Origin of the sequence: Luteimonas mephitis DSM 12574 (assembly GCF_000422305.1) — a bacterium.
In the GTDB taxonomy this organism is placed as follows: Bacteria; Pseudomonadota; Gammaproteobacteria; order Xanthomonadales; family Xanthomonadaceae; genus Luteimonas; species Luteimonas mephitis.
On the sequence record NZ_AULN01000013.1, the window covers coordinates 113527 to 169451 of the forward strand.

50 protein-coding genes and 1 pseudogene (1 of these 51 running past the window's edge) are annotated in these 55925 nt (G+C 69.6%); 19 read left to right on the forward strand and 32 right to left on the reverse strand.

Features of this window, described 5'->3' with window-relative positions; genetic code table 11:
- Positions 1–203: 203 nt before the first annotated feature.
- From H570_RS16150 to H570_RS0103045, 3 genes are all read left to right on the forward strand, one after another.
- A complete protein-coding gene (locus H570_RS16150) occupies positions 204–449 on the forward strand; it encodes a VOC family protein (RefSeq protein WP_051176053.1) in 246 nt (81 codons plus the stop codon).
- Between the two features lie 41 nt (positions 450–490).
- A complete protein-coding gene (locus H570_RS0103040) occupies positions 491–1174 on the forward strand; it encodes a helix-turn-helix transcriptional regulator (RefSeq protein WP_027079459.1) in 684 nt (227 codons plus the stop codon).
- Between the two features lie 155 nt (positions 1175–1329).
- The gene (locus H570_RS0103045) at positions 1330–1974 is read left to right on the forward strand and encodes an O-methyltransferase (RefSeq protein WP_027079460.1); all 645 of its coding nucleotides are present in this window, start codon (positions 1330–1332) and stop codon (positions 1972–1974) included.
- Between the two features lie 57 nt (positions 1975–2031).
- Here the strand turns inward: H570_RS0103045 and H570_RS0103050 are convergent, their stop codons facing one another.
- Positions 2032–2667: a response regulator transcription factor gene (locus H570_RS0103050; RefSeq protein ID WP_245559525.1), complete on the reverse strand. Its 636-nt coding sequence runs from the start codon at positions 2665–2667 to the stop codon at positions 2032–2034.
- Positions 2664–3788: a sensor histidine kinase gene (locus tag H570_RS0103055; RefSeq protein WP_425411544.1), complete on the reverse strand. Its 1125-nt coding sequence runs from the start codon at positions 3786–3788 to the stop codon at positions 2664–2666. The genes H570_RS0103050 and H570_RS0103055 overlap by 4 nt, the downstream gene beginning before the upstream one ends.
- A 320-nt stretch (positions 3789–4108) precedes the next feature.
- Between H570_RS0103055 and H570_RS16155 the strand changes: the two genes are divergently transcribed.
- Positions 4109–5467, forward strand: coding sequence for an alpha/beta hydrolase family protein (locus tag H570_RS16155; RefSeq protein ID WP_051176055.1), 1359 nt, complete (start codon positions 4109–4111; stop codon positions 5465–5467).
- A gap of 98 nt (positions 5468–5565) precedes the next feature.
- Here the strand turns inward: H570_RS16155 and phhA are convergent, their stop codons facing one another.
- Positions 5566–6456, reverse strand: a complete 891-nt coding sequence (phhA, locus tag H570_RS0103065; RefSeq protein ID WP_027079462.1) for a phenylalanine 4-monooxygenase — start codon at positions 6454–6456, stop codon at positions 5566–5568.
- 124 nt (positions 6457–6580) lie between these two features.
- Between phhA and H570_RS0103070 the strand changes: the two genes are divergently transcribed.
- The 6 genes from H570_RS0103070 to H570_RS0103090 all read left to right on the forward strand — a co-directional run bounded on the left by H570_RS0103070 (position 6581) and on the right by H570_RS0103090 (position 12713).
- Positions 6581–7057, forward strand: coding sequence for an Lrp/AsnC family transcriptional regulator (locus H570_RS0103070; RefSeq protein WP_027079463.1), 477 nt, complete (start codon positions 6581–6583; stop codon positions 7055–7057).
- 15 nt (positions 7058–7072) lie between these two features.
- Positions 7073–7921: an SEC-C metal-binding domain-containing protein gene (locus H570_RS19185; RefSeq protein WP_211219067.1), complete on the forward strand. Its 849-nt coding sequence runs from the start codon at positions 7073–7075 to the stop codon at positions 7919–7921.
- A 633-nt stretch (positions 7922–8554) separates the two neighbouring features.
- Positions 8555–8941, forward strand: coding sequence for an excalibur calcium-binding domain-containing protein (locus H570_RS19535; RefSeq protein WP_342664532.1), 387 nt, complete (start codon positions 8555–8557; stop codon positions 8939–8941).
- Positions 8942–9152: 211 nt separating this feature from the next.
- Positions 9153–11939, forward strand: coding sequence for a M14 family zinc carboxypeptidase (locus H570_RS16160; protein ID WP_211219068.1), 2787 nt, complete (start codon positions 9153–9155; stop codon positions 11937–11939).
- Between the two features lie 103 nt (positions 11940–12042).
- Complete coding sequence (locus H570_RS0103085; protein ID WP_156899811.1) at positions 12043–12342, forward strand: hypothetical protein; 300 nt, start codon at positions 12043–12045, stop codon at positions 12340–12342.
- On the forward strand, positions 12339–12713 hold the full coding sequence (locus tag H570_RS0103090; protein WP_027079466.1) for a hypothetical protein: 375 nt from the start codon (positions 12339–12341) through the stop codon (positions 12711–12713). The genes H570_RS0103085 and H570_RS0103090 overlap by 4 nt, the downstream gene beginning before the upstream one ends.
- An 80-nt stretch (positions 12714–12793) precedes the next feature.
- Here the strand turns inward: H570_RS0103090 and H570_RS0103095 are convergent, their stop codons facing one another.
- The 4 genes from H570_RS0103095 to H570_RS0103110 form a co-directional block, all read right to left on the reverse strand.
- Positions 12794–13819, reverse strand: a complete 1026-nt coding sequence (locus tag H570_RS0103095; RefSeq protein WP_027079467.1) for a TIGR00266 family protein — start codon at positions 13817–13819, stop codon at positions 12794–12796.
- 153 nt (positions 13820–13972) lie between these two features.
- Complete coding sequence (locus H570_RS16165; protein WP_051176058.1) at positions 13973–14713, reverse strand: hypothetical protein; 741 nt, start codon at positions 14711–14713, stop codon at positions 13973–13975.
- Positions 14703–16223 (reverse strand): DUF4034 domain-containing protein, encoded by a 1521-nt coding sequence (locus tag H570_RS0103105; RefSeq protein ID WP_027079468.1) that lies wholly within the window; start codon positions 16221–16223, stop codon positions 14703–14705. The genes H570_RS16165 and H570_RS0103105 overlap by 11 nt, the downstream gene beginning before the upstream one ends.
- 232 nt (positions 16224–16455) lie before the next feature.
- Positions 16456–18135 carry a M20/M25/M40 family metallo-hydrolase gene (locus tag H570_RS0103110; protein WP_027079469.1) on the reverse strand — a complete coding sequence of 560 codons (1680 nt, stop codon included), beginning with the start codon at positions 18133–18135 and terminating at the stop codon, positions 16456–16458.
- 223 nt (positions 18136–18358) lie between these two features.
- Between H570_RS0103110 and H570_RS16170 the strand changes: the two genes are divergently transcribed.
- Positions 18359–19024, forward strand: a complete 666-nt coding sequence (locus H570_RS16170) for a DUF2238 domain-containing protein (RefSeq protein ID WP_084499780.1) — start codon at positions 18359–18361, stop codon at positions 19022–19024.
- Here H570_RS16170 and H570_RS0103120 read toward each other — a convergent pair.
- The 8 genes from H570_RS0103120 to H570_RS0103155 form a co-directional block, all read right to left on the reverse strand.
- Positions 19002–19616, reverse strand: a complete 615-nt coding sequence (locus H570_RS0103120) for a hypothetical protein (protein WP_027079470.1) — start codon at positions 19614–19616, stop codon at positions 19002–19004. The two genes, H570_RS16170 and H570_RS0103120, sit on opposite strands and share 23 nt — an antisense overlap.
- A 146-nt stretch (positions 19617–19762) precedes the next feature.
- Positions 19763–20812 carry a serine hydrolase domain-containing protein gene (locus H570_RS16175; protein ID WP_245559536.1) on the reverse strand — a complete coding sequence of 350 codons (1050 nt, stop codon included), beginning with the start codon at positions 20810–20812 and terminating at the stop codon, positions 19763–19765.
- Positions 20813–20976: 164 nt separating this feature from the next.
- Positions 20977–21522: an outer membrane beta-barrel protein gene (locus H570_RS0103130; protein WP_169447726.1), complete on the reverse strand. Its 546-nt coding sequence runs from the start codon at positions 21520–21522 to the stop codon at positions 20977–20979.
- Positions 21523–21690: 168 nt separating this feature from the next.
- Complete coding sequence (locus tag H570_RS0103135; RefSeq protein WP_051176060.1) at positions 21691–22476, reverse strand: rhomboid family intramembrane serine protease; 786 nt, start codon at positions 22474–22476, stop codon at positions 21691–21693.
- 51 nt (positions 22477–22527) lie between these two features.
- Positions 22528–23697, reverse strand: coding sequence for an ABC transporter permease (locus tag H570_RS0103140; protein WP_027079473.1), 1170 nt, complete (start codon positions 23695–23697; stop codon positions 22528–22530).
- A complete protein-coding gene (locus H570_RS0103145; RefSeq protein WP_027079474.1) occupies positions 23694–24449 on the reverse strand; it encodes an ABC transporter ATP-binding protein in 756 nt (251 codons plus the stop codon). The genes H570_RS0103140 and H570_RS0103145 overlap by 4 nt, the downstream gene beginning before the upstream one ends.
- A gap of 109 nt (positions 24450–24558) precedes the next feature.
- Positions 24559–26130, reverse strand: coding sequence for an alpha/beta fold hydrolase (locus H570_RS16180; protein ID WP_084499683.1), 1572 nt, complete (start codon positions 26128–26130; stop codon positions 24559–24561).
- A 200-nt stretch (positions 26131–26330) separates the two neighbouring features.
- Positions 26331–27185: a ferredoxin--NADP reductase gene (locus H570_RS0103155; RefSeq protein ID WP_084499685.1), complete on the reverse strand. Its 855-nt coding sequence runs from the start codon at positions 27183–27185 to the stop codon at positions 26331–26333.
- Here H570_RS0103155 and H570_RS0103160 point away from each other — a divergent pair.
- The 3 genes from H570_RS0103160 to panE all read left to right on the forward strand — a co-directional run bounded on the left by H570_RS0103160 (position 27184) and on the right by panE (position 30042).
- Positions 27184–28173, forward strand: coding sequence for an ABC transporter ATP-binding protein (locus tag H570_RS0103160; RefSeq protein ID WP_036134997.1), 990 nt, complete (start codon positions 27184–27186; stop codon positions 28171–28173). The two genes, H570_RS0103155 and H570_RS0103160, sit on opposite strands and share 2 nt — an antisense overlap.
- Positions 28170–28973 carry an ABC transporter permease gene (locus H570_RS0103165; protein WP_027079477.1) on the forward strand — a complete coding sequence of 268 codons (804 nt, stop codon included), beginning with the start codon at positions 28170–28172 and terminating at the stop codon, positions 28971–28973. The genes H570_RS0103160 and H570_RS0103165 overlap by 4 nt, the downstream gene beginning before the upstream one ends.
- Positions 28974–29094: 121 nt before the next feature.
- Positions 29095–30042, forward strand: coding sequence for a 2-dehydropantoate 2-reductase (panE, locus tag H570_RS0103170; RefSeq protein WP_027079478.1), 948 nt, complete (start codon positions 29095–29097; stop codon positions 30040–30042).
- Positions 30043–30157: 115 nt separating this feature from the next.
- Here panE and H570_RS0103175 read toward each other — a convergent pair whose 3' ends face one another.
- The 3 genes from H570_RS0103175 to H570_RS18025 form a co-directional block, all read right to left on the reverse strand.
- Positions 30158–33232, reverse strand: a complete 3075-nt coding sequence (locus H570_RS0103175) for an efflux RND transporter permease subunit (protein ID WP_027079479.1) — start codon at positions 33230–33232, stop codon at positions 30158–30160.
- Positions 33229–34353, reverse strand: a complete 1125-nt coding sequence (locus tag H570_RS16185) for an efflux RND transporter periplasmic adaptor subunit (RefSeq protein ID WP_036134998.1) — start codon at positions 34351–34353, stop codon at positions 33229–33231. Before H570_RS16185 ends, H570_RS0103175 begins: the two co-directional genes overlap by 4 nt.
- 129 nt (positions 34354–34482) lie before the next feature.
- On the reverse strand, positions 34483–36498 hold the full coding sequence (locus H570_RS18025; RefSeq protein WP_051176062.1) for a winged helix-turn-helix domain-containing tetratricopeptide repeat protein: 2016 nt from the start codon (positions 36496–36498) through the stop codon (positions 34483–34485).
- Between the two features lie 209 nt (positions 36499–36707).
- On the opposite strand from H570_RS18025, the gene H570_RS0103190 reads away from it, so the two are divergent.
- A complete protein-coding gene (locus tag H570_RS0103190) occupies positions 36708–37700 on the forward strand; it encodes a PD40 domain-containing protein (protein ID WP_027079480.1) in 993 nt (330 codons plus the stop codon).
- A gap of 81 nt (positions 37701–37781) precedes the next feature.
- Here H570_RS0103190 and H570_RS0103195 read toward each other — a convergent pair whose 3' ends face one another.
- The gene (locus tag H570_RS0103195; protein WP_027079481.1) at positions 37782–38579 is read right to left on the reverse strand and encodes a TatD family hydrolase; all 798 of its coding nucleotides are present in this window, start codon (positions 38577–38579) and stop codon (positions 37782–37784) included.
- A 115-nt stretch (positions 38580–38694) separates the two neighbouring features.
- Between H570_RS0103195 and hrpB the strand changes: the two genes are divergently transcribed.
- Together hrpB and H570_RS0103205 are read left to right on the forward strand one after the other, a co-directional pair.
- The gene (gene hrpB, locus H570_RS0103200) at positions 38695–41226 is read left to right on the forward strand and encodes an ATP-dependent helicase HrpB (RefSeq protein ID WP_027079482.1); all 2532 of its coding nucleotides are present in this window, start codon (positions 38695–38697) and stop codon (positions 41224–41226) included.
- A 238-nt stretch (positions 41227–41464) separates the two neighbouring features.
- Positions 41465–41809, forward strand: coding sequence for a hypothetical protein (locus tag H570_RS0103205; protein WP_027079483.1), 345 nt, complete (start codon positions 41465–41467; stop codon positions 41807–41809).
- Positions 41810–41985: 176 nt separating this feature from the next.
- Here H570_RS0103205 and H570_RS0103210 read toward each other — a convergent pair whose 3' ends face one another.
- The 5 genes from H570_RS0103210 to H570_RS0103230 all read right to left on the reverse strand — a co-directional run bounded on the left by H570_RS0103210 (position 41986) and on the right by H570_RS0103230 (position 47420).
- Positions 41986–43110 carry a hybrid sensor histidine kinase/response regulator gene (locus H570_RS0103210; RefSeq protein WP_027079484.1) on the reverse strand — a complete coding sequence of 375 codons (1125 nt, stop codon included), beginning with the start codon at positions 43108–43110 and terminating at the stop codon, positions 41986–41988.
- 131 nt (positions 43111–43241) lie between these two features.
- Entirely contained in the window at positions 43242–43793 is a 552-nt protein-coding gene (locus H570_RS0103215; RefSeq protein ID WP_027079485.1) for a pseudouridine synthase, read from the reverse strand.
- 139 nt (positions 43794–43932) lie between these two features.
- The gene (locus tag H570_RS0103220) at positions 43933–44784 is read right to left on the reverse strand and encodes a class I SAM-dependent methyltransferase (protein WP_036134999.1); all 852 of its coding nucleotides are present in this window, start codon (positions 44782–44784) and stop codon (positions 43933–43935) included.
- Positions 44785–44866: 82 nt separating this feature from the next.
- On the reverse strand, positions 44867–46240 hold the full coding sequence (gene mgtE, locus H570_RS0103225; RefSeq protein ID WP_027079487.1) for a magnesium transporter: 1374 nt from the start codon (positions 46238–46240) through the stop codon (positions 44867–44869).
- A 253-nt stretch (positions 46241–46493) separates the two neighbouring features.
- On the reverse strand, positions 46494–47420 hold the full coding sequence (locus tag H570_RS0103230) for a LysR substrate-binding domain-containing protein (protein ID WP_027079488.1): 927 nt from the start codon (positions 47418–47420) through the stop codon (positions 46494–46496).
- 45 nt (positions 47421–47465) lie between these two features.
- Between H570_RS0103230 and H570_RS0103235 the strand changes: the two genes are divergently transcribed.
- Positions 47466–47927, forward strand: coding sequence for a hypothetical protein (locus tag H570_RS0103235; protein WP_156899814.1), 462 nt, complete (start codon positions 47466–47468; stop codon positions 47925–47927).
- Between the two features lie 241 nt (positions 47928–48168).
- Here the strand turns inward: H570_RS0103235 and H570_RS0103240 are convergent, their stop codons facing one another.
- The 7 genes from H570_RS0103240 to H570_RS19300 all read right to left on the reverse strand — a co-directional run bounded on the left by H570_RS0103240 (position 48169) and on the right by H570_RS19300 (position 54049).
- Positions 48169–50403 carry an NADP-dependent isocitrate dehydrogenase gene (locus H570_RS0103240; protein WP_027079490.1) on the reverse strand — a complete coding sequence of 745 codons (2235 nt, stop codon included), beginning with the start codon at positions 50401–50403 and terminating at the stop codon, positions 48169–48171.
- Positions 50404–50637: 234 nt separating this feature from the next.
- Positions 50638–50997, reverse strand: coding sequence for a hypothetical protein (locus tag H570_RS0103245; RefSeq protein WP_027079491.1), 360 nt, complete (start codon positions 50995–50997; stop codon positions 50638–50640).
- A 12-nt stretch (positions 50998–51009) separates the two neighbouring features.
- Positions 51010–51825, reverse strand: coding sequence for a zinc metalloprotease (locus H570_RS0103250; protein ID WP_027079492.1), 816 nt, complete (start codon positions 51823–51825; stop codon positions 51010–51012).
- Positions 51826–52000: 175 nt separating this feature from the next.
- Positions 52001–52504, reverse strand: a complete 504-nt coding sequence (locus tag H570_RS0103255; protein WP_027079493.1) for a hypothetical protein — start codon at positions 52502–52504, stop codon at positions 52001–52003.
- Positions 52505–52558: 54 nt separating this feature from the next.
- Positions 52559–52915: a LysM peptidoglycan-binding domain-containing protein gene (locus H570_RS19490; protein WP_084499689.1), complete on the reverse strand. Its 357-nt coding sequence runs from the start codon at positions 52913–52915 to the stop codon at positions 52559–52561.
- 91 nt (positions 52916–53006) lie between these two features.
- Positions 53007–53822, reverse strand: a complete 816-nt coding sequence (gene queF / locus H570_RS0103265; RefSeq protein ID WP_027079495.1) for an NADPH-dependent 7-cyano-7-deazaguanine reductase QueF — start codon at positions 53820–53822, stop codon at positions 53007–53009.
- Positions 53819–54049 (reverse strand): hypothetical protein, encoded by a 231-nt coding sequence (locus H570_RS19300; RefSeq protein ID WP_245559527.1) that lies wholly within the window; start codon positions 54047–54049, stop codon positions 53819–53821. The genes queF and H570_RS19300 overlap by 4 nt, the downstream gene beginning before the upstream one ends.
- A 282-nt stretch (positions 54050–54331) precedes the next feature.
- Here H570_RS19300 and H570_RS19305 point away from each other — a divergent pair.
- A pseudogene (locus H570_RS19305) lies at positions 54332–54439 on the forward strand (glutathione S-transferase family protein); the annotation flags it as partial.
- A gap of 213 nt (positions 54440–54652) precedes the next feature.
- On the opposite strand, the gene H570_RS0103280 reads toward H570_RS19305, so the two are convergent.
- Positions 54653–55925: the 3' portion of a M20 family metallopeptidase gene (locus tag H570_RS0103280; RefSeq protein WP_027079498.1), read on the reverse strand. It continues 59 nt past the right edge of the window; 1273 of the gene's 1332 nt are visible here — the last part of the coding sequence; its start codon lies off the right edge, out of view — the gene reads right to left on this strand; the stop codon is at positions 54653–54655.

Here is a 55925-nt window from a genome sequence, read left to right on the forward strand (position 1 = left end):
ACGCCACGCTGTCAGCAGCAGGCGCGCAGCCTGTCCCGGTGCGACGTGCACGCCCGGGACTGGAGAGACTGCAATGCCCGACGCCGATGTCCCCGCGCGGTTCGAGATTCCCGCGGCCGACCGCGCCCGCGCCCACGCCTTCCACGAAGCCCTGCTCGACGCCCGGCTCACCCGCGAACGCTTCCGCCGCCGACGAGCTGGCCGTGTTTCCCTGCGCCGGCAAGCCCGACGCGTCCGGTGCGCTGGTGGCGCATCCGCAGATGGCGCCCTCGATGACCGGCACCACGGTGCATCTCTCGGTCGAATCGGTGTCCGCGGTGCTCGAGCGCCGGCCGGGGCGGGGCGGCGAAGTGCTGGTGCCGCGAAGCGGGCTGCACGGCGGCCCGGGCGTGTTTGCCCGGTTCCGCGACAGCGAGGGCAGCAGGGTCGGCCCGTGCTCGCCGCGCTGAGGCTTCGCCGCCGAAGCCGCATCGGTGATCATTGATGCCGCATGCGCCGCGCCGACCGCCTGTTCCTGATCATCCACGCCCTGCGCGGGCGCCGGGCGGCGTTGCCCGCGCGCAGCCTCGCCGAGACGCTGGGTGTGTCGCTGCGCACGATCTACCGCGACGTCGCCGACCTGCAGGTCTCCGGCGTGCCGATCGAGGGCGAGGCCGGCGTCGGCTACATGCTGCGCAAGGGCGCCGATATCCCGCCGCTGATGTTCAACGCCGCTGAACTCGAGGCGCTGGTGGTGGGCACGCGCTTCGTGCGCGCGTTCGGCGGCGAGCGTCTCGGCGTGGCCGCGCGCGCGGCGCTGCTGAAGATCGAAGCGGTGCTGCCGCCGGAACTGCGCGAGCGCAGCCGCCGCACCCGCATCTTCGCGCCGGTGATCCCGGGCCGACACGCGGCGCGCGGGCCGATCGACCGCCTGCACGCCGCGATCGAATCGCGCACGCTGTTGCTGCTCGACTATCGCGACGTCGATGGCCGCATCACCGCGCGCGAGGTCGAACCGCTGTGCCTGGCGTTCTGGGGCGGAGTGTGGACGCTGGGCGCGTGGTGCCGGCTGCGCACGGACTTCCGCGACTTCCGCCCCGACCGCATCGCCGCGATCCACGACACCGGTCGCAGCTTCGATGAAGATCCCGCGCGCGGCCTGGACGCCTACCTGCGCGCGGCGGACAGTTGCTGAATCCACATGCATGGCCGCGGCTATTTCTCCTTGCGCCAGAAGCAGGGACCAGCGGCTTCCGGCTTGCACGCGGGACAAGTCGCCGTGCAACGCTCCGATCTTCCGGAACGCTGTGGTAGAACGAACGCGAAGAACAGGCCTGGAAGGTAGAAGCGATGCAGGAGGTCGAAAACTGGCGGCGCTGGTTTGACCGCAAGGAACTCACCACCAACTGGCTGGGCTCTGAAATCAATCACTGGTTCCCGTCGTTGGCCCATTTGAAAAACCTTGACTGCCAGATCCTCGAAGTCGGCTCCTATGAGGGGCGATCCGCGATCGCGTTCCTGGAGTATCTCCCGAGATGCCACTTGACGGCGATCGACATATTCGTGGATCCCGAAGTCGAACGCCGTTTCGATCGAAACATGGCGCCCTATGGCGACCGTGTCACCAAGATCAAGAACCGCGGACTGGCGGCGATGGACGCCATGTTCAGGAAGCGGCAGTTTGACGCGATCTACCTTGATACCGGAAAGCGGCGCGAACTGACGTTTGCAAATGCCGCCATCGCCTGGTCATTGCTCAGCGAAGGCGGCGTCCTCATTTTCGATGACCTGGCGTGGGGCGAGGGCAACGCGTCGAAGGACCGACCTCACGACGCGATCTGGCTGTTCTGCCTGGCATTCGAGAGCTGCATCGAGTACCTCCACGAAGGCAAGCAGATGATCGTCAAGAAGGTGGCGGAGTGGCCCGCAATGCCGGGGGTCGAGAAGATCAGCACCCGGCATCGTTCGAGCACACCGACTGGTGGCCACGATTGAAGGCGGTGGCCGCCATCGGTCCATCACCCGGCGCCGCCGGCAGCCACGGTCACTTGCTCAGATCACCCGCAGCGTGATCGCCTTGAGCACCGCGCGGGTGCGGTCGCGCGTGCCGAGCTTGTCCAGGATCACCGAGACGTAGTTCTTCACCGTGCCCTCGGCCAGGAACAGCGAGCGCGCGATCTCCCTGTTCGAGTAGCCGCCGGCGAGCAGCCGCAGGATCGCCACCTCGCGTTCGCTGAAGGTGTCGACCGGCGGCGCATCGTCGCGGAAACGGAACCGCGCGCGCACCGGATCGGGACTCACCGGCTGCAGCAGGCAATCGCCGGCCGCGACCCGGGTGATCGCCTCGCGCAGGTCCTCGGGCGCGGCGTCCTTGAGCAGGAAGCCCTGCGCCCCGGCCTCGGCCGCTTGCAGCGGCAGGTCGCCGTCGTCGAAGGTGGTCAGCAGCAGCACCGGCGTGGCGTCGCCGCGTTCGCGCAGGCTGCGCAGCATCGCGATGCCGTCCATGCCCGGCATGCGGATGTCGCTGAGGATCACGTCGACCGGCGTCTGCCCGAGCTGCGCGAGCAGCGCGCCGCCGTCGTCCACTTCGAAGACGACGACGATGCCGAGGTTCTCCAGCAGCGCGCGCAGGCCGGCGCGGACCAGCGCCTGGTCGTCGGCCAGCGCGACGCGCAGCGGTACGGTCACGATGTTGCCTCCCGTGCCGACGGCAGTCGCGCTTCGATGCGCAGCGCACCGCGTGCGCCGGTGCCGAGGCTGAGCTCGCCGCGCAGCGCGGTGATGCGCTCGCGCATCCCGGCCAGGCCGTTGCCCTCGCGGATCGCGCCGCGCAGGCGTCCGTCGTCTTCGATGTGCACCGCGATCGCGTCGCCGTCGCGCGCCAGCCGCACCCGCACCACGTCGGCATCGGCGTGGCGGGCGCTGTTGGTCAGCGCCTCCTGCACCAGCCGCAGGATCGCCTCGGCGACGGCCGGATCGGTGACCTGCACGTCGTCGCCCATCGCCAGCTGCAGCGACGGGCGCGGCAGCGGCGCGGCCAGCGCGCGCAGCGCGGTGGCCAGGTCCAGCCCGCGCGAATCTCGCAGCGCCTGCACCACGCCGCGCAGGTCGCCGAGCAGTTCGCGTGCCAGCTGCTGCGACACGCGCACTTCCTCGCGCCCGGCCAGCTGCGGGTCCGCGGCCAGCGCGCGCAGGTTCAAGGTCATCGCGGTGAGCTTGTGGCCGGCCACGTCGTGCAGTTCGCGCGCCATGCGCACGCGTTCGGCGTCGCGCGCGCTGTCGGCCAGCAGCGCGCGCGTGGCCAGCAGGTCGGCGTTGACCCGCGCCAGCAGGTCGCGCGACTGTCCGGCGCTGTCGGCGTAGTGGGCACACAGCGCGGCGAAGATCTGGAAGCCGACGTTGAGCAGCGAGGCCACCAGCGGCGCGGGATGGTCCTGCGCAGCGAACACCAGGTACATCCCCACGTCGGCCGCGGCCACGACCAGCAGCGCGCGCAGCGGCTTCCAGGCCGTGACCACCTGCGTGATCCACACGATCAGCAGCACCTGCGCGGTGCCCGGCCGCGCGTCCAGCCACATCAGCGCCAGCGCCGCGGCCGGTTCGACCAGCAGCAGGCCCGCGCGCAGCGCCGCATGGCCCTCGCGAAGCAGGATCTCGGCCAGGAACGCCGCCAGGAACAGCAGCAGCAATCCCCAGCCCAGCGCCACGTGCGTCTCGCCGAGGAAGTGCAGCGACAGCGCCACCGCCAGCCAGGTGACGACGCCCGCGACCACCAGCGTGTGCATCAGCGGCCGCAGCGAGGGGTGCAGGATGAGGGGCGGGAAGCGCATGCGGGCATGCTGCGGCGTGCGCGCGTCGGCTGCAATGCGCGGCGCGCAAGTCGTGACTTCCGGCAGGTCGGTCAATGACGAAGGGCACTGCGCGCCGTTGCGCCGGCGGCGCAGGCTGGCATTGCCGGCGGACCTGCGCTCCATGGCAGCCGTGATGCCAAGCGCTTCGAGGAATCTGTTCCAGCGACAGGATTCCTCGCAGCGCCCGCGGTGACGGCGGGAAACCGCTTCCGACCAGCCACGCCCGGGACATCGGACCCGGACGCCGCCGCCTCGATTCCGCCAGCGAGAAACCCCTGATGACATCAATGTTGCGAACCTGCCACTTCCTGCTCCCGGTCCTGCTGGCAAGCACATCCGTGTTCGCCGCCGAAGACGTGCGCTGCCACGTCGGCACCTACCAGCTCGACGACGGCGCAATCGTCGCGATCGGCGCCGTCAGCGAGGCCTCGCAGCTGCGCTGGCGCCGCATCGACGGCCGCACCGGCCTGCTCAGGCGCGACGGGGACGGTGCGTGGACCAGCACGCTTGGCTGGACCGATCGCGCCGACGGCGTCGCGGTCGGCTTCGGCCGCTGCGGCGAACAGCGCATCAGTTTCGAAGGCCGTGCCGGCAAGCGGCTCGCATTCGACGTCACCGACACCACGTTCGAAGGCAACGGCGTGACCCTGCGCGGCCGCCTGGTGTTGCCGGAAGGAGACGGCCGTGTGCCGGTCGTGGTCGAAGTGCATGGTTCGGAGCCCTATTCGGCGGTCGACCTGAACTACATGCAGCAGCTGTTCCCGGCGCAGGGCGTGGGCGTGTTCGTGTACGACAAGCGCGGCACAGGCGAGTCGACCGGCAGCTACACCCAGGATTTCCAGCTCCTGGCAGATGATGCGAAGGCGGCGCTGCTCGAGGCGCGGCGGCTGGCGGGCGAGCGTGCCGGCCGCATCGGTTTCCATGGCGCAAGCCAGGGCGGCTGGGTCGCGCCGCTGGCGGCCAGCACCGCGCCGGCGGCGGAGTTCGTCCTGGTCACCTACGGCATGGCGACCGATCCACTGGCCGAAGACCGCGACCAGGTGATGCTCGACCTGCGCAAGGCCGGCTACGGCGACGACGTGCTGGCCAGGGCGCGCGAGGTGACCGAGGCCACCGCGCGCGTTGTCGCCTCGCGCGGCGCGCGCGGCTGGGAGCAGCTCGACGTGGTGCGCGCGAAGTACGCCGGCGAGCCGTGGTGGCCGGCGATGCAGGGCGAGTTCACCGGCATGGTCGCGCACCACACGCGCGCCGAAGTCGAGGCGATTGCGCCGACGGTGGAAGTCGGCACCAGCTGGGACTACGACCCGATGCCGGTGCTGCGCGCGCTGGCGATCCCGCAGCTGTGGATCATCGCCGGCGCCGACAGCGAAGCGCCGCCGGAGGAAACGATGCGGCGCCTGCAAGCGCTCGCCGCCGAAGGCCGGCCGATCACGACGCAGGTGTTCCCCGGCACCGACCACGGCATCGTCGCCTTCGAAACCGGCGCCGACGGCGAGCGCATGGAAACCGGCTATGCCGACGGCTATTTCCGCATGATGGCCGACTGGGTCCGCGACGGCCGCCTCGCCGCGGGAGCCTACGGCAACGCGCAGCTGCTCGCCGCGCCGTCGGCGCCGGCAGCCCCCACCGCGCCGTAGGCGAGGCTTGAGCCGCGGAGCTTCGCTGCCGGAAGCGGCGCGAAGCATTGCCGCTGCGGCCGCCGCGCGCGGGCGCCGTTCCCTAGAGCCCGTCGGCGCTACACGTCGCCGTCGCTGGCCCAGCCCTCGCCGCTGCCGCGCTGGTAGACCTTGTCGCCGTCGAGCACCGTGCCGGCCGGGATCGAGTCCTGCCGCGCCAGCCGCGCGTAGATCGGCGTGAAGTCAGGACGCGTCGCGTCCATCAGCTGCTCGAAGCTGTCGATGACGAAGTAGGTCTTCTGGTAGGTGTCGATGCGGTAGCGGGTGCGCATGATCCGCTCCAGGTCGAAGCCGATCCGGTTGGGCGCCGCGCTTTCCAGCGAGTGCAGCGACTCGCCCTTCGACGACACGATCCCGCTGCCGTAGATGCGCAATCCGTCCTTCTGCCGGATCAGGCCGAACTCCACCGTGTACCAGTACAGCCGGGTCAGGTTCTGCAGCGCCTCCGGGCCGATGCCGTGCGCCTTCACGCCGCCGCGGCCGTAGGCTTCCATGTAGTCGGCGAACACCGGGTTCATCAGCAGCGGCACGTGGCCGAACAGGTCGTGGAACAGGTCGGGTTCTTCGATGTAGTCGACTTGGTCGGGGCGGCGGATCCACCACGTCACCGGGAAGCGGCGGTTGGCGAGGTGGTCGAAGAAATCCAGCTCCGGCAGCAGCCCTTCCACGCCGATCAGGGTCCAGCCGGTGGCGTCGCGCAGCACCTCGTTGAGGTCGGCGAACCTGGGGATGCGATCGGGCGTCATTCCCATCGCGTCCTGCGCCTGGATGAATTCGTCGCTGGCGCGGCCGGCCAGCACCTCGCGCTGGCGCGCGTACAGCGTCGCCCAGGTGGCGTGGTCGTCGGCCGAATAGTCGTCCCAGGGCTGCTCGACGATGCCGGTGGCGTAGACCGGCACCTTGCCCTTGTCGGTGTGCAGGTTCTCGACGCGGCGCGGGGTGGCGGACATGGCGGCTCTCCTTTCGTACGACTCTTCACTTTATCCGCGAATCCGCGCAACGGGATTGCAAAGTTGCGCCTCAATGCGGCGTTGGCGCAAGATTATTGCGTTCAAAAGGCAAATCGCGCACGCCATGACCGCTACCGGCCTCGACCGCACCGACCTCCAGCTGCTCGCCGAGCTCCAGCGCCGCGGGCGCCTGGCCAACGCCGAGCTGGCCGAACGCGTCCATCTTTCGCCTTCGGCCTGCCTGCGTCGCGTGCAGCGGCTCGAGCGCGACGGCGTGATCGCCGGCTACCGCGCCGAGGTCGATCCCGAGCGCCTGGGCCTGGGCCTGCAGGCCTTCGTCCGCGTCCAGCTCAACCACCACGACGCCGCCTCGGTCGCCGCCTTCGCCGGCTTCGTCAACGAGTGGGACGAGGTCGTCGCCTGCCACGCGCTCACCGGCGACATGGACTACCTGCTGCAGGTCGCCGTCCGCGACCTCGAACACTTCTCCCGCTTCCTGCTCGACCGCCTGCTCGCCCAGCCCGGGGTCGCCGACGTCAACTCCAGCTTCGTGCTGCGCACGGTCAAGGCGTTCCGCGGGATGCCGCTGCCCGGAGCGTAATAGTGGCGCTATCCAATGGGCAACGGCGCGGCGTTATGCTGCGGCGGAGAAGTAGAAGCAGGTGTGAGACCAGCTATGACAGTTCATCAGCAGTCCGAAGAAGAACTCAAGGCCCACCTTGAAGAGCAGATTTCGTTTCTGAGGGCGTCCGCTGATGCCTATGATTCTGGATTTGAGGGAGAAGCGAAGCGAATTGCTGTTGCCATCCGAGTACTGATGCACGACACCCGAAATTCTACATCTCTGCTCGGTCAACTTGGTCTTAAGTCCAGTCAATTCTTAGACACATCGCTACCAACCTCACCCGGAAATATGACCTCGCATAGCGGCCTGATAGTCACGGCCATGGGTTCAGGCGGAGCCAAGTACTACGCTTTCTTGGACGATGGCATTGAGCAGCCAACGCTTCGAGACTTCGACGAGTGGTGGAACGCACCAGTTTTTATTGATTCACAGAAACGGAACGTATCAAGGAAAGAACTTGTCCTTGCTGTCGCGAACCAGGATGGTGGTGCACATGTGGATCCTGCGCTTGATAGGAAATATGCGGATTTATCCAGAGGTAACTCGCTAGGCTGGAACTTCTCTGACGGCTCGCGTGAAGAGGCTATGGGTGGTCCAGAGAAAGCAGCGCTGAGACAGGTATGCCATGAGGTCTTAAAGACATTGTTGGCCGGCTATGAGAAGCAGCCGGTTTATCCGCCAGAGACAATGATCTTTGGAGGAATGACCATGCAGGTCGTTGATTCGCCTATTCCGCCCATCGAGACACCTAGGCCCAAGCCCCAAAAGGTTGGACGTAATGAGCGCTGTCCTTGCGGTAGCGGCGTCAAGTACAAAAGGTGCTGCGGTGCGCTGGTCTAACATTTCATGTATGTACTCCTCTTGCAAAAGCGTACTGACTAATCGTTGATCATCCGAAGCGGAACGGTCGCAGTCGTGTATTCGGCCTTGAGGTGAGCGGTTTGACTCGGGCCATCATGAAATCCGCGGGTTGGGGCCTATCGTTCAAACGGCGTCGTGCGCCGGAATTGTCATCGGCCTTGCCCAACCCGGGGACCGAACCCTTCGTCATGATCGAGATCGTTGTGCATTGCTGGGCTGGAGGCGGTTACGCCAGTTCGAACACCTCTTTTGCCAAATCGATCGCGACGGTCGTAGCATGCATGACGTGGACTCCTCTCGTGATCCCGTTGACTGAAATCGCAAGTTCAGTGTGGCCCACGAGACCGTTTGGCGACGCGGGAGGAGTCCATTTCAGCATTCAAGCTAAAACGGTAGTTCCTGCGATTTAGTGGACATCCTGACCCAACTTCAGAAGTATCCATATGCCAAAGCCAAGTCCGAGAACGACGTACCAGTGCAGCGATGTCTTCAAAGCCCCGTCGTCCGCTTGAGCCAGCTGCCGGGTGTCGCGGCCCGCAAGCCGGCGGAGTCGCCTTACACACACTTTCATGTTGGTCTCGTTAGCGCAGGCTGGCTCGCGAGACATAGAGCATGGCGATGCGCCCGGTCGACTGCGAGAGCTACGCGATGAAGGTGAAGGATCTGGCTGTTCTTGTCGTACTCGGCGGGGTCGCGCTCGTCGGCTACGACAAATACAAGTCCTACGCGGCGGACGAAACACAGGCACAGGCTGTGCAGGCAGCCCGGCCGGTGCGGCAGGCGCCGCCGCCGGTGGAAGACCGGTCGTGGATCAAGTCGGACGCCACCCCGGCAGCGCCGGGCAGCGCTTCGGCCGGGGCATTCAAATGCGATGGAAGAACCCATTGCTCGCAGATGACGTCCTGCGCGGAAGCGACCTATTTTCTCCGGCATTGCCCGGGCACGCAGATGGACGGCAACAATGACGGCGAACCATGCGAGCGCCAGTGGTGCAACTGATCTCGGCAATGATCCAAACCTTATGAAGCGCCTGATGCGGCTGCCCGGATGGGGGCAGCCGTGCACTGGTTCGTCGTAACTAAAGCGGGAGGCCTGGAGCGCATGGCGGCCGAAGCCGGCGGGACCCGCAACTGCGGCCAGGCATCACGTTCCAATGGCCGCAACGACACGCTGCATCAATCCAAGGGGAGTGGCTGTGCGCGAGATCCGCATGTTGTTGGGCATGGTGCTGGCGCTTGCGCCGCTGCTATCGGTCGCCGCCGAGAAGCGTGCAGTTCCACCCGAGTACCGGCGCGCAGCCGAGCAGGCGATCGACCAGGCCTACACCGACCTGATCACGAAATACACGACCGATCCCGCGCTCAACTCGCCGCTCACCGATTACCTGCCGGCGTCCAGCACGGTGCCCACGCCGCTGCAGGTCTTCGGCAAGATCGCCGGCGCCGAGGGCTGGCTGCCGTACAGCGCCGACGTGCACCGCTACTTCCGCGAGCTGGAGAAGGCCAGCCCGCGCGTGCGCGTGATCCGCATCGGGCAGAGCGAGGAGGGCCGCGAGATGATCGCCGTGGCGATCGCCGACGAGGCGCTGATCGCCAATCTCGACGCCAACGCCGCGCGCCTGCGCAAGCTGGCCGATCCGCGCAGCATCGGCATGGACGACGCGCAGGCGCAGGCGCTGGTTGCCGAAACCACGCCGGTCTACTACATCACGGGCGCATTGCATTCGACCGAAACCGGTTCCCCGACCGCGCTGATGGAGCTGGGCTACCGGCTGGCGGTGGACGAGTCGCCGTACATCCAGAGGATCCGCGCCGGCGTCATCACCCTGATCACGCCGGTGGTGGAAGTGGACGGGCGCGACCGCAAGGTCGATGTCTACAACTGGCACCTGGCCAATCCAGGCAAGACGTATCCGTCGCTCGCCTACTGGGGCCACTACGTCGCCCACGACAACAACCGCGACGCGATGGGGCTGACGCTCAACCTCAGCCGCGCCGTGCTCGACACCTACGTCGGCCAGGGCGCGCAGGTCATCCACGACCTGCACGAGTCGTACGCGTTCCTGTACGACAACACTATCGGCACCGGGCCGTACAACGCCTGGATCGACCCGATCCTGGTCGGCGAGTGGCAACAGCTTGGCTGGGACAACGTCCAGCAGCTGACGAAGATGGGCATGCCAGGGGTGTGGACGCACGGCGAGTTCGATGCGTGGAGCCCGGGCTACCTGATGTTCATGGCCGCCACCCACAACGGCATCAGCCGGCTGTACGAAACCTACGGCAACGACGGTGCCGACACGGTCAAGCGGATCCTGCGTCCGCAGGAGTATTCGCGCACCTGGTACCGGCCCAATCCGCCGTGGCCCGAAGTGCTGTGGTCGGCGCGCAACAACAACAACTACCAGCAGGCCGCGCTGCTCACCGCGCTGCACTACTTCGCCGGCAATGGGCCGATGTTCCTGCGCAACTTCTACGACAAGGGCAAGCGCTCGATCCAGAAGCCGCGCGAATCGGGCCCCGCCGCCTACGTGTTCCCGGCCGGCGACAAGCGCAGCGGTTCGCAGGCGCGGCTGCTGCGGATCATGCAGCTGCAGCACGTGGAAGTCAGCCGCCTGGCAGCGGCGGTGGCGGTGGACGAACCCGCGCGCAGCAACGAAACCGGCAAGCCGACCGGCGATGCGTCCGGCAAGCGCCGCTTCCCGGCCGGCAGCTACGTGGTGCGCATGGACCAGCCGTACTCGCGCATCGCCGACACCCTGCTCGATCGCCAGTACTGGTCGCCGAAGGACAAGTACGATTCGCCGTACGACGACACCGGCTGGTCGATGGGCGACCTGTTCGACGTGCAGGTTGCGCGGGTCACCGACGCCGCGATCCTCGACGCGCCGATGCGCAAGGTCGACGACCCGATCGCCGTGCCGCAGGGACTGGCAAGCGTGGACGTGCCGGCCGCCGGCAAGCCGCTGCCGCGCATCGCGCTGATGCACACCTGGCTCAGCACCCAGACCGAAGGCTGGTGGCGGATGGAGCTGGACAAGATGCAGGTGCCGTACGCCTACATCAGCACCCAGGACATCACCGGTGATGCCGACCTGCGCGCGAAGTACGACGTGATCCTGTTCGCGCCGGTCGGGCGCGGCAACACGCGGCAGATCATCGACGGCCTGCCGATGTGGGGTAACGCGCTGCCGTGGAAGAAGACCGAGCTCACGCCCAACCTCGGCCGCATCGACGCGACCGACGACATGCGCCCGGGCATGGGCGAAAGCGGCGTGGCCAACCTCAAGAAGTTCGTCGCCGAAGGCGGGCTGCTGGTCGCGGCCGGGGACAGCGCGGTGTTCGCGATCGACGTGGGCCTGGCGCCCGGCGTGTCGGTGGCGTCGAGCGACAAGCTCAAGGTCGTCGGCAGCGTGCTGAAGGCGGATTTCGTCGACCGCGCGCACCCGGTGGCCGATGGTTACGACCGCGACCAGCTGGCGGTCTACAGCGAGGGCGGCCTGTCGTTCCAGGTGTCCAACCTCGCCACGCCGGGCGGCGCGCCGACGAGGCGCGGGCTGGCGACGGCAAAGGACTTCGAACGGCCCACCGGCCGCGGCGGCAAGCAGGACGTCGACATGCCGCAGGGCCGGCCGTTCGTCGCCGCGACGGCCCTGCCGGATCCGAAGCGCTGGGAGGCCACCGCGCTGAACGAGGAACAGGCGCGCAACAACCCGTGGGTGATCCCGCCCGCGCAGAGGCCGCAGGTGGTGCTGCGCTTCGCCGATGCCGACGAGCTGCTGGTGTCCGGCCTGCTCGACGGTGGCGACGAACTGGCCGGACGCGCCGCGGTGGTCAACGCGCGCTACGGAACCGGCAACGTGCTGCTGTTCGCGATCAATCCGATCTGGCGCGGCGGGACCATCGGCAGCTATGCGCTGGTGTTAAACGCGATCGCGCACCGCGACCGGCTGGGCGAGTCGCGCGGGCCGGCGCAGCGGGAGTCGGGGCAGCGGTAAGCTGTATCGGCAGCCGCGCACCGGCACCGGCAGGGGTCGCGTTGCAGGACGAGCCAACGGGCTCGCTCCGGCTGTATCGTCGATCGCGCAATGGAGGACACGGATGACGCGCTATGGAATGTCGCGGAGGCTGGCTGCCGTGCTGGCGGCGGTCGGTTGGCTGGCCATGTTCGCCTGCATGGCGTTGGCCATCCTCATGGGCACGCGCCTGGCCCGCATGGAAATGCTGCTGACCCTGTTGATCCCGATTTGCGCGGGTTTCGCCGGTGGGCTGGTGCTGGTGGTGCTGGGCCATCTCGCGCGAGCGGTGTTCGATATCGCCGATCGCGTTGCAGGCCCGGGCCGGGGCGAGGCGACGATCGAAACCGACCGGGCGGAGCCACAGGGAGATCACGCACGATGAAACAGCTGTTGCGATTGGCCATCGTCGCCACGCTCCTGGCCGCAGGCCCGGCCTGCGCCGCCGCGCCCACCGCGCCTGCCGCGGATGAAGTCGCCGCGGCGGTGCTGGCGTGCCACGCGCAGTACGCGGGCAAGTACGCGAAGTCGACGCAGGCGTCGGCGACCGAGATCGCCGAGGGCGCGTTTGCCGGCTGCAGGCACGAGATGGATGCCTACGAGGCGGCGGCGCTGGAGCGCGCGAAAACCCGGACCGCGGTGGAGGTCGGGATCGCGGGTCCGGAGGATTTCCAGCGCGATGACGTCGACCGCTTCCGCGACGACGTGCGCAGCTACACCGTCGACGCCGTACTCAAGGCGCGCGCGCTGTTCTGACCGGGCCACGGGACGGGCGGGGTCGAAGACGGCCTCCAGCCGCGCAGCCGCTCCACCCGTCCCGCGACTGGCTCACTGCGTCAGAAGCTGTTGTCGCCATCGAGCAGCCGCCCGATCCCGCCCAGCATCGAGCCCTCGCCGCGGTCCTTGCCGCCGCCCTGCGGCGCCGCGGCCAGCATGCGCCCGGCCATGCGCGAGAACGGCAGCGACTGCAGCCACACCGTGCCCGGCCCGGTCAGCGTGGCGAGGAACACGCCTTCACCGCCGAACAGCATGCTCTTGATCCCGCCGACCGCCTTCACGTCCATGTCCACGCCGGCATGGAACGCGACCACGCAGCCGGTGTCGACGTCGATGCGCTCGCCCGCGGCGAGCTGCCGCTCCATCACCGTGCCGCCGGCGTGCACGAACACCCAGCCGTCGCCTTCGAGCTTCTGCATGATGAAGCCCTCGCCGCCGAACAGGCCGGTGAGGATCTTGCGCTGGAAATGGATGCCCATCGACACGCCGCGCGCGCCGGCCAGGAAGCTGTCCTTCTGGCAGATCAGCCGCCCGCCGTGGTCGCTGAGCTTCATCGCCATCACGGTGCCGGGATAGGGCGCGGCGAACGCGACTTTCGCCTTGCCGCTGCCGCCGTGGGTGAACATCGTGGTGAACAGGCTTTCACCGGAGACCACGCGCCGGCCCGCCGACAGCAGCTTGTTGAACACGCCGCCGCCCTGGCCGGCGTGCGAGCCGTCGCCGAACACCGTGTCCATCTGCACCGCCGCGTCCTTGTACATCAGCGCACCGGCTTCCGAGATCGCGCTCTCGCCGGGATCGAGTTCGATCTCGACGAACTGCATGTCGCCGCCGACGATGCGGTAGTCGATCTCGTCGGCCTGGCTGCGGCCGGAGCCGGTGGAGGGCAGCGCCGGCATCGACGGCGGCGGCGCGCTCGCGGCCAGCGCCAGCTCCGGCACGTCGCCGACCGGTTGCCACGCCGGCATGCCTTCGCGCCAGCACAGGTCCTCGGGATGCTGCTGCGCATGGACATGCGCGGCGTTGTCGTCGAGCGGGCCGACGCGCGGGCTGTTGCTGCCGGAGCTGAAGTACCAGTGGGCCATGTGGGCGTCCTTTGCGATGGGAAGACCGAGTTTAAAGCGGCTGCCAAAGCCCACGAAGTGCCGGAGGCCGCTCCCGTGGGTCGGCGGCTGCCGCGATCGCCAGCGATGCGCGTGCAACGGCGAGAGCACGTCGGATCAGGACAGCCGGGTGATTCAGAGATACAGGCTGCCGGCCTCAGGCCGTGCCGTCGGCGGCTCCGGCGTTTCCTTCTCATCCTCGACCTGCAGCTGGTACTCGAATACCTGCTCCAAGTCGCCCAGCTTCACGCCCGGGTTGTCGTAGCGGGCCCTGACCGTGATGACGTGGATGCCGACCGACAGGGGACGGATCATGAGCCAGTACCCGTCCGTCGCGGCGGGGAACCACGATTTCGTCCTCTCCAGGTAGGGAGCGACCGGAAACGCGTCGAAGCAGTGCGGGGTCGACTGCCTGAACCGCCCGATCCGGGTAATCGCCTGGCCGTCGATGGTGACTTCTACCTTGCCGAGATGGTCGTTGTTCGCCGCTACCATTACACGCGCCTGCTGGCATGTGAGTGGCTTGCCGGGCCGCGAGTGCGCGAGCATGTTGATGATCGGCAGGAACACGTACTTGCCCGCGGGCATGCGGCAATGACGCGTGGTGTCGGCGGTGCCGTCGGTTCCGGCCAGGAACCAGACCGCGCCCGACTGGTTGAGGCCGCACTGCGCGCCGGTGGGATCCTGGTACGGCCGCACGCCTGGCGGCACGAGGTTGGCCCATTGCCACCAGCGCACGGCATGCTCGCGTTGATCGAGGCCATCGACCTTCTCGCCTGGCGGCACCACCGGGCTCGCCGGTTCGGCCGCGGCCGCCGCCGCCAGAAGGGCCGCCAGCGCAAGGCCGCAGTGGACGCGGATGTGGTCACCGGCCATCGATCTCCTCCCGGAGCTTCGCGATCCCGCGTTCGAGCTGTTCGACGTCCTCGCGCACGGCAGGGTCGCTGCGATCGGCGAGTTCGACGTACTTCTCCGCGGCTTCCAGCCCGCCTTCCATTCCCATGGGCCCCAGCACGAGGAAGCGATCCCGCCAGCCCAGCGCGAACTCCGGGAATTCGCGATTGAGAATCTCCACCTCGACCAGCGCCTTCTCGTACTGTTGCCCCTCTCCCAGCGTCGTGACCAGCTCGTGCAGGGAGTCGCGCCGCAGGTTCTCGACCTCGTCGTCCTCGATGGCGATCCGGTAATGGCGTTCGGCATCCGCGATCCTGCCCAGCCGCCGATAGGACGACGCCATGAGGTAGTGGACGTAGGCATCGTCCGGATCGAGCCGGTTCGCTTGCTTGAGGTAGCGCAGCGCCCACGCGGGATCCCGGGCATGCCACAGCAATGATCGCCCCAGCGTGCGGACGATGTAGGGCCGGCCCTGGCGGAAACGCGCGGCTTCGAGCAGGTGCACCAGCGTCATCCACGAGCCCTGCCCAATCTGGAGCATCGAATCGGCGAGGTCTTCCTGGGCGTCGGGCGCGGTTGCCCGCAACGCGACGGGCCGCAGGACCTCGATGGCCTGCGCGTACTGGTCGCTGTCCATCAACACGTTGGCGGCATCAATGGCGGGCGCGACGATGCTGAGCGCCAGCAGCGGGCGTCGACTCACGAAGGGGGCCTGTTCGTCGGCAAACGCCTGCATCAGCGCGTAGCTGCCGCCCCAGCGGGGTTCCAGCGAGGCCATTCTGGTTGCGGCCACGTCCGGGCAGGCAGGATCGACGCTTCTGGCGGCCTGCAAGGCCCACTGTTCCATCCCGGAATCGGAAATCATGTTTGCGATGTTGATCAGGCCCACGTAAGCCGGCAGCAGGCGTGGTTCGATCTCGATCGCGCGCCGATAGTGTTTCACCGCAAGCGCGGCAAACTCCCTCATGCGCACGACGTTCTCGCCGGGCGTGTCCTTCATCCACTCGTAGCCCCGGGCCTGCCATGCCATGCGCCGGTAGTAGGATGCACGCGCGGCCTGGCCGTAGGCGCTCCCGGGAGCCTTGTCGAGCCACGCCTTGGTCAGCCGTCCGGCCTCGTAGCTTGCGTCGAAAGCATGAAAATCCGAATGGATCGCTTCGCTGAAGCCGGTGGCGCTGAAGTGACGCTCCAGATCGGCGGCGAACAGCGCGTCGATCCCGGAAACCGCATCGCGGTCGAGCAAGTCCTGCACTTGGGCCAGGGTGATCTTGGGTCCATGGTTGGCTTCGCAATGCGCCCGGGCCATGCCTTCTGGCCACTGGTTGCCGGGAAGATCGGGAAAGGCCAGGCACCGCCCCAGCGGATCGGTGATGAGGTCGGCGGCGTGGGCTGCAACGAGGAACTCGCGCACCTCGGTCGGTGCACCGGCGTAGGACGGGTCCAGCGCCACTTCAGGAGCATCCGCCGCCAACGCCAGCGGGCCGGACAGCATCAATACGCAAGCGAGAAACAATGGCCTCGCGGCGATCCCAATGGCAGCAGTCATCCCCGTCCCCCGTGACATGCCACTTCCGGCCCGTGACCCCGAAAGCAGCCCTTGGGCAACGATTGCATACGTGAGCGGTGCCGGCAACGGGCGTGCGGAGCTGCGTCGCGCGACATGCGGACGCACTCGTGTTGCCGTCCCGGGAGCGGTCACGGCCGCTCCTGCAGGGGCGGTGATGCTACTTCGCGAACATCCCGCCGAAGAAATCGCCGTCGTTCCAGCGCGGCCGCTCGGGCGCTTCGCCGACCAGCTGCCCGATGCGCGCGTTCAGGCGCGCCATGCGCGCGGCGTCGCCGTACTGGATCGGCTGGGTATTGGCGTCGTCGCAGGGACGGTGGTAGCAGTTGCGCAGGAAATAGCGCAGCGCCACCTTCGGGTCGCGGCCGCCGTCCTTGTCCGCCGGCACCACGCCGCCGCTCAGGTACACCGCCGGCACTCCGGCGCGGATGAAGGCGTACTGGTCGCTGCGCACGAACACGCTCTCCTCCGGGAACGGATCCGGCGACAGCTCCACGCCGATCTCCTTCGCCGCGGTTTCCAGCACGGCCTGCAGCGTGGAATGCTCGACGCCGATCGGCACCACGTCGGTGGTCGGCGCCATCAGCACCGGCATGTCCATGTTGATGTTGGCCACCATCGAGCCCGCGGGCACGGTGGGATGGGTCGCGAACCACTCGGCGCCGAGCAGCCCCTTCTCTTCGGCCGTCGTTGCGACGAACAGCTGCGAGCGCCTCGGCCGTTCCTTCGCCGCGGACAGCTGCCGCGCGGTTTCGAGCATGATCGCCACGCCCAGCGCATTGTCGAGCGCGCCGTTGTTGATGCGGTCGCCTTCCCCCGGCGGCTCGATGCCGATGTGGTCGAGGTGCGCGCTGTAGACCACGTGCTCGCCGGCCAGCGCGGCATCGCCGCCCGGCAGCCGGGCGACGACGTTGCGCGACTCGATCGGTTCGATCACCGAGCGCGAGCCGAGGCTGATCGTGCCCGGCAGCGCGAAACCCCTGAGCGTGCCCGCTTCGGCGGCGTCGAACAGCTGCGCGGCGGTCTGCGCGCCGTCGGCGAACACCAGGTCGGCCGCCGCGGCGCTCACCGTCGCCGCCACCCGCAGCTGCGGGAAGGTATCGATCCCCTTGCCGTCATCGCCGCGCAGGCGCATCGCCGGGCGCACCCAGTTCGCCGCGCGCTGCGCCCACGGCCAGCCGGCTTCGTCCTGCGGCGTGTTGACGAACACCACGCCCACCGCGCCGCGTTCGGCCACTTCGCGGAGCTTCTCGCGGTACGACGAATGGAACGCGCGGCGATCGTTGTCGAAGCGCGCCGGCGCGCCGCCGAACAGGACGGCGATCCTGCCTTCCAGGTCCAGGCCCTTGAAATCGTCGACGCCGAGCGCCGGCGCATACACCGCCTGGCCCACGAACACCGCCGGCGCTTCGACTTCCGCCTGCGCGGCGTTGAAGCCGGGCAGCGGCAGGAACTGGTCCTGGAAGCGCAGCGCGATGCTGCGCCCGTTGCGGGTGACGGTCAAGCGCGCGCCGTCGCGTTCGAGCGTGGACTTCAGCAGCGGCACGCGCTGGAAGAACGTGCCGTCGTCGCCGGCCGGCTGCAGGCCGATGGCGGCGAAGCGCTTGCCGACATGATCCGATGCCATCGTGTAGCCGCGGGTGCCGGCTTCGCGGCCTTCCATCGCGTCGTCGGCGAGCGCGCGCACGTCGGCTTCGATGCGTCGTGCGGACGGGTCGTTGGCCCAGGGCGCCGGCGTGGTGTCCGCGGCTGGAGCGGCGTCGGCCGGCGGCGCGTCGCGGTTGCAGGCGGCCAGGCAGAGCAGGGCCAGGAGGCAGGCGGTGGTGGCGGCGCGGCGCATCGCAAAGGTTCCGGCTTGGGAAGCCGCGACGCTAGCACAGCGGAATGGCCACGACCTCGCTTCGCCCGCCGCAGGCGCGGCCCATGGCCGCGAGCTTACGGCAGCCCCTCTGCGAAGCCATGCGGGGAACAAGCGCAGGGGCTCGCGGCCATGGGCCGCGCCTGCGCGATGCCGCGCCGGGGCAGCGGCTATGCTCGCAGGCGGGCCGCCAGCTGGATCCACCATGACCGCACCCTCCCATGCCATCGCCGTGCCGCCGACGCGCTTCGAGCGCTTCTTCCTGCTTGCGGTGGTGGCGATTGCGCTGGCCTGGTCGCTGGCGATCGCCCGCGACCGGATGACGTGGCTGCTGGAGGTGGTCTGGGTGATTGCGGCGCTGCCGCTGCTGGCATGGCGCTGGTCGAGCTTCCCGCTCACGCGCCTGCTGTGCTGGCTGCTCGCGGCGCACGCGCTGGTGCTCATCCACGGCGGCACCTACACCTACGCGCAGACGCCGCTCGGATTCTGGCTGCGCGACCTGTTCGGATTCGAGCGCAATCCCTGGGATCGCGTCGGCCACCTGATGCAGGGCTTCGTGCCGGCGATCCTCGCCCGCGAACTGCTGCTGCGGCTCACGCCGTTGCGTCGCGGCGGCTGGCTGGTCTACCTCGTGCTCGCCGCCTGCCTCAGCTTCAGCGCATTGTTCGAACTGTTCGAATGGTGGGCCGCGCTCGCCTTCGGCGCCGAGGCCGACGCCTTCCTCGCCACCCAGGGCGATGTCTGGGACACGCAGTGGGACATGTTCCTGTGCCTGCTCGGCGCGATCGCGTCGCTGCTGCTGTGGTCGCGACTGCACGATCGCCAGCTCGGGACGTGCGTCGTGCCGGTCAGGCACCGTCCGGCAGGGTGAGCCCGAACAGGGCCAGTGCCCACAGCAAGGCGCCCAGGATGATCCACGCGTAGTTGGCCAGGCCCAGGTGGGCATTGCCACCTCCGGCGGAATCACCACAGGCAACGTTGGCTGCCTTCTGCGTGGCGAAGAGAAGTCCACCGATCGGAATCAGCAGCGCAAGGCTGATGATGTCGCTGAGCGGGGAGCCGATCGAACGTGCGGACAGGCGGTCGAAGATGCTGGAGATGATCTGGAACACCACGTACCCGGTCGCACATGCAGCGGGCGACCAGCGGTGCAGGAACCCCGATCGCGACAGCGCAGCGTCGATCTTCCCGTTGAGGCTGTGCATGAAGAAAATGGAGAAGATCGCCCGCGGGACCGGCCACAGTGATTCCTGGTGCCAGGAGCGGTATCGCGCCCAGTGCTGGTACAGCCAGAAATACTGGTAGAGGCCAAGCGTGAAGAAGTACAGCAGCAGGAATTTTCGCGGCGCAACGACGTAGAACTCGAGGGCCCCGTGCGATCGGCTCGCCAACTCGCCGACGCGAGCCAGCGGTGGAGCGTAAACGTTGTCTTGCCCTGCGAAATCGCTGGCCTGGTCGTGCATCGCCCCCTCCCCGAGCGCACGATGCCACCCTTGTGGGGATTGCGGCAACCTGCGGCGTCGGCGCGTAGGTCGGGGCTATGCCCCCGATGGTTCTCCGCGATGTCGCGGGATAACGCGCGCAGAGGCGTTGCAAGCTGCATGCGGGCTCACGGAACCGTTGTTGATCCCTGAGAAGCCGCCGGGGGCGCAGCCCCGACCTGCGGGGCTGGCGGATCGGGCAGGTACAGGTCGGCGATCTCCAGCGCCAGCCGGTACGGCTCGGGGTCGTTGCGGTTGGTCAGCACCACCACGGTGAAATGCCGCTTCGGCCAGCGCACGATGACGTTGCGCCCGCCGATCGTCTCGCCCGAATGCCACAGCACCTCGCCGTGGATGCGCCAGCCGTAGCCGTAGCCGTCGACGTCCACCTCGTCATGGATCGGGTTGTGCAGGGTGAAGGCGTCGGCGCGCATCGCGTCCGACAGCAGGCGGTCGTCGTACAGCGCCGCGTCCCACTTGGCCAGGTCGTCGATCGAGGAATAGATGCCGCCGTCGCCGAGCACCGCGCTGGTCGAACTCTGGTCGGTGCGCGCCCACCTGCCGTCGACGAGGCTGTGGCCGTACGCACGGTTGGCGACCGTCGAGATCCCGTTCTCGTAGGCCACGGTGTGCGCCATGTCCAGCGGCTCGAAGATGCGCTCGCGCAGGAACGTGGCGAAATCCCGCCCCGACGCCTTGCCCACGACCAGCGCCAGCAGCGCGTAGCCGCCGTTGCTGTAGCGATAGCCGGTGCCGGGCGCGAAGTACAGGCGCTCCTCGCGTTCGAGCAGGTGCAGCACGTCGATGTCGTGCACCTGCTCCGTCGCGTCGGGCGCCATCAGGTCTTCGTAGTCGACCAGGCCCGAGGCGTGGGTGAGCAGGTGGCGCAGCGTGATCGCATCGGTGCTGGCCGGCAGCGACGGCAGCCACTTGCGGACCGGGTCGTCCAGCGAGAGCTTGCCGTCCTGCGCCAGCAGCAGGATGGCCGCGGCGGTGAACTGCTTGCTCACCGAGGCCAGGCGGAAGTTCGTCGCTGGCGTCACCGGCGTGCGGGCTTCGAGATCGGCCAGCCCGTAGCCGCGCCGCAGCAGGGGCTCGCCATCACGCAGCACCAGCACCGCCGCGCCGGGCGCGTCGCCGCTGTAGTCGCGCATCAGCGCATCGACCGGGGACTGCATCGTGTCGCCTCCGGTGGTGCAGCCGGCGAGCACGGCCAGCAGGAGCGAAAGGGAACGGATCCGGCGCATCGGCCGATTGTAGCCAGCCGGCGCGGCCGGCGGGGCTGCGGCTGAAAACGGAAACGGCCGCGCTGTGGCGGCCGCTTCCGGTGCGCGGGTTGCTTTTACTCGGTGCGAAACTCGATGCCGAGCGTGAGCACGTTGGCGGTGATGTCCACGCCGTCGCGGCCGCCGGTGAGGCGATCGAAGTTCAGGCTCATGCCGAAGTTCGGGCTGAAGTCGTAGCCGACCGAAGCACCGAAGTACGGATCGATCGAATCGGCGCTGTCACGGCCGTAACCCTCGATCTCGCCTTCCAGCTTGCCCTGCGCCACGCCGGCGCGGCCGCTGAGGAAGAAGCCGTTGCCGTCGGCGCCGAAGTTCTTCTTGCCGACCACGCCCAGGCCCAGCGCCGTGGCCTTGAGCGACAAGCCGTCCCAGCGGTCGTTGTAGACATGGGTATAGAAGCCTTCGACGGCCCAGTTTGGATGGAAGTAGTAGCCGCCGCGCACCGACCAGTTGTTGCCCTTGTCGCCGATGCTGCCGACGTCCGACACGTCGATGTCGCCATCGGTGCGGCCTGCCTGCAGCGCCATGAAACTGGCGGCGCTGGCGGTGGTGGACAGGCCGGCCAGGGCCAGGGCGAAGACCGCCGCGGACATTCTTCTCATCTTGCAGTTCCTGTTGTTCGGGTAGCCCGTCATTGGGCGGCCGCAGGCTACCGATCGCCGCCGCGGGCGGCAATTGGAAGTATTCGCATGCGGGAGTTCCGGTCCGGCTTGCCGACTGCGCGACAAGTCGCGGTGCCTGCGCGGGGCGGCGCTTACCAATGCACCACGCTACTGATCCCGCGGAGGGAACCGCAGCACCACGCCGCGCTCTTCCTGCACCGGGCGCTGCCACAGCACCGGCACGTCGCGCGGCGCTTCGGCCTCGAACTGGTCGCGGTCGGCCGCCGCGGCCTGCGCGTCGAGCGCGGCCTGCTCCTCCTCGATCTCCCAGCTGTACCTGCGCCGCGGTGCCTGCGGATCCTGGCGCCGGAACGCGAACGCAGCGACCACGCCGGCCACCGCGCCGCCCAGGTGCGACTGCCACGACACGTCGATCTCGCGCGGCAGCACCGTGAGCAGCATGCCGCCGTAGAGGAACAGCGCGATCATCGCCGCGGCGATCGAGGCGCGGTCGCGGCGCAGCAGGCCGAGCACGAACACCAGGAACAGCAGCCCGTGGCCGAGCCCGCTGGCGCCGAGATGATGCGAACCCGCGGCGCCCAGCAGCCAGGCGCCCAAGCCCGAGCCGAGCCAGACCAGCGGCAACGCGCGGATCGTCGCGCGCGGATAGACGCTGCCGGCCAGGGTGCCGAGCAGCAGCAGCGACACCGCGTTCGCGCCCAGGTGTTCCGGCGAGCCGTGCAGGAGCGGCGCGGTCAGCACGCCGAGCAGGCCGGCCGCCGTTTGCGGGATCACCGCGAACGGGCGCCAGTCCAGCGACTGCTGCGCCGAGAACACCACCGCCAGCAGCAGCACGAAGGCGAGGCTGGCCTTGAGCGCGCGCAGCAGGCGCGCGCGGTCGTGGCGACGCTGTGCGGCGGCGTCGAGCGGCGGTTCGGGCGTGTCCAGGTGCATGGCACGAGGATGGCGCCAAATCGCGGCGATGCAAGGGCAGCGGACGTGCCCTTACGTCGAGATCGCCAATCGCTCCTGCCGGTAGCGCCGCGTGGCGGCGAACCACAGCAGCGCCGCAACGCCGAAGCCGGCACCGAAGTACACCGCCCATTCCAGCGCCTCGACGGGTTCGCTGCGGATCACTTTCATTAGCATCTGGTTCTGGGCCAGGAAGGGCACCGTGTACTGCCACAGCTGGGTGCGGATCGGGCTGACCATCAGCATCACCGTGGGCACGATCGGCAGCAGCATCAGCATCGACATGTAGCTCTGCGCTTCCTTCACCGACTTGGCGCCGGCGGCGATGAAGGTCAGCAGCGCGGTGCCGATGAACAGCATCGGCAGCAGGATCAGCAGCATCTTGGCGATCGCCAGCATGCGCACGTCCATCATCTTGCCGATGCCGGGCACGAACTGCGCGCCGACCTTCAGCGCAAGCAGGGTCAGCAGCAGCGTCGCCAGGCCCACCAGCGAAGCGGCCACGATCTTGCCGCTGACGATCGCGCCGCGCGAGGCCGGCGTGGCCAGCAGCGGTTCGAGCGATTGCCGCTCGCGCTCGCCGGCAGTGGTGTCGATGATCAGGTAGGCGCCGCCGACGAAGGCGCTGAGGATCAGCAGGTACGGCAGGAATGCCATCACCATGCCGCGCCGCGCTTCGGGCGTGGACAGGTCCTTGTGCGCCACCGACAGCGGCGCGGCCACCGCCGGATTGATCCCGCGCGCCAGCAGCCGCAGCGCGCCGACCTGCTGGCCGTAGCGCTGCAGCGCGTTCTCGATCCGCTTCACCGGGATCGCGGAATCCTGGCGCGTGCTGTCGTGCACGATCTCCACCAGCGCCGGGTTGCCGGCCTGCCAGTCCTTGCCGAAATCGTCGCCGATGCGCACGTAGGCATCCTCGTCCTGGCTGCGGATCGCGGCGTCCGGATCGCTGGCAAGCTGCTTGCGCTCGATGCCCTCGGCGGCGAGCCACTTGACCAGTTCCGGCGCGCGGTCGGCGCCGACGATCGCGATCTGCAGCGGTTTGTCGATCTGGCTCTTGGTGCGGCTCTGGGCCAGGGTCAGCATCCCGAGCAGCAGCGCCGGCACGACCAGCGGCCCCATCACCAGCGCCAGCATCAGCGTACGGCGGTCGCGCGACAGCTCACGCAACTCCTTCATGCAAACCGTCCACAGCGCCTTCATGCGTGCAGCCCCTCGTCCGAACCGATCAGTGTCACGAAAGCGTCCTCGAGGTTGTCGTGCCCGGCCTGCGCGCGCAGCTCGTCGGGCGTGCCCTGCGCGGCGACACGGCCGTGCGCAATCACCACGATGCGATCGCACAAGGCCGCCACCTCCTGCATGATGTGGCTGGAGAAGATCACGCAGCGGCCCTCGGCGCGCAGGTCCTTGAGGAAGCCGCGCAGGCCGCGCGTGGTCATCACGTCCAGGCCGTTGGTGGGTTCGTCGAGGATCACGTTGCGCGGGTCGTGCACCAGCGCGCGCGCGATCGCGGTCTTGGTGCGCTGGCCCTGGCTGAAGCCCTCGGTCTGGCGATCGAGGAAATCCTCCATCTGCAGCGCCGCGGCCAGCTTGCCGATGCGCGTGTCGATGATGGCGCGCGGCAGGCCGTGGAGCTCGCCGAAGTACTGGATGTTCTCGCGCGCGGTCAGGCGCTTGTACACGCCGCGCGCGTCGGGCAGCACGCCCAGCGCGCGCCGTGCGGCGACCGGGTCGGCGGCGACGTCGCGGCCGTCGACCATGATGCGCCCGCTTTCCGGCGCCATCAGCGAATACAGCATGCGCAGGGTGGTGGTCTTGCCGGCGCCGTTGGGGCCGAGCAGGCCGGTGATTTCCCCGTCACGCGCCTCGAAGCCGACGTCGTCGACCGCGACCACGGGGGTCTTGTCCTTGCCCTTGCCGGGGAAGGTCTTGCGCAGGTGTTCGGCAGTGATCATGGGATTCGGGATTCGGGATTGGGGATTCGGAAAAGCGCAGGGGCGATCGGGACATCGGATTCGTTCCGGGCGTCTTCCCATCCCGAAACCCGAATCCCCAATCCCGGCTTCATGGCCCCCACCCGTTGAAGCTGGTGAACGGCGGCGTGTACGCCAGCTTGTCGAGGCACTTCGCGTCGAGCGACTTCGCATCGGCCGTGTCGAGGAACTGCGCGAACAGCTTGGGCATGCAGCCGGCGCCGATCACGTTGTGGCCCTGCCCGCGCAGCACCAGCGCGCGGCCGTTGGGCAGGGTCTTCACCACGCGCGCGGCGTAGTCGGGCGGGGTGACCGGGTCGAGTTCGCCCGACAGCAGCAGCGCCGGCACGTCGCTGGCCAGCGGTGCGTGGAAGTCGTCCGGGCGCTTGCCCTTCGGCCACGCGCCGCATTGCGCGACCAGGCCCGCAACCAGCGAGTTGCCCAGCAGCGACGACGCCATCGCCGGATCGTCCTTCAGCCCGTCTGCGTCCTCGCTGCAGATCACCGACAGCTGCATGCCGTAGGCCATCTGGTCCGACAGCTGGCTGTCGAGCATCTTCGACAGCGCCATCAGCCCGTCGAAGCGACCCTGCACGCCCTCGTGGATCAGCAGCGGCAGGATCGACGACACCATCGGCGAATAGGCGTACATCCGCGCCAGCCCGGCGATGTGCGCGGGCAGCAGGCGTTCCTGTTTCGACTCGCCGGTGGAGGCGTCGCGATAGGTCACCAGCGGCGGGTCGGCCTTGAGTCGCGCCATCAGCGCGTCGAGCTGTTCGCGCGGGTTGCCCAGCGCCTTGGCGCAGGCCGGGATCTTGCCGCAGCGGGCAAACTGCAGGTCCAGTGCCGATTCGAGGTTGCGGGCAAAGTCGTTGCCCAGGTAGATGTCGTTCGGCGCTACCGAATCGAGTACCAGGGTGCGCGCGTGCCGTGGATACGCGCGCGCGTACTGCTGCGCGACGCGGGTGCCGTAGGAGATGCCGAGCAGGTTGATCGTGTCGGCGCCGATCGCCTGGCGCACCGCGTCGAGGTCGCGGATCGCGTCGGTGGTGGTGTAGAAGCGCAGGTCCGCGCGCTTTTCCAGCGCGTCGCGGCAGCGTTCGACTGCCGCCAGCATCGCCTGCTGCATGGCCGCCTCGTCGAGCGACGGATCGCCTTCGGCGACATCCGCGCACTGCAGCGGGTTGGACTTGCCGGTGCCGCGCTGGTCCACCAGGACCACGCCGCGCTGCTTGAGCACGTCCTTGAACGCCGGCGCCACCGCGGGATAGCTGGCGGTGGCCGACTGGCCGGGGCCGCCGGCAAGCAGGAACACCGGGTCGGGCGCCTTGTCGCCATCTTCATCGGCCGGGATCCAGGCGATGTTGAGCACCACCTTGCGTCCCTGCGGCAGCGCGGGGTTTTCCGCCACCGGCAGCGAACCGCACTGTGCCTCCACCCCGGGCGCGCCGAGCTGCGAGGGCAGGGTGCAGGGAGTGAACGCAAGACTGCCGAGCATGCGCGGCCTGGACGGCGGCGCGGCTGTCGCCCTGGCCGGTGCGGCGGCGGCGCTGGTCGATGCGCCGTCGGCGGATGCGTCGCGGGCGTGGTCGCGGTACTGGCGATAGCCGAAGAACGCGAGCAGCAGCAGCGCGACGAGGATGAAGCGGGCTTTGCGGGACATGGCGGCCTGCGGCGGCGGGATGGAAGCGAAGGGTCAGGATGACACGACGCGGCCCCGCGCCGGATGTGACAGGAGTTGGGCCGCGGCTCTCGCGGCTCTTCGTAGGAGCGGCCCATGGCCGCGAGCTTTTCGACGGCCACGGGAAGGGCTCGCGGCCATGGGCCGCTCCTACAGGGGCAATCGCTCCTGCAAGGGCCGGCCTATTTGGACGAGACGTACTTCTCGCGGCGGATCTGCGGCACCGGCAGGCCGTGTTCCTTCAGCGCCTCGAAGCAGGCATCGACCATGTTCGGGTTGCCGCACAGGTAGGCGATGTCACGGCCCGGATCGGGCGCAAACTCGGTGAGGAACTGCTGCACGTAGCCGTGGCGCACGTCGGCATGCGCATGCATCGAACCGGCTTCGGGCAGTTCGCGCGACAGGCACGGCAGGTAGCGGAAACCGGGGTGCGCCTCGGCGAAGGCGCGGAATTCGTCGCCGTACAGCAGCTCGCCCGGATTGCGCGCGCCGGCCAGCAGCACCACCTCCACGCCGCGCTCGGCCATCGCCCGCGCCAGCAGCGGCAGCATCGCGCGGTACGGGGTGATGCCGGTGCCGGTGCCGATCAGCAGGTAGCGCGCGTTGGCGTCGGCGGGCGCGAGGCAGAAGCGGCCATAGGGGCCGCTGGCCTCGATGTGGCCGCCCTCGTCCAGGCCCTCGAACAGCGCCGTCGCGGCGCCGCCGGGCACGTAGCTCACCGCGATTTCCACCGCGTCGCCCGGGGCCTGGGTGTGGTTGTGGATGGTCGCCAGCGAATAGCTGCGCTTGGTCGCGGTGCCGTCGGCGTACTCGAAATGCACCTGCACGAACTGCCCGGGAATGAAATCCAGGGGCTGGCCGTCGTCGCGCACGAACGACAGGTGCGCGACCGTCGGCGCCAGCATGCGCCGTCCGGTGAGCCTTAATGGGAAGCGCTTGATGGCGGACAAGGATCGGACGTTGTGTTGCCGGAGCGGGCTCCGCTGGCCGCCTATAATACCGGCTTGCCGCGACACCGCGGCTCCAGGAAGCCCCATGACCGCATCCACGCAGCCCCTCGCGGGCGCATCGGCGGCGTCGCCTCCGGCGCTGTCGGTACGCGACCTGCGCAAGACCTACGACAACGGCGTCGAGGCCCTCAAGGGGATCTCGCTCGACGTGCATCCCGGTGATTTCTACGCGCTGCTCGGCCCCAACGGCGCCGGTAAGTCGACCCTCATCGGCATTGTTTCCTCGCTGGTGAACAAGACGTCCGGCGAAGTGAGCGTGTTCGGCGTGGACCTGCACGCGCACCGCGACCAGGCGATGCGCCTGATCGGGCTGGTGCCGCAGGAGCTGAACTTCAACATGTTCGAGAAGCCGCGCGACATCCTGGTCAACTACGCGGGTTTCTACGGCATCCCGCGCGCGCAGGCGCTGGTGCGCGCGGAAGAGGAGCTCCGGCGCGCGCAGCTGTGGGACAAGGCGCAGATGATCGCGCGCACGCTGTCGGGCGGCATGAAGCGGCGGTTGATGATCGCCCGGGCGATGATGACCCGGCCGCGGCTGCTGATCCTCGACGAACCCACCGCGGGCGTGGACATCGAGATCCGCCGCGACATGTGGAAGACGCTGCGCGAGATCAACGCCGCCGGCACCACCATCATCCTCACCACGCATTACCTCGAGGAAGCCGAGAACCTGTGCCGGCACCTGGCGATCATCGACCGCGGCGTGATCGTCGAGCAGGGGCCGATGCGCTCGCTGCTCGCGAAGCTCGACGTCGAAGGCTTCCTGTTCGACGTCGACGGCGCGCTGCCGGAGACGCTGCCGGCGATCGAGGGCGCGACCCTGGTCGCGCTGGACGCACAGACGCTCGACCTCGACATGCCGCGGGCGATGGACCTCAACCGCGTGTTCGCGGTGCTGGGCGAGGCGGGCATCCGGGTGCGTTCGATGCGGACCAAGTCCAATCGCCTTGAAGAACTGTTCGTGCGCATGACCGGGCCGAACGCCGTCGCACAGCAACCGGGGAAGGCCGCATGAGCACGACGGCCACGCCCATCGCCGTCACCGACGCCCGCCGCAACTGGACCGCGCTATACACCGTCGCCCGCCGCGAGGTGGTGCGGATCCTGCGGATCTGGGGCCAGACCCTGGTGCCGCCGGCGATCACCATGACCCTGTACTTCCTGATCTTCGGCGGCCTGATCGGCTCGCGCGTTGGCGAGATGGACGGGATCCGGTACATGGACTTCATCGTCCCCGGGCTGGTGATGATGAGCGTGATCCAGAACAGCTACGGCAACATTTCGTCGAGCTTCTTCGGGGCCAAGTTCGGCCGCCACGTCGAGGAGCTGCTGGTCAGCCCGATGCCGAGCTGGGTGATCCTCGGCGGCTACGTCGCCGGCGCGGTGCTGCGCGGGCTGATGGTCGGCGTCATCGTGCTGTGCATCGCGATGCTGTTCACCACCGTGCGCATCCCCCACCCGCTGGTGACCCTGAGCACGGTGCTGCTGGGCGCGACGATCTTCTCGCTGGCCGGCTTCGTCAACGCGGTGTACGCGAAGAAGTTCGACGACGTGGCGATCGTGCCGATCTTCATCCTCACTCCGCTCACCTACCTGGGCGGCGTGTTCTATTCGATCAAGCTGCTGCCCGGCTGGGCCGAGACGCTGACCCACGCCAACCCGATCTTCTACATGGTCAACGCGTTCCGCTACGGCCTGCTCGGGGTCAGCGACGTGCCGCTGTGGGTGGCGTACGTGCTGATGCTGGGCTTCGTCGTCGCGCTGGCCGCGCTGGCGCTGTGGCTGCTGCGGCGCGGCGTGGGCCTGCGCAGCTGAGCCTGCGGCAGGTCGGGGCTACGCCCCCGACGGCTTTGGTCCGCACGCGTCGGGGGCGTAGCCCCGACCTGCGGCGCGGTCGAGCCATGGATCGCTCCCAATTGCTGGAGGCTGCAAGACGATGAGAATCCTTGTCCTCGGCGCCGGCGGAACCGGCGGCTACTTCGGCGGGCGCCTGGCCCAATCGGGCGCCGACGTGACCTTCCTGGTCCGGCAGGCGCGCGCGGCGCAGCTGCAGCGCGACGGATTGCATATCCGCAGTCCGCTGGGCGACGCCGCCCTCGACGTCGCGCACACGACGGCGGAGGCATTGCCCGCGCTGGTCGCGAAGGCGCCGTTCGACCTGGTGCTGCTCAGCTGCAAGGCCTACGACCTCGACAGCGCGATGGACGCGATCGCGCCCGCGATCGGGCCGGATGCGACGATCCTTCCGATCCTCAACGGCCTGCGCCACTACGCCGCGCTCGACGCACGTTTCGGCGCGGAGCGCGTGCTCGGCGGGCTGTGCTTCATCAGCGCGGCGAAGGGCGCGGGCGGCGAGATCCTGCACCTGGGCCATCCGGCGTCGATCACCTTCGGCGAGCGCGGCGGCGACAGCGACAGCGCGCGCACGCAGGCGTTCGCGGCGCTGTGCGCGCGCGCCGGCATCGACCACCTGTGCAGCCCGCGCATCGCGCGCGAGCTGTGGAGCAAGTACAGCTTCCTCGCCGCGCTCGCCGCCGGCACCTGTCTGATGCGCGCCAGCATCGGCCGCATCGTCGCCGGCGACGGCGGCGCGGCGTTCATGGAGGCGCTGCACCGCGAATGCCTGGCCATCGCCGCGGCCGCAGGCGAACCGGTGCCGGACGCCGCGGCGGAGCAAGCGCGCGCGACGCTGACCCAGCCCGGTTCGCCGCTCACCGCCTCGATGCTGCGCGACCTGCAGGCCGGGCAGGCGATCGAGGGCGAACACATCGTCGGCGACATGCTGCGCCGCGCCCGCGACGCCGGCATCGATGCGCCGCTGCTGGCCACGGCGTGGGTGCACCTGCAGGCGTACAGCTCGCGGCGCGAGGACCCAGCCCTGTAGGAGCGGCCCACGGCCGCGAGCCCGGGTCGATGATCGACCACGCGTGGGCGGCGCCAGTCAGCACGCCGAAGAGTTCGCGGCCATGGGCCGCTCCTACGCGTTCGGGTCGCGGGGCTCAGCTTTCTGCCGTTGCCGGGTGCGCGCCGCGGCGATGGAACTTCTTCGCCGCCCATTCGCCCACGTCGTCGATCACGGTGAACGCCGCCGGGATCACGATCAGGCTCAGCAGCGTCGAGGTGATCAGGCCGCCGATCACCGCGATCGCCATCGGCGCGCGGAAGCTCGAGTCGCCGGAGAAGCCCAGCGCGATCGGCATCATGCCCGCGCCCATCGCCAGCGTGGTCATGATCACCGGCTGCGCGCGCTTGCGGCAGGCGTCGATCAGCGCGTCGTGCTGTGAAAGCCCGTGCTCGTCCTCGGCCATCACCGCGTAGTCCACCAGCAGGATCGAGTTCTTGCTGGCGATGCCGATCAGCATCAGCAGCCCGATCAGCGCCGGCAGCGACAGCATGTTCTGGGTCAGCAGCAGCGCGCCGAACGCACCGCCCGCGCACAGCGGCACCGCGGTGAGGATGGTCAGCGGCATCAGCGCGTGGTTGAACAGCAGCAGCAGGACCATGTAGATGCACGCCAGCCCGGCGACCATCGCGATCGCGAAGCCGACGAACAGTTCGATGAACACTTCCGAGTCGCCGGTATTGAGGAAGCTCACCCCGTCCGGGAGGTGCTGCACGCTCGGCAGCGCCTGCACTTCGTTCATCACCTCGCCCAGCGGGCGGCCGTTGAGTTCGGCGGTGAGGGTCACGTTGCGCTGGCGCTGGTAGCGCGAGATCTGCGATGGCCCGCTGGCGGCGCGGATGTCGGCCACCGCGGCCAGCGGCACCGGGCCGTCCTTGCCGCGCACGCGCAGCTGGCCGATCAGCGCCGGGTTGGCGAGCGTGGATTCGGCGAAACCGACCCGGATCGGCACCTGCCGTTCGGGCAGGTTGAGCTTGGCCAGGCGTTGCTCGTAGTCGCCGGCAGTGGCGATGCGCGCGGCTTCGGCGATGTCGGCGGTGGCCACGCCCAGGTCGGCGGCGCGCGCCGGGTCGGGCGTGATCACGATTTCCGGGCGCAGCAGCGATGCCGACGAGGTCACGCTGCCCAGCCCGTCGATGCCGCGCAGGTCGCGCTCCAGCGCGGTGGCCGCGGACTGCAGGCGCTGCGGGTCGTCGCCGGCCAGCACCAGCTGCATCATTTCGCCGGGCTCGGAGCTGATGTAGCTCACGCGCACGCCCGGCAGGTCGGCGAGCCTGCCGCGGGCGAGGCGTTCGAGGGTTTTCTGGTCGCGGTCGCGGTCGTCGGCCTTGCCCCAGTCGAGGATCAGGGTGGCCTTGCGCGGTTCGCCGATGCCGGATTTCGACGGATCGCCCAGGTCGAGCACGCTGCCGACCGCGGTGTAGACCTGTTCGAGCTCGGGAATATCGGCCAGCAGCGCGCGCGCCTGCTCGGCCACCGCGGTGGTGTCACGCAGGGTGGTGCCCGGCGGCAGCTCCAGGCTCAGGTTGCTGCGGCCCAGGTCGGAGGTCGGGATGAAGGTGGTGGGGATGAACGGCACGATCGCCAGCGAGGCGACGAACAGGCCGGTGGCGATCCACAGCGTGCGCGCGCGGTGCCGCAGCGCCGCGTCCACCCAGCCCAGGTACCAGGTCATCAGCTTCGACTCTCGCTTCTCCTCGCCGTGCGGCTTGAGCAGGTAGGCGGCCATCATCGGCGTGAGCAGGCGCGCGACCAGCAGCGAGAACATCACCGCCGTCGCCGCGGTCCAGCCGAACTCGCGGAAGAACTTGCCGGCGATGCCGGGCATGAACGCCACCGGCACGAACACCGCCGCCAGCGTCAGCGAGGTCGCGATCACCGCGGTGCCGATCTCGGCGGCGGCGTCGCGCGCGGCGTCGATCGGCTTCTTGCCCATGCGCAGGTGGCGCACGATGTTCTCGATCTCGACGATCGCGTCGTCCACCAGGATGCCGACCACCACGCTCAGCGCCAGCAGCGTGATCAGGTTCAGGCTGAAACCGAACCAGTGCATCACCGCGAAGGTCGGGATGATCGACAGCGGCAGCGCCACCGCCGACACCCAGGTCGCGCGCCAGTCGCGCAGGAAGAACCAGACCACCAGCAGCGCCAGCAGCGCGCCTTCCCACAGCATCGTCATCGACGACTCGTAGGAACGCACGGTCTCGTCGATCACCGTGGTGACGAGTTGGAAATCGACGCCGGCGTGGTCGGCCTTGAGCTGCTCCAGCGCCTTTTCCACGCCTGCGGCGACTTCCACCTCGCTCGACCCGCGGGTGCGCGACATCGAGAACGCCACCACCGGCTTGCCGTCGAGCAGCGCGGCCTCGGTGGGATCGGCCGCCGCATCGGTGATCCGCGCGACCGCCGACAGCCGCACCGCGCGGCCGTCGGGCAGGCTGATCGAGAAGTCGCGCAGCGCCGCGGCGCTGTCGATGGTGCCGACGGTGCGGATCACCTGCTGCTCGCCGTCGAGCTCGGCCTTGCCGCCGGCGCGCTCGACCTGGATCCGCGCCAGCTGCTGCGAGACGTCGCCGGCGGTGACGCCGAGCGCCTGCAGCGCGTCGGGATCGAGGTCCACGCGCACCTGGCGGTCGACGCCGCCCACCCGCTTGACCTGGGCCACGCCGGGCACGCCGTACATCGCGCGCGCCACCTCGCGGTCGACGAACCAGCTCAGCTCGTCCGGCCGCAGCTTCGGCGCGACCACCGCGTAGGTCATCAGCGAGCCGCCGATGTCGACCTTCGAGATCACCGGCTCCTGGATGTCCTGCGGCAGGTCGGTGCGGATGCGGGTGACCGCGTCGCGGGTGTCGTCGAGCGCGGTGGCGAGATCCGTTTCCAGATGGAACTCGATGCTGGTGACGCTCACGCCTTCGCTGACGCTCGACATCACCCGCTTGATGTTGGGGATCGTCGCCACCGAGTCCTCGACCCGGCGCGTAACCTCGGCCTCCAGCTGGCTCGGCGAAGCGCCGGGCTGGGTGATGGTCACCGTGGTCATCGGGAAGGCGATGTCGGGGAAGCGCGCCACCGGCAGCTCGTGGAAGCCCCACAGCCCGGCCACGCACAGCACGAAGAACAGCATCAGCGCCGGCAGCGGGCGCTGGATGGCCCAGGCGGAGAAGTTCATGGCGTGGTCGCCGCGCCGGTGTCGGCCTTCGTTGCCGCTGCCGGCGCGCCGGCGGCGGCAACGACGCGCGCGGTGTCGCCGTCGCCGAGGAAGCCGGCGCCGTGTTCGACCACCGCATCGCCGGCCTCCAGGCCGTCGACGATCTCGACCCGGCCGTCGACCTTGGCGCCGATGGCCACGCGCACGCGGTGTGCGACGTGCCTGTCGTCGAGGGTGAACACGTAGGCGTGGCCGTCGCGCTGCACCACCGAGGCCGCGGGCACGGTCAGCGCGCTGCCGGCGCCGGTGACGATGCGGCCTTCGACGTATGCGCCCGGCTGCAGCGGACCGGGCTCGGGCAGGTCGGCGTAGATCGTGCCGGTGCGGGTCTGGCTGTCGACGCCGGGACTGACCGCTCGGATGCGGCCGGTGACGGTGCCGTCACGCGACGGCAGCTGCACGGTGGCGCCGGGTTCGACCCGGGCGAGATCGTCCTCGGGCAGTTCCGCGCGCCATTCCAGGCGTCCGTCGCGGATCAGCCGCAGCAGCTCGGTGCCGGCGGCGACCACCTGTCCGGGCTGCACCAGCCGCTTCGAGATCACGCCGTCGGCCGGTGCGCGCAGCTCGGCGAAGTCGCGCCGCAGCTGCGCCGCGTCGCGCGATGCGCGCGCGGTGTTGCGCCGCGCTTCGGCCTGGGTGCGCGCGGCGCGCAGTTCGTCGAGCTGCGAGGCGCTGATGAACCTGTCCTTCACCAGCAGTTCGGCGCGGGCCAGATTGGCGCGCGCCAGCGCGACGCCGGCTTCGGCCTCGGACAGTGCGGCGTTGGCCTGCTGCAGTTCGCTGTCGAGGCTGCGGTGGTCGAGTTCGAGCAGCACGTCGCCCTTGCGGACCTGCTGGCCGACGTCGACGTTGAGCGTGGTCACGCGCGCGCCGCTGATCTCCACGCCCAGCTGCATCTCCTCGAACGCCGCGACCGGCCCCGAGACCACGACCGCGCGCTGGATCGGCCGCATTTGCGCACGGGCCAGGGTGACGGCGAGGGTGGAGGCGGGGGCGTCCTGGCCGGCGGCGCCGGGCTGGTCGCCACAGGCCGACAGCAGGAGGACCAGGCAGGCGGCGACGGCGACTCTGGGGGCGTGCATGCAATGTTCCCGGAGGAAAGGGGCACCACCGGGTGGCAGCGCGGGCGCAATTGTACTGACAGGTACATTAATTCGCGACAGCCGTTCTTTCACGTCGCCGCGGACAGGAGCGTTGTTTCCGGGGCGCGGTCAGTGCTTCGCCGCGGCGCGGATCTGGTCCAGGCCCAGCGCCTCGCTCGTGGCCGGTGGCGGCAGGCCTGCCTTCTTGCAGAAGGCGACCAGGCGCGGGTCGTCACGGGCGCGCAGGATGATCGGGTCGCCCAGCATGAACAGGATGTCGCCGGCCGGCGCGCGCTCCAGCCAGTTCACGGTGCGGCCGTAGTCGCCGCGCAGTGCGTAGGCCCGCGCCACCAGGTAGGGGTCGGTCTTCTCCCAGGTCCGGTCGGCCAGCACCTTTGCCAGCGCGGCATCCGCGGCCGCGCGATCCGGGGAAGCCTGCAGCGCGATCGCCAGGTTCATTTCCCGCCACGGCGACGGCCGGTCCCGGGCGACTTCCAGCGCGGCCCGCGAGTCGCCGCGCGCGATGGCGAAGTACATGAACTGGATCGAGGGAGACGATTTCGGCTGCGACAGGCCTTCGGCGATGCGCAGGTACTTCTGCGCGTCGTCCAGGCGGCCGGTGGCCATCAGCAGTTTTGCGTACTCGGAATGGTTGACGGTGTAGAGCGGCTCGATCGCAAGCAGGCGCTCGCGCAGCGCGATCGCCTCGTGCAGCTTGCCGATCCCGGCCAGGGTGTAGCCGCAGCCGTTGAGGACCGTGCCATCGTCCGGCGCCAGCTGCACCGCGCGACGGCACTCGGCCAGCGCGCCCCGGTGATCGAACCCGTAGAACGCCACGTAGGCGCGCGCGGCGTGGGCCGGGCCCAGTCCGGGCGCCAGTTGCAGCGCCCTGTCCGCCGCGAGGCGCGCTTCGAGCATGTGTTCGCGGGCAACGACGGGAGGTTCCTTCCAGAACACGGCGGCGGTACTCCGTGCCCCCGACAGGTGGGCCCATGCCATCGCGTAAGCGGGGTCGAGCTGCACGGCTTCGGCCATGTACTCGGCCGCCCTCGGGAAATCCTCGTCGTGCCAGTGCTTCAGGCCCTGCAGGTAAGCGTCGTAGGCGTCGATGTTGCCGCTGGGCGGCCGGTCGCCGTGCCCCGTGGTCTCCTCGGGCGGCAGAAGCTTCACCTGCAGCGCGGCGGCGACCGCGGACGTGATCTCGTCCTGCAGCGCGAACAGGTCCCGGTACGGGCGATCGTAGTGCTCGGCCCACAGCGTGCTGCCGTCGGCGGCCCGGGTCAGCGCGGCGTTGATGCGCACCATGTCCCCCGCGCGCTGCACGCTGCCGCCGAGCAGGTAGGACACGCCGAGCCTGCGGCCGATGCTCGCGCTGTCGGCGTTGCCGCCGCGGAACTGGAAGGACGAGGTGCGCCCGATCACCTTCAGTCCCTCGAACCGGGACAGGGCGTCAATCAGGCTTTCCGACAGGCCATCGGAGAAGAACTGCTGCTCCGCGTCGTTGCTGGCGTTGGCCAGCGGCAGCACCGCGATGCTGCGCCCGGCGGCAGCCACGCCCGGCGCTGCCGGCGCAGCACCTGTCGGCGCAGCGCTCGCCGGCGCGCGCTCGGCGGGCTGCCACCACAGCCAGCCCGTGAAGGCGAGCGCGGCCAGCAGCGGCGGCAGCCACCAGCGCCATGCACGACGATGCGATGGTTGGTCGCTGGCTCGACGCTGCGGCGGCTGCCGTGCGGTCGCAGTCAATGGAGGTGCGGCAGTGGAAGCCGCAGCGGGATCTTCTGCAGCCGGGTCGGCCGGGAGCGCCGCCGGCACCGGTGCGGCCGCGTCGGCGGGCAGGTCGAAGCGGTAGCCCACACCGTGCAGGGTGTGCAGCAGGCGCGGATGGTGCGCGTCCTCGCCCAGCGCCTGGCGCAGCAGGGTCATCACCCGGTTCAGCACGCCGGGCGTGACGTGGCGGTGGCCCCAGACGGCGTCGAGGATCTCGTCGCGGGTGAACACGTGGCCCGGGCTGCCGGCCAGCAGCGCCAGTACGTCGAAGGCCTTGGGTTCCAGCGGCTGCGCGGCGCCGCCGCGGACCAGCCGCCGCCCGGCGAAATCGATCAGCACGTCGTCGAAGGCAAGTCTGGCCGGCGCGGGCTGCTGCATGGAGGCTTGCACGGAAGAACCGGGGCGCAGCCGAGGATACGCGCAAAGCCGTGGCGACCGGCCCCAAGCATTTCCCAAGCTTTCCAAGCAAAGCCGAGCGGCGGCCAAGCCGCGGCCTCAAGACTGGCGCCGGCGCGCGGCGGACGCTGGCGATGCCGGCATCCGCCGGTGTTTCCGATCGGAGCCTCCGGTCGACCAGGGAGATCGTCATGAATCGCATCCACATGCACACCGTTCTTGCCGCCGCGGTAACCACCCTCGCCTGCGCCGCGCCCGCGGCCGTTGCCGGCCACCGCGCGCACGGCTTCGGCCCGTGGGGGGACCCGCAGATGCTGCCGCCGGCGGTCGACACCGCCGCGGCCGCCGAGGGCTGCCCGATTGAATCGCCCGACGGGCGCGAGCTGTACATCGCCTCCAACCGCAGCGCGCCGGGCGCGCAGGGCAAGCTCGACATCTATCGCTCGCGCCGCGGCAAGGGGCGCTTCGGCGACTGGGGCACGCCGCAGAACCTGGGCACGCCGGTGAACTCGACCGAGTTCGACTACTGCCCCACGCCGCTGGTGGGCCGCTGGCTGATGTTCGTCAGCTCGCGCGCGCACGCCGACGACTGCGTTCCCGGCGACGCCCCGCCGCCGGCGCCGCCCGGCGGCCCCGCGCCCGGCGACATCTACCTGAGTTGGGAATTCCGCCCCGGGCACTGGATCGCGCCGCTGCACCTGGGCTGCGCCCCGAACGGCCCCAACACCGCCGGCGCCGAGTTCAGCCCGTCGCTGGTCCACACCGCCGCCGGCACGTTCCTGTATTTCTCCAGCAACGGCTATGACGACAGCCAGGGCCAGGACATCTATGCCAGCCGGGTGCTGCGCGACGGCACGGTGCTGCCGGGCAAGCGCGTGGCCGAACTGAGCACCGCGGCCGACGACCGCATGCCCAACGTGCGCAGGGACGGGCTGGAGATCGTCTTCAGCTCCAACCGCGCCGGCGCCACGCCGTTCGACCAGGACATCTACGTGGCCACCCGCCGCAGCGTGCGCGCGCCGTGGTCGGCGCCGGTGCGGATCGCCGATCCGGACATCAACACGCCCGGATCCGAGACCCGCGCTTCGCTGTCGGGCGACGGCACCCGGCTGTACTTCGGCCGCAAGCTCACCGCCGCCGATCCCGGCGACGTGTACGTCAGCACCCGGCGCCGGCATCCCTGATCGCCAGGGAAATCCCGGGCAATGCTGCCCTGCCCGTCATCCCCGCAAGCGCGGGGATGACGGCAGCGGCCCAGGCCCTGCTCAGGATGAAGCCGGCAGGCCGAAGAAGGCGCGCGTGGTCGCGGTGGCGTTCGCCGCGGTGACCGCCACGTCCTCACCGCGGTCGCGCGCGAGCTCCTCGACAATGTGCGCCAGGTACATCGGCTCGTTGCGGCGGTGAGAGGGCGCGGGCTTCACCGTGCGCGGCAGCAGGTAGGGCGCGTCGGTTTCGATCATCAGCCGGTCGGCCGGGATGTGCTTCACCAGCTCGCGCAGGTGCTGGCCACGGCGCTCGTCGCACAGCCAACCGGTGATGCCGACATGCCAATCGCGATCCAGGTAGTCGAACAGCTCCGCGCGGGTCCCGGTGAAGCAATGCACCACCGCCGGGCCGAGCCGGCCGTCGAAGGCCTTCATGACCGCCATGAAATCGACATGGGCGTCGCGCTGGTGGAGGAACAGCGGCTTGCCGGTCTCCGCCGCGATCTCCAGCTGGCGTTCGAACGCCTTGCGCTGTGCCGGGCGCGGTGAGAAGTCGCGGAAATAGTCCAGCCCGCATTCGCCCACGGCCACCACCTCGGGATGCGCGTGCAGTTCGCGCATTTCCGAGTCGCATTCGGCGGTGTACTCGGTCGCGTGGTGCGGATGCACGCCGGCGGTGGCAAACAGCTCGCCCGGATGCGCGCGCGCCAGGGCCAGCGCCTGCGGCGAATGCTCGCGGCTGGCACCGGTGACCACCATCTGCACCACCCCGGCATCGCGCGCGCGCTGCAGCACCGCGTCGCGGTCGTGGTCGAAGCTGTCGTGGGTGAGGTTGGCGCCGATGTCGATCAGTTGCACGGGGATTCGCATTGGGTGGTTCGCGGTGGGCGAAAGCATAGCGGCTCGCGTTGCGCAGAACCTGCGCGTGCGCGTGCGTGCACATCCGGGACGATCGCGCCCGTATCCTTGCCGCGTGGACGCGCCCGGATTCCCCATCTCGCCATTGCTGCCGGACATCCGCGCGTCGCTTGCCGCGCATCCGCGACTGGTGCTCGAAGCGCCGCCCGGCGCCGGCAAGACCACCCAGGTGCCGCTGGCGCTGCTCGATGCGCCGTGGCTGGCGGGTCGCAGGATCGTGATGCTCGAACCGCGCCGCGTCGCCGCGCGCGCCGCCGCGGGTTTCATGGCCGCGCAACTCGGCGAAGCGGTCGGCGAGACCGTCGGCTACCGCATCCGCTTCGAGCGCAAGGTGTCCGCGCGCACCCGCGTCGAAGTGGTCACCGAGGGCATCCTGACGCGGATGCTGCAGGACGATCCCACCCTGGGCGACGGCACGCCCGACGCCGTCGGCGCGCTGCTGTTCGACGAATTCCACGAACGCCACCTGTCCGGCGACCTGGGCCTGGCGCTGGCGCTGGACGTGCAGGCGGGCCTGCGCGAAGACCTGCGCATCGTGGTGATGTCGGCGACGCTCGACGGCGAGCGCCTGGCGCAGTTCCTCGATGCACCGCGGCTGTCGAGCGCGGGCCGCAGCTTCGCGGTCGACATCGCGCATTTCCCGGCGCGGCGCGAGGAGTCGATGGAAGCGCAGGCGCGGCGCGCGGTGGAGCACGCGCTCGCCGCGCATCCGGGCGACGTGCTGGTGTTCCTGCCGGGGCAGCGCGAGATCATGCGGGTGCAGGCGGCCCTGCTCGCCTCCCTGCCTGCGCAGGGGAATGAGCAAGGCGTCGCGGTCCTGCCGCTGCATGGCGACCTCCCGCTCGACCAGCAGTCGCAGGTGCTGCAACCCGATCCGCAGGGCCGCCGCCGCGTGGTGCTGGCGACCAACGTCGCCGAGTCCAGCGTCACCCTGCCGGGCGTGCGCGCGGTGGTCGACAGTGGTCTCGCGCGCGAGCCGCGCTTCGATCCCAACAGCGGCTTCTCGCGGCTGGACGTGGTCAACATTACCCAGGCCTCCGCCGACCAGCGCGCCGGCCGCGCCGGGCGCGTGTCCACGGGCTGGGCGTACCGGCTGTGGCCGCAGTCGCAGCGGCTGGAGCCGCAGCGGCGCGCGGAGATCATGCAGGTCGAACTGGCCGCGCTGGCGCTGGAACTGGCCGGCTGGGGCAGCGATGCGCTGCGCTTCGTCGACCCGCCGCCGCCCGGCGCGCTGGCCGCCGCGCGCGACCTGCTGCAGCGGCTCGGCGCGCTCGACGCCACGCATGCGATCACGCCGCCGGGCCGGCGCATGCTCGCGCTGGGCACCCATCCGCGGCTGGCGGCGATGCTGTTGTCCGCGAATGCGGACGACGACCGCGCGCTGGCCTGCGACCTGGCCGCGCTGGTCGAAGCGCGCGATCCGCTGCGCTCGCGCTCCGACGCGCTGGCCGAACGCTGGCGCGCGCTGGCCGCGTTCCGCGACGGGCGCGCTCCGCATGACGCCAATCGCGGCGCGCTGGCCGCCATCGACGCGGCGGCAAGGCAGTGGCGCCGACGCCTGCGCGTCGACGCCGTGCCGCCGCGCGAGATCGAGGCGCACCGGCTCGGCGATCTCCTGGCCCACGCCTTCCCCGATCGCATCGCCCATCGCCACGCCACCGACCCGCGCCGCTACCAGCTCGCCAACGGCCGCATGGCCAAGCTGTTCGACGACAGCGCGCTGGTCGGCGAGCCGTGGCTGGTCGCCAGCGAACTGCGTTTCGACGCGCGCGATGCGCTGCTGCTGCGCGCGGCGCCGGTCGACGAGCGCTTCCTGCGAAGCGCGTTCGCCGGCCATTTTTCCGACCGCGACGAAACCCGCTGGGACGGCGACCGCCGCGCACTGGTCGCCGAGTGCGTGCAACGCTTTGACGGCATCGTGCTCGACGCGCGCCCGGCCGGCCGCGCCGATCCCGCGCAGGCCGCGCAGGCGCTTACCGACGCGGTGCGCGACCTCGGCCTCTACGCATTGCCGTGGAGCGACGGCCTGCGCCAGTGGCGCGCGCGCGTGCAGGCGCTGCGCGAATGGATGCCGGAACTCGACCTGCCCGACCTGAGCGATGACGCCCTGCTCGCCTCGCTCGACGACTGGCTGCGCCCGGCGTTCGCCGGTGCGACGCGCCTGGACGCACTGTCGGCCGAGGCGCTGGCCGAAGCGCTGAAGTCGCCGTTCGACTGGTCGCTGCGCCGGCGCATCGACCGGCTCGCGCCAACCCACGTCGAGGTGCCCTCGGGCATGCAGCGCCGCATCGACTACGCGATCGGCGACGACGGCCGCGCCGCGCCGCCGGTGCTGGCGGTGAAGCTGCAGGAGCTGTTCGGCCTGGCCGACACCCCGCGCGTTGCCGACGGCCGCGTCGCGCTGACCGTGCACCTGTTGTCACCCGCCGGCCGCCCGCTGCAGGTGACCGGCGACCTGCGCAGTTTCTGGGAAAACGTCTATCCCGAAGTGCGCAAGGAGATGAAGGGGCGCTATCCGAAGCATCCGTGGCCCGAGGACCCATGGAACGCCGTCGCCACCCATCGCGCCAAGCCGCGCGGATCCTGACCGGCAGTCGAGGCCGCGCGCGACGCCGTCGCGTGCGCCGCGTCGGTCGCGTAATTTTCATCGGCGCCGGACCGGCGAACAGGGCCGGGGATTGAAGCGGTTTCGCCAGGCGCAACGAGCGCCGCTGCATCCCGTTCAAGGCGGATGAACCGACGGTCAGCGGCCGTGGCCATACTCACGCCGATTCAACGCCGCGCCGCCGAAACTGGCTGCCGGTCAATCCCATCGGGCATCCCCCATGAGCAAACTCGAATCCCTGTCCGGCCGCGCGCTGGAACTTGCCGGCAGCATTGGCGACACCCTGCGCGAGCGCGTGCCGGACCGCGCCGTGCAATGGATCGGAACCGGCGCCGCGCTCGGTGCGCTGAAGACCGGCGGCCGCGCGGCGACGAAGTTCGTGCGCCGCAACCCAGCGGTTGCCGTGGCCGGCGCGGTCGGTGCCGGCCTGCTGCTGTATGCGGTGCGCCGCCAGCAGCGCAAGTCGCGCGAACAGGCGATCGAGGGCAAGGCGACCCGTATCGAGGCGAAGAAGGCGGCGCCGCGCACGGCCAGCAAGCGCGCGCGCAAGGCCACGACCGACTGATCCTGGATCCCTGATCCTGCTCCGCCCCCTGCGAACGCAGGGGGAGATTGGGAGGGGGTGTCCACGGTTAACGGTGCTGCTGAAGACACCCCTGCCCAACCCTCCCCTGCCTTCGCAGGGGAGGGAGCAAGGCTCGCGGCCATGGGCCGCTCCTACCGCAGCGCGGGCGTGCGCTTTCAGCCGCCGTTCGCCGACAGCGCCTCGGGCAGTTCGACCACGAAGCGTGCGCCGCCGCCGTCGCGGTCCTCGTACCAGAGCTGGCCGCCGGCATTGCCGACGATCTGCCGCGCCAGCGACAGTCCCAGTCCGCTCGACAGACCATCGGCGGGGTCCACGTCAGTCAGGCGCGCGAACGGCTTGAACAGTTCGCGCTGACGCGACGCGGGAATCCCGGCGCCGCGGTCTTCCACCAGCAGCTGCCAGAACCCGGGCGCGCTGGCGCGCACCGAGATCTCGATGTCGCTGTCGGGCGCGTACTTCATCGCGTTGCTGATGAGGTTTTCCGCGACCTGGCGCAGCACCAGGTGGTCGATCGCCACCGGCCGGCACTGCGCCGGCGCCTGGACGTGCAGCCGCAGGCCCCGGCCTTCGAGCTGCAGGCCGTAGCGGCGCGCGAGCCAGTCGAGTACCTCGGGCAGCGACGCGGCGACAGCGTGGGCTTCGGCATGCTGCCGCGACATCAGGTCGTCGGCTTGCGCCTCCAGGTAGCGCCGGATATAGCCGAGCGCGTCGTTGGCGCTGTCGTGGATCATTTCCAGATAGCGCGGGATGCGCTCGGGCTTCGTGCCCTGGTGGATCAGGATGTCGCTGGCGAACAGCACGCTGGTCAGCGGGTTCTTGAGGTCGTGCGCGACCAGGTTCACCAGCTCCTGGCGCTCGCGGGCGACGCGTTCGAGGCGGTCGCGGGTCTGCTTCAGGCCGACGTGCGCATTGACCCGTGCCAGCAGCTCCTCGGGCATGAACGGCTTGGTGACGTAGTCCACCGCGCCGGCGTCGAACGCGCGCAGCAGCAGTTCGCGGTCGTGCGCCGCGGTCAGGAACACCACCGGCAGGCGCAGCAGTTCGGGCCGTTGCTTGATCTGTTCGAGCAGGGCGAAGCCGTCCATGCCGGGCATGATCATGTCGAGCAGCATCAGGTCGGGCGTCTGCTCGGAGGCGATCGCCAGCGCTTCCTCGCCGCTGTCGGCGGTGATCACTTCGTAACCGTGGCGCGAGAGCAGGGTGCTGACGACCCGCAGGTTGGCCGCCTGGTCGTCGACGACGAGGATGCTGCCGGACGCGTTGGCCGTGTGGGTGGTCATGTCGGAGTTGTTCCGCGGCCCCAATGAAGCTGAATGCGATTGCCCCGCGCGTCACGTTACCAGAATCACCCGGCGTGCCCACACTTGTGCCGCGGCGCACGCGGTCGCAGTGCGCGCGAAGCTGAACGCGTTCAGAAAAACGGATGAGCCAGCGGGCGCCACTGGCCCGGTTGCAATGCGTGCAGCCGCGCGCTGCCGATCGCCGTGCGCACCAGCCGCAGCGTCGGCAGCCCGACGGCGGCCGTCATGCGCCGCACCTGGCGATTGCGGCCTTCGCTGATCCCCAGTTCCAGCCACGCATCGGGGACGCTCTTGCGAAAGCGCACCGGCGGATCGCGCGGCCAGATCGTGGGGGGCGCGTCCAGCAGTCGCGCGAGCGCGGGGCGGGCGGGGCCGTCGTTGAGGTCAACGCCTTCGCGCAGCGCCTGCAGCTGCGCATCGGTCGGCGTGCCTTCCACCTGCACCAGGTAGGTCTTGCGCAGCCTGTGGCGCGGGTCGGTGATCCGGTGTGCAAGGGCGCCATCATCGGTGAGCAGCAGCAGGCCCTCGCTGTCGTGGTCGAGCCTTCCGGCCGGGTACACGCCGGCAGGCAGGCCGAACTCCGCCAGCGTCCGCCGCGCCGGGGTGCCGCGGTCGGTGAACTGGCACAGCACGTGGAAGGGCTTGTTGAAGGCGATCAGCATGTGGAGCCGGGAATGGGGAATGGGGAATCGGGAATGGCAGAGGTGCAGGTTCCCGCTGCCTTGCCATCACGCCCGCCAGTAGCGGTTAGCTGCCTTTGCCCTTCCGGATCCCCGTTTCCGATTTCCGATTCCCGGCTCTTCAGGGCTTCACGAACCGAAGCGTCATCCGGTCGCTCTCGCCGATCGCCCGGTACTTCGCATTGTCTTCGGCGTCGTGCTTGTTGGTCGGCGGCAGCGTCCACACGCCGCCGGGATAGTCCTTGGTGTCCTTCGGGTTGGCGTTGACCTCGCTCTTTGCATCGAGCTTGAAGCCCGCCGCCTCGGCCATCGCGATCACCTGCTGTTCGCCGACGTAACCGGACTTGTCGTCGTCGCCGACGTCGCCGTTGGCGCGATGTTCGGCGACGCCCAGCACGCCGCCCGGCTTGAGCACCGCGAAGAAGCCGCGGAACATGCCCTCCGCCTGGCCGGCCGAGCGCCAGTTGTGGACGTTGCGGAAGGTCAGCACCACGTCCGCCGAACCCGGTGCGCCGAACACCGGCGCGGCCGGATCGTAGGCGACGACCCGTGCGCGGTCGAACTGCGCCGGCGCGGCGGCGAACTTCGCCTCCAGCCCCGACTTCGACTTTTGCTGGTAATCGCGGCTGCCGCCTTCCTTGACCGCCATTGGATCGACCACTGCGGCGATGTAGTGGCCCTTGTCGCGCAGCAGCGGTGCCAGGATCTCGGCATACCAGCCGCCGCCGGGGGTGATCTCGATGACCGTCTGGTCCGGCTTCACGCCGAAGAACGCCAGCGTTTCGGCGGGATGGCGATAGCGGTCGCGCGCGGTGTTCTCCGCGCCGCGCCAGTCGCCGGCAACGGCCTGCTGCAGGGCGGCATCGACCTCGGCGTGCGCCGGTGCGGCGGCGGTTTCCTGCGCGCGTGCGATCGCGGCGATGGAAATGCTCAGGCCCGCGGCCAGCGCGCAGGCAATCAGGACGTGTCGCATGGGGGATCTCCGGGAACGGGGGTGACAGCGTGCCATATCGGCGAAGCGGGCTGGCGCAGAGGCGTGGAAACCAGCCTGCCGTCTACAGCAACGTCCCGCCGAGGATCATCGAGGCGATGCTGAAATAGATCACCAGCCCGGTGACGTCGACCAGGGTCGCCACGAACGGCGCCGACGCGCTGGCCGGGTCGAAGCCCAGCCGCTGCATCGCGAACGGCAGCATCGAGCCCGACAGCGAGCCGAACGTGACGATGCCCACCAGAGCCGCGCCCACGGTGGCCGCGATCAGCTCCCAGTGCGCGCCGTAGTCGTGGAAGCCGGCGATCTGCCACACCGCGATGCGCACGATGGCGATGACGCCCAGCAGCGTGCCCAGCAGCAGCCCGGTGGGCAGTTCGCGCAGCGCCACGCGCCACCAGTCGCGCAGCCGCACTTCGTGCAGCGCCAGCCCGCGGATCAGCAGCGACGTGGCCTGCGAGCCGGAGTTGCCGCCCGAGCTCATGATCAGCGGGATGAACAGGGTCAGCACGATCGCCTGCGACAGCGCGCCTTCGTAATGCTGCATCGCGCTGGCGGTGAGCATCTCGCCGAGGAACAGCGCGCTCAGCCAGCCGGCGCGCTTGCGGATCATGTGGCCGAAGCCGATCTGCATGTAGGGCTTTTCCAGCGCGGCCATGCCGCCGAACTTCTGCACGTCTTCGGTGGTCTCGGCGATCATGGTGTCGATGATGTCGTCGACGGTGACGATGCCCAGCACGTGGCCGGCGTCGTCGACCACGGGAATGGCGAGCAGGTCGTGGCGGCGGATCAGGCGCGCGATCTCCTCCTGGTCGAGCAGCGGTGCCACCGTCACCGGCGCGGTTTCCTGGGCGACGTCGAGGATCGAGGCCTCCGGGTCGCCGCTGATCAGGCGACGCAGGCTGACCATGCGCAGCAGCGCGCGGGTCTGCGCGTCGAGCACGTAGATCGCGTACACGGTCTCGCGCGAACGCTCGACGTGGCGGATGTGCGCCAGGGTTTCGGCGACGGTCCAGTGCGCCGGCACGCTGACGAACTCGGTGGTCATCAGGCTGCCCGCCGTGCCCGGCGGGTAGCGCATCAGGGTGCGGAGCGAAGCCAGCGTGCCGGCGCCCAGGCGCCCGGCGAGGCCGGCGCGGGTAGCGTCGTCGAGCTCGACGAAGATGTCGGCGGCGCGGTCGTCGGCGATGCCGTCGAGCAGACGCGCGGCATCGTCGCCGGGCAGCAGCGCGATGATCGTGCTGGCGTGCTGCAGTTCGGAGCGGTCGAACATGTCGATCACGCGCGGCCACGGCAGGGCGAGCACGGTGGCCGCCGCCTGCGTGGGTTCGAGCGCGTTGAGCCGCTCGATGCCGTCGGCGATGTTGAGTCCGGCAAACGGCGCGGCGAGGCGCGCCGCCGCGGCGGCGTCGAAGGTGTGGCGGGAGGTCTGGTTCATGGGCTCGCCTCGGGGCAGCTGCCGTCGGCGGCAGCGCGGTGGGCCAGACCGGCAGGTCAGTCCAGGGCGGCCGATGACGGCAGGAACGATCGATCGTGGCTGTCGCCGGACATGGGAGGGGCCTGGGAAAAGGCGCGGCCGCGAAGTGGCGCCGGCAGCCGCGACGCGGCGGCAGTCTGGCCCGGTGCCGCCACCTGGTCAATTGCACGGCGCGAGCCGCGCGGTGCGGCCGACGATGCGCGTGCGTGGTGGCCTAGTCCGGATTGCCGGCGCGTGCCGCAGCCGGCATCGCCTTGGCCATGTGCGCTGTGTGCTCGGCGGCCTGCTGGCGCAGCCAGTCGCGGAATGCCAGCAGGCCGCGGTGCGTGGCCGAACGCTCCGGATACACCAGGTAATGCGCGTAATTGGTCTTCAGGCGCTCGCGGGTCAGGGCGACCAGCTGCCCGGAATCAAGCAGCAGGCGTGCGCGGGTGATCCGCCCCAGCGCCACGCCGACGCCGTCGAGCGCGGCGCGGTGGTGCGCTTCGGAGTCGTCGAACGAGGCCGCGTAGCGCGCCGGCGGCTGCCCGCCGCGCTGCTCGAACCAGCGGTTCCACTGTCCGTCGGGGTCGCCGAGCAGCGGCCAGTCCGCCAGGTCCGCCGGCGCCGGATCGCCCATGCGTGCCACCAGCGCCGGGCTGGCCATCGGCACGATCCATTCGTCGAACAGCGGCTCGGCGATCACGTCCGGCCATTTCCCGAGGCCGATGCGCAGGGCGGCGTCGACCTGCAGGTCGCGGCTGAAATCGACCACCTGCGGACTCGATTGCAGGCTGAACTCGATCTGCGGGTGCGCGGCGAGGAAGCTGCCCAGCCGCGGCACCAGCCATGCCGACGCCATCGACGGCGTCACGCTCACCGTCAGGCGGTTGTCGTGGCGCGCGGCGAACGGCTGCATGGCCTGGTTGATCGCATCGAGGTGCGGCGCGACGCGGTCGAGCAGGCGCTGGCCATCGGCGGTCAGGCAAACCCCGCGCGAGCTGCGGACGAACAGCTGCTGGCCCAGCCGCTCCTCCAGCCCGCGCATCTGGTGGCTCAGCGCGCTGACGGTGAGGTGCAGCGATTCGGCCGCGCGCGACAGGTTGCCCAGGCGCGCGGCGGCGAGGAATCCCTGCAGGGCGTGCAGCGGAGCCCGGTTCATGTCGCCTCCCCGATCGGCTATACTTGAGATCTATTCAAGTCAATCTTGCAAAACAGTCGCTTTTCTAGCGCGAATCATGCGCCTATCTTTCATTTCACTCAAGTGAAAGCGGAGGGCGCAATGAACATCCATAGCGGATTGCTGTTCCTGGACGGGCATATCGCCGACCCCGGCCTTGCCCTGTCGCTGTCGATCGACCCGCAGCGGGCCGACGCTGCCGGCGGCGACCACGCCGTGCGCGGCGACGCGCCCACCGGTTCCACCCGCGGCGCAGCGCGCCGCCCACTCCCCCAATCCATGCGGAGGCATGCCATGAATCTTTTCCAGACCCTGTTGTTCCTCGGCGGGCGCCCGATGACCGCCGGCCACAATTACGACGCCGGCGAGCCGTTCCCCCAGACCTACGGCAATCGCGTCGCTTCCGCGCGCATGTTCAAGCCTCTGGGGACGGATCGGCGCGGGCGCGCGCCGCGACAGCCACCGTCGCGACCCTGCACCCAGGGCTGAGCCCGGGGCGCGGCGTCTGCAGGCGGTGCCGTTGCCGCGGCGCCGCCGGCGCAGCGTGACCGCGGCACCGCAGCACGCGTGTGCTGCACTCCGGCCGAAGGCCGGCTGCGATTGACGCGCACAGGCCCCCGGCAACGCCGGGGGCCTGCTTTTGTGCTCGTGGAATCGGCCGCGCGGACCCGTGGCGCCGGATGCGCCGGTCCGGAGTGCCGGCGCATCCGCCGTCGCGGCGGGTGCGCGCCTAGCGCGCCGCGAGGGCTTCCAGCGCCGCGTTGAGCGTCGCGCTCGGCCGCATCGCCGCGTTGGCCCGTGCGAGGTCCGGGCGGTAGTAGCCGCCGATGTCGACCGGCTTGCCCTGCACCGCGGCCAGCTCGGCGACGATCTTCTCCTCGCCGTCCGCCAGCGCCCTGGCCAGCGGCGCGAAGGTCGCCTTCAGCCCTGCATCGTCGTCCTGCGCCGCCAGCGCCTGCGCCCAGTACAGGGCCAGGTAGAAATGGCTGCCGCGGTTGTCGATGCCGCCGAGCTTGCGCGACGGCGACTTGTCGTTGTCGAGGAACTGCGCGTTGGCCGCGTCCAGCGCCGTGGCCAGCACCTTCGCGCGTGCGTTGCCGGTGGTCTCGGACAGGTGTTCGAACGACGCGGCCAGCGCCAGGAACTCGCCCAGCGAATCCCAGCGCAGGTAATCCTCTTCCACGAACTGCTGCACGTGCTTGGGCGCCGAGCCGCCGGCGCCGGTCTCGAACAGGCCGCCGCCGGCCATCAGCGGCACGATCGACAGCATCTTGGCGCTGGTGCCCAGCTCCATGATCGGGAACAGGTCGGTGAGGTAGTCGCGCAGCACGTTGCCGGTGACCGAGATGGTGTCCTCGCCGCGGCGGATGCGTTCGAGCGACAGCTGCATCGCCTCGACCGGCGACAGGATGCGGATGTCCAGGCCCGTGGTGTCGTGGCCCTTGAGATAGCGTTCGACCTTGCGCGCGACGTTGGCGTCATGCGCGCGCTGCGGGTCGAGCCAGAACACGGCAGGCGTACTGCTCAGGCGCGCGCGGTTGACCGCCAGCTTCACCCAGTCCTGGATCGGCGCGTCCTTCGTCTGGCACATGCGCCAGATGTCGCCGGCATGCACGGCGTGGGTCATCAGCGCGTTGCCGGCCTCGTCCAGCACGCGCACGGTGCCGTCGGCGGGGATGCGGAAGGTCTTGTCGTGGCTGCCGTATTCCTCGGCCTTCTGCGCCATCAGGCCGACGTTGGGCACGCTGCCCATCGTCGCCGGGTCGAACGCGCCGTGCGCCTTGCAGTCCTCGATCACCGCCTGGTAGATGCCGGCGTAGCTGCGGTCGGGGATCAGCGCCTTGGTGTCCTGCAGCTTGCCGTCGGCGTTCCACATGCGGCCGGAGTCGCGGATCATCGCCGGCATCGAGGCGTCGACGATCACGTCGCTGGGCACGTGCAGGTTGGTGATGCCCTTGTCGGAGTTGACCATCGCCACGCCCGGGCGCTGCGCGTAGAGCGCGTCGATCTCCGCGGTGACCTGCGCGGCCACGTCGGCCGGCAGCGACGGCAGCCGCGCGTACAGGTCGCCGATGCCGTTGTTGGGGTCGAAGCCGGCTTCTTCCAGCGCCGCGCGATGCTTGTCCAGCACCGGCTTGTAGAACGCCTCGACCGCGATGCCGAACATGATCGGGTCGGAGACCTTCATCATGGTCGCCTTCAGGTGCAGCGAGAACAGCACGCCCCGTGCGCGCGCGTCATCGATCTGTTCGGCGACGAAGCGCGACAGCGCCGCGGCGTCCATCACCGCCGCGTCGATCAGGTCGCCGGCCTGCACCTTGATGCCGGTCTTGAGCATGTGGCGGCGGCCGTCGCGGCCTTCGAGTTCGATCCGCACGCTGCCGGGCTGCGCGATCTCGACCGACTGCTCGCTGCCGTAGAAGTCACCTGCGTCCATGTGCGCGACGTGCGACTTGCTGTCGGCGCTCCACGCGCCCATGCGGTGCGGGTGCTTGCGCGCGTAGGCCTTCACCGAAGCCGGCGCGCGGCGGTCGGAGTTGCCTTCGCGCAGCACCGGGTTGACCGCACTGCCCTTGACCCGGTCGTAGCGCGCCCTGGTCTCGCGCTCGGATTCGTCGCGCGGTTCGTCGGGATACGCAGGCAGCGCGAAGCCCTGCGCCTGCAGTTCGGCGATCGCCGCCTTGAGCTGCGGCACCGAGGCGCTGATGTTGGGCAGCTTGATGATGTTGGCGTCCGGCGTGGTCGCCAGCTTGCCCAGTTCGGCGAGATCGTCCGATACCCGCTGGTCGTCGCGCAGCGCCTCGGGGAACTGCGACAGGATGCGCGCGGCCAGCGAGATGTCGCGGGTTTCCACCGCGATCCCGGCGGTGGCGGCGTAGGCCTGGACGATCGGCAGCAGCGAGCGGGTCGCCAGCCAGGGCGCTTCGTCGGTCAGGGTGTAGAGGATCTTCGGGGTCTCGGGCATCGGGAATCTCGCTTGGACGCGAACAGGGGGCGCGGAATCGGCCTGCGGCACGCGCGCCGGGGCGCGCCATGGCCGTCCATTGTCGCCCGCCGGCCGCATGCGGGCCAAGCGCGTGGCCGCTGCCGGGGTGGAAGGCTGCGTTGCAGGCGCCGGCGTGTCGCTGCTTGCGCGGTCGAATGCCGCGGATACGCCGGATACGCCGGATGCGCGGGAAGCGCGGGAAGCGGCACCGCGCTATTCGTGGAACAGCGGTTCCAGGCTCGATCGCGACTGCGGCACGAACACGTAGCGGCGGTCGCCGTAGCGCAGGGTGACTTCGTAATCGCCGGGATGATCCCACAGCGCCTGGTCGATCGGCGCCGCCTGCCCGGTGGCGCGCTTGCGCACGTTGACCTGCAGCGGCGGCGCGCCGGCCTGCTGGTTCATTGCCAGGAAGGCATCGATCCTGTTGCGCTGGTCCTGCGCGGTGCCGGCGGCCTGCACCACCTGCCACGCGGCGTCGAAATCCTGGTGTGCGCTCATGTCTTCACCGTTGAGCCTGCCGCTGCAGGCGACGAACAGCAGGGTACAGGCCAGCAGCGGCAGCTTGTTCATCGGCGCCCGTGCTCAGGTGTTGTCCTCGATCCAGGACTCCATGATATCCAGGTGGCGCTCGCGCACGTCCATGCCGGTGTGCATGACGCTGTCGGTGTCCTTCTGCGCGTCGGCGCCGGCGCTGCCGTTGTACTCGTCGGGCAGCCCGATCATGTGGCCGAACTCGTGCGCCGCGCCGACCTGCGGATCGGACGCGCCCTTGGCGATCGGATTCACGTCCTCGCTGTCGAAGCGGCCGGTGTTCTGGCTGGGGACGACGTAGCTCTGATTGAAGCCGCCCTTGTCGATCTTCACCACCTCGATGCTCCAGTTCTCGCTGCCGTCGAAGGCATCGCGGACGCCGCCGAGGAAGCCGCCGGGCTTCTCGACCAGCTCGAGGTTGACGTCCAGGGTGACCTCCTGGCCATCGTCGGTGGTGATGGTGTGGCCGTCCCAGGTGCCCTCGACCGCCTCGCGGTAGTCGGCCATGAACTGTTCCTTTTCGTCGGCGGTCCAGGTCTGGCCGTCCGGGCCTTCGGTGAAATCGAACTCGATCTTCATGTCCAGTTCGAGCGTGTGGCTGCCGTCGGGCTCGCGGTACAGCTGCATGTCGTAGGCGTCGCGCACGCCGCCGGCGGTAACGCTGTCCTCGGAGGCCAGCAGCTCGCGCTCGCCGGTTCCCGCGGGTGTCGCACCGCCGTCCGGCGGCACCGCACGCAGCATGCGCGCCATGCCGTCGGCGACCGGCGCGCGGGTGGCGGGATCGTTGCTGGCAGGCGCGTCGACAGCTCCCCGGGCGTCGATCGGATGGAGGGCGGCGGCGTTGCCGGAACCGGAAATGGACAGCATGGAATTGCTCCTGGACGGGCGTTGCACGTACAGGATGGCGGTGAGCCGTCGGCGCCGGCAGCTGGGGCCGGCCGCAGCTGGGGACAACCCGAGGCCGGGTTCGGCGCGGACAACGAAAAGGGCGCGGCTTGCGCCGCGCCCTTTCCCTGCAACCTGGTGCCAGCGTGCAGGCGACTTACTTCACCTCGAAGTCCTTGCTCTGCACGACGTTGCCATCCAGTGAGATCTCGACCTTGTACTTGCCGGCCGGGAAACCGTCGGGCTTGTTGATGTGGAACTCGGTGTTGCCGGCGCCGCTGAGGCTGACGTCCCTGGATTCCTCGTTGACCACCTGGCCGTCCTCGAAAGACCACTTGGCGGTGAGCCTGGACGGGATGCTCGCGGTCGCATCGCTGGTGCTGGTGGCCACCGAGGCGTAGATCGTGTCCTTCGGCGCGAACGTGGTCGAAGGCGCGGCCACCTTCATGTCGGCGCCAATCGCGTTGCCGAGGTCGACCGCGGTGACCGAAGCCGCGGCGGCCGGCGCGGGCGCGGGTTCGGGCGTGGTCGGCGCAGGCGCCGGTTCGGTGGTGGCCGGCGGCGCCATCGCGGCGTCGTCCTGCTTCTTCTTGCAACCGACCAGCGCCAGCGAGCCGAAAAGGGCGGCAGCGATCGCGATATTGAGGGTCTTGCGGGTCATGGAGTGTCTCCGTGATGGAAAGGAAGCGGAAGCCGGAAGCGGGCGCGCCGCGGGTCAGTCGGCCTGCGCGGGGATCTTCAGCACCTGGCCGGGCTTGATCAGGTCCGGATTGTCGAGCTGGTCGCGGTTGGCCTCGAAAATCCGGTTCCAGCCGCCGGCCTTGCCGTAGAACTGCTTGGCGATGTGCGACAGCGTGTCGCCCTTCTGCACGGTGTAGGTCTGCTCGCCGATGGTTTCCTCGGTGCTGCTCGATCCGCCCTGGACGTTGCTGAAATCGGCCCTGGGCGTGGATGCCGGGGCCTCTGTGCTGCTCGATCCGCCCTGGACGTTGGAGAAATCGGCCTTCTTGCCGCCGCCGCTGGGAGCGAGCGACAGCGAGTCGGGATCGTTCGGGTTGTTGGGGTTGCTCATCGGGGCCTCCTGTGCCGCGTTTTGCGGACGGCAGCGTCCCACGGCGACTGTTAAGAAAACATCGCGTCGCGGGAAAGCCTGAAGTGCACGTTCATTGCCGCAGGTCGCGTGCCGCGACAGGCGCGTTCATTCCCGGCAGGATGCGCCAGGGATTGATGTCGAGGCCGCCACGACGCGTGTAACGCGCCTCCACCGCCAGCATGTGCGGGCGGCAGCGCGCCAGCAGGTCGACGAAGATGCGCTCGACGCACTGCTCGTGGAACTCGGCGTGTTCGCGGAACGACACCAGGTAGCGCAGCAGCCCGGCGTGGTCGATGCGCGGACCGCGGTAGGCAATGCGCACGCTGGCCCAGTCGGGCTGGCCGGTGACCGGGCAGTTGGACTTGAGCAGATCCGAACGCAGGGTTTCGTCGACGACGTCCGCCGCATCGGCTTCGAGGAACGCGGGCTGCGGCATGTCGTAGACCGCGCAGTCGACCTCGATCGCATCGATCGACACGGCGTCATCGTGCGCGTCGATGGGCGGCAGCCCGAACGCGACCTCGACCGGCGCGCCGGCGGCCTGCGACAGGTCATGCGCGATGCGTTCGCGCACGGTGCCGGTCGCTTCGAAACGCGCGGCGTTGAGCGAGTTGAGGTAGAGCTTGAGCGACTTGGATTCGATCAGCTGCGGCGAGTGCGCCGGCACGGTGATCGTGGCGGTGGCGACGACCGGCTTGCCCCGCGCGTCCAGCCATCCCAGCTCGTAGGCGTGCCAGCGGTCCTTGCCTTCGAACGGCAGGGAGCCGCCGATTTCCAGGCCGAGGCCGGCGCGGCCGTGCGCGCGCGGGATCGGGAACAGCAGCGCGGGATCGTAGCGGCGGGGATAGTCGACCGCGCGGCCGAGCGGAATGTCCGGGGAAGTCATGCCGCGGATTTTACGCGGATACGCGCGCGCGAAACGAAGTGCGCGGGCCGGCGGCGAAGGGTCATCGTGCGCCCGGTTTTGCAACGGATCAAACCATCGTGCCGAGCTCCCGCGATTGCCTGCCGTCGCAGGACGCCCGGAAGGTGCGCCCGCTGCTGGACCAGCTGCCGCGCCTGCATCGCGCCCGATACGTGGGCTTCTTCACCGGCGAAGGCCTGCGCGGGCATTCCGGCATCCGAGCCCGACCGGCACCGTGCCGGCGCTCGAACTCGACGACGGCCGCGCGCTGGCGGAGTTGAACGCGATCCTGTGCTTCCTCGCCGACGACGCGCTGCCAGCTGGAGGACGCGTGCGGACGGGAGAAGGTGTGGCAGTCGCTGTCGTTCGAGCAGGAGCGGATCGAAAGCCAGGTGGGCGCGCTGCGCCACTGCACGCTGACCGGCAAGCGGGCGCGGCGCGCGCCCGCCCTGGTGGAGGCGAAACGCAATGCTGCGCTGCGCGCGCTGGAGATGCTAGATGCACAGTTCGCGCGGCGCGACTTCATTGCCGGCGACGCGGACACCATTGCCGATATCGCGCTGTTCGCCTGTGCCAGCCGCGCCGACGAGGCCGATAGCCTGTCGCTGCGGCCGCATGCGGACCTGCGCGGCTGGATCGAGCGCGCGCGCGCCCAGCCCCGGTTCCTCGACGCGACTTTCTGGGACTCGATCGATCCGCATTCGGCGAACGAGCTGCCCTGGGTTGCCGGCCCCGTGCGAGAGCGGCGGAAGCCTCGGCCGCGGTTTGCGATCGGCAACAGGTCGCGGCTTCCGCCGCTTCTGCGGGAGGGGTCAGGTCTGCGCGGCACTGTCGAGATAGTCCAGCGTCACCTGCAGCATCGCGCGCAGGCCGATGTCCAGCGACGACTCGTCGAGCACGAACTTCGGCGAATGGTTGCTCGGCGCGGTCGCCGGGTCGATGCCCTTCGACGTCGAGCCGACGAAGAAGAACATCGACGGCACCTCCTTCGCGTAGTACGCGAAGTCCTCGGCGCCCATCTGCAGCGGCGGTTCGTAGACGTTGTCGGCGCCGACCACCGCCTGCAGGCTCGGCAGCATGCGGGCGGTCAGCGCGGGATCGTTGGAGGTCACCGGGTTGCCGACCTGGTCGGGCACGTTGGCCTCGGCGGTCGCGCCGTGCGCCGCGGCGACATGCTGCGCGACGTTCTTCAGGTCGGCGAAGATGTCCTGGCGCATGTCCTCGTCGAAGGTGCGGATCGTGCCGACCATCTCCACGCTGTCGGGGATGATGTTGTAGCGGATGCCGCCGTGGATCGCGCCGAAGGTCACCACCGCCGGCAGCTTCGAGATGTTGGTGCGGCGGCTGACGATGCTCTGCGCGGTGGAGACCAGGTCGGCGCTGGCGACGATCGGATCGATACCGTTCCACGGTGCCGAGCCATGCGTCTGGCGGCCGGTCACGGTGATGTTGAAACGGTCCGATGCCGCCATCAGCGGGCCGCCGCGCACCGCGATCCGGCCGGCCTGCACCGACGAAAACACGTGCAGCCCGAACATCGCATCGGGCTTGAAGTCCTTGAACAGCCCTTCCTTGAGCATCAGCGAGGCACCGCCCTCCTCCTTGCCCGGCGCGCCTTCTTCCGATGGCTGGAACACCAGCATCACCTCGCCCGGCAGTTCGCCCTGCATCGCCACCAGCGCATCGGCGACGCCGAGCAGGATCGCGGTGTGGGCGTCGTGGCCGCAGGCGTGCATCACCCCGGTCTGCTGGCCGTTGAAGGTGGTGGTGGCCTTCGATGCGAACGGCAGGCTGGTCTGTTCGGTGACCGGCAGCGCATCCATGTCGGCGCGCAGCGCGACCTTCGGCCCCGGTTTGCCGCCCTTGATGATCGCGACCACGCCGTGGTGGGCGATGCCCGTCCTGGGTGCCAGTCCCAGCGCGCGCAGGTGTTCGGCGACCTTGGCCGAAGTGCGTTCCTCGCGATTGGACAGCTCCGGGTGGGCGTGGAAGTCGCGGCGCCATTCGACCACCGGCTGCTGCAGCTTCTGCGCGGCGGCGGCGACCTCGGGGCGCTGTGCCGGCGCGGCGTCCTGGGCGACGGCC

Excerpts from the sequence above, each read along its gene's own strand:
- H570_RS0103040 (WP_027079459.1), top strand. The coding sequence starts at position 491 with ATGCGCCGCGCCGACCGCCTGTTCCTGATCATCCACGCCCTGCGCGGG.
- H570_RS0103045 (WP_027079460.1), top strand. The coding sequence starts at position 1,330 with ATGCAGGAGGTCGAAAACTGGCGGCGCTGGTTTGACCGCAAGGAACTC.
- H570_RS16155 (WP_051176055.1), top strand. The coding sequence starts at position 4,109 with ATGACATCAATGTTGCGAACCTGCCACTTCCTGCTCCCGGTCCTGCTG.
- phhA (WP_027079462.1), bottom strand. The coding sequence starts at position 6,456 with ATGTCCGCCACCCCGCGCCGCGTCGAGAACCTGCACACCGACAAGGGC.
- H570_RS0103070 (WP_027079463.1), top strand. The coding sequence starts at position 6,581 with ATGACCGCTACCGGCCTCGACCGCACCGACCTCCAGCTGCTCGCCGAG.
- H570_RS19185 (WP_211219067.1), top strand. The coding sequence starts at position 7,073 with ATGGGCAACGGCGCGGCGTTATGCTGCGGCGGAGAAGTAGAAGCAGGT.
- H570_RS19535 (WP_342664532.1), top strand. The coding sequence starts at position 8,555 with ATGGCGATGCGCCCGGTCGACTGCGAGAGCTACGCGATGAAGGTGAAG.
- H570_RS16160 (WP_211219068.1), top strand. The coding sequence starts at position 9,153 with ATGTTGTTGGGCATGGTGCTGGCGCTTGCGCCGCTGCTATCGGTCGCC.
- H570_RS0103085 (WP_156899811.1), top strand. The coding sequence starts at position 12,043 with ATGACGCGCTATGGAATGTCGCGGAGGCTGGCTGCCGTGCTGGCGGCG.
- H570_RS0103090 (WP_027079466.1), top strand. The coding sequence starts at position 12,339 with ATGAAACAGCTGTTGCGATTGGCCATCGTCGCCACGCTCCTGGCCGCA.
- H570_RS0103095 (WP_027079467.1), bottom strand. The coding sequence starts at position 13,819 with ATGGCCCACTGGTACTTCAGCTCCGGCAGCAACAGCCCGCGCGTCGGC.
- H570_RS16165 (WP_051176058.1), bottom strand. The coding sequence starts at position 14,713 with ATGGCCGGTGACCACATCCGCGTCCACTGCGGCCTTGCGCTGGCGGCC.
- H570_RS0103105 (WP_027079468.1), bottom strand. The coding sequence starts at position 16,223 with ATGCTGTCCGGCCCGCTGGCGTTGGCGGCGGATGCTCCTGAAGTGGCG.
- H570_RS0103110 (WP_027079469.1), bottom strand. The coding sequence starts at position 18,135 with ATGCGCCGCGCCGCCACCACCGCCTGCCTCCTGGCCCTGCTCTGCCTG.
- H570_RS16170 (WP_084499780.1), top strand. The coding sequence starts at position 18,359 with ATGACCGCACCCTCCCATGCCATCGCCGTGCCGCCGACGCGCTTCGAG.
- H570_RS0103120 (WP_027079470.1), bottom strand. The coding sequence starts at position 19,616 with ATGCACGACCAGGCCAGCGATTTCGCAGGGCAAGACAACGTTTACGCT.
- H570_RS16175 (WP_245559536.1), bottom strand. The coding sequence starts at position 20,812 with ATGCAGTCCCCGGTCGATGCGCTGATGCGCGACTACAGCGGCGACGCG.
- H570_RS0103130 (WP_169447726.1), bottom strand. The coding sequence starts at position 21,522 with ATGAGAAGAATGTCCGCGGCGGTCTTCGCCCTGGCCCTGGCCGGCCTG.
- H570_RS0103135 (WP_051176060.1), bottom strand. The coding sequence starts at position 22,476 with ATGCACCTGGACACGCCCGAACCGCCGCTCGACGCCGCCGCACAGCGT.
- H570_RS0103140 (WP_027079473.1), bottom strand. The coding sequence starts at position 23,697 with ATGAAGGCGCTGTGGACGGTTTGCATGAAGGAGTTGCGTGAGCTGTCG.
- H570_RS0103145 (WP_027079474.1), bottom strand. The coding sequence starts at position 24,449 with ATGATCACTGCCGAACACCTGCGCAAGACCTTCCCCGGCAAGGGCAAG.
- H570_RS16180 (WP_084499683.1), bottom strand. The coding sequence starts at position 26,130 with ATGTCCCGCAAAGCCCGCTTCATCCTCGTCGCGCTGCTGCTGCTCGCG.
- H570_RS0103160 (WP_036134997.1), top strand. The coding sequence starts at position 27,184 with ATGACCGCATCCACGCAGCCCCTCGCGGGCGCATCGGCGGCGTCGCCT.
- H570_RS0103155 (WP_084499685.1), bottom strand. The coding sequence starts at position 27,185 with ATGGGGCTTCCTGGAGCCGCGGTGTCGCGGCAAGCCGGTATTATAGGC.
- H570_RS0103165 (WP_027079477.1), top strand. The coding sequence starts at position 28,170 with ATGAGCACGACGGCCACGCCCATCGCCGTCACCGACGCCCGCCGCAAC.
- panE (WP_027079478.1), top strand. The coding sequence starts at position 29,095 with ATGAGAATCCTTGTCCTCGGCGCCGGCGGAACCGGCGGCTACTTCGGC.
- H570_RS0103175 (WP_027079479.1), bottom strand. The coding sequence starts at position 33,232 with ATGAACTTCTCCGCCTGGGCCATCCAGCGCCCGCTGCCGGCGCTGATG.
- H570_RS16185 (WP_036134998.1), bottom strand. The coding sequence starts at position 34,353 with ATGCACGCCCCCAGAGTCGCCGTCGCCGCCTGCCTGGTCCTCCTGCTG.
- H570_RS18025 (WP_051176062.1), bottom strand. The coding sequence starts at position 36,498 with ATGCAGCAGCCCGCGCCGGCCAGACTTGCCTTCGACGACGTGCTGATC.
- H570_RS0103190 (WP_027079480.1), top strand. The coding sequence starts at position 36,708 with ATGAATCGCATCCACATGCACACCGTTCTTGCCGCCGCGGTAACCACC.
- H570_RS0103205 (WP_027079483.1), top strand. The coding sequence starts at position 41,465 with ATGAGCAAACTCGAATCCCTGTCCGGCCGCGCGCTGGAACTTGCCGGC.
- H570_RS0103210 (WP_027079484.1), bottom strand. The coding sequence starts at position 43,110 with ATGACCACCCACACGGCCAACGCGTCCGGCAGCATCCTCGTCGTCGAC.
- H570_RS0103215 (WP_027079485.1), bottom strand. The coding sequence starts at position 43,793 with ATGCTGATCGCCTTCAACAAGCCCTTCCACGTGCTGTGCCAGTTCACC.
- H570_RS0103220 (WP_036134999.1), bottom strand. The coding sequence starts at position 44,784 with ATGCGACACGTCCTGATTGCCTGCGCGCTGGCCGCGGGCCTGAGCATT.
- mgtE (WP_027079487.1), bottom strand. The coding sequence starts at position 46,240 with ATGAACCAGACCTCCCGCCACACCTTCGACGCCGCCGCGGCGGCGCGC.
- H570_RS0103230 (WP_027079488.1), bottom strand. The coding sequence starts at position 47,420 with ATGAACCGGGCTCCGCTGCACGCCCTGCAGGGATTCCTCGCCGCCGCG.
- H570_RS0103240 (WP_027079490.1), bottom strand. The coding sequence starts at position 50,403 with ATGCCCGAGACCCCGAAGATCCTCTACACCCTGACCGACGAAGCGCCC.
- H570_RS0103245 (WP_027079491.1), bottom strand. The coding sequence starts at position 50,997 with ATGAACAAGCTGCCGCTGCTGGCCTGTACCCTGCTGTTCGTCGCCTGC.
- H570_RS0103250 (WP_027079492.1), bottom strand. The coding sequence starts at position 51,825 with ATGCTGTCCATTTCCGGTTCCGGCAACGCCGCCGCCCTCCATCCGATC.
- H570_RS0103255 (WP_027079493.1), bottom strand. The coding sequence starts at position 52,504 with ATGACCCGCAAGACCCTCAATATCGCGATCGCTGCCGCCCTTTTCGGC.
- H570_RS19490 (WP_084499689.1), bottom strand. The coding sequence starts at position 52,915 with ATGAGCAACCCCAACAACCCGAACGATCCCGACTCGCTGTCGCTCGCT.
- queF (WP_027079495.1), bottom strand. The coding sequence starts at position 53,822 with ATGACTTCCCCGGACATTCCGCTCGGCCGCGCGGTCGACTATCCCCGC.
- H570_RS19300 (WP_245559527.1), bottom strand. The coding sequence starts at position 54,049 with ATGCCCGCGCAGGCCTTCGCCGGTGAAGAAGCCCACGTATCGGGCGCG.